58 protein-coding genes (1 of these 58 only partly in view) are annotated in these 56509 nt (G+C 56.4%); 16 read left to right on the forward strand and 42 right to left on the reverse strand.

Translation table 11 applies throughout. From position 1 onward, the window contains the following. Positions 1–291 precede the first annotated feature (291 nt). From ACA079_RS24975 to ACA079_RS24990, 4 genes are all read right to left on the reverse strand, one after another. A complete protein-coding gene (locus ACA079_RS24975; protein ID WP_497701309.1) occupies positions 292–1104 on the reverse strand; it encodes an alpha/beta hydrolase family protein in 813 nt (270 codons plus the stop codon). Between the two features lie 68 nt (positions 1105–1172). After that, positions 1173–3623 carry an autotransporter family protein gene (locus ACA079_RS24980; protein WP_497701310.1) on the reverse strand — a complete coding sequence of 817 codons (2451 nt, stop codon included), beginning with the start codon at positions 3621–3623 and terminating at the stop codon, positions 1173–1175. Positions 3624–4237: 614 nt separating this feature from the next. Beyond that, positions 4238–4681, reverse strand: a complete 444-nt coding sequence (locus tag ACA079_RS24985) for a TM2 domain-containing protein (RefSeq protein ID WP_497701311.1) — start codon at positions 4679–4681, stop codon at positions 4238–4240. Between the two features lie 788 nt (positions 4682–5469). Further along, positions 5470–5796, reverse strand: coding sequence for a histone-like nucleoid-structuring protein, MvaT/MvaU family (locus tag ACA079_RS24990; protein WP_497704373.1), 327 nt, complete (start codon positions 5794–5796; stop codon positions 5470–5472). A 909-nt stretch (positions 5797–6705) separates the two neighbouring features. On the opposite strand from ACA079_RS24990, the gene ACA079_RS24995 reads away from it, so the two are divergent. Both ACA079_RS24995 and ACA079_RS25000 read left to right on the forward strand, forming a co-directional pair. Beyond that, the gene (locus ACA079_RS24995; RefSeq protein WP_497704374.1) at positions 6706–6819 is read left to right on the forward strand and encodes a helix-turn-helix domain-containing protein; all 114 of its coding nucleotides are present in this window, start codon (positions 6706–6708) and stop codon (positions 6817–6819) included. Positions 6820–7341: 522 nt separating this feature from the next. Then, positions 7342–7869, forward strand: coding sequence for a DUF1523 family protein (locus ACA079_RS25000; RefSeq protein WP_497704375.1), 528 nt, complete (start codon positions 7342–7344; stop codon positions 7867–7869). Between the two features lie 80 nt (positions 7870–7949). On the opposite strand, the gene ACA079_RS25005 is transcribed toward ACA079_RS25000, so the two are convergent. The 21 genes from ACA079_RS25005 to tam all read right to left on the reverse strand — a co-directional run bounded on the left by ACA079_RS25005 (position 7950) and on the right by tam (position 28989). Then, entirely contained in the window at positions 7950–8426 is a 477-nt protein-coding gene (locus ACA079_RS25005; RefSeq protein ID WP_497701312.1) for a DUF2059 domain-containing protein, read from the reverse strand. A gap of 87 nt (positions 8427–8513) precedes the next feature. Next, positions 8514–9725, reverse strand: a complete 1212-nt coding sequence (locus ACA079_RS25010) for a hypothetical protein (protein ID WP_497701313.1) — start codon at positions 9723–9725, stop codon at positions 8514–8516. A 12-nt stretch (positions 9726–9737) separates the two neighbouring features. Next, complete coding sequence (locus ACA079_RS25015; RefSeq protein WP_497701314.1) at positions 9738–11729, reverse strand: hypothetical protein; 1992 nt, start codon at positions 11727–11729, stop codon at positions 9738–9740. Between the two features lie 8 nt (positions 11730–11737). Further along, positions 11738–12592, reverse strand: coding sequence for an SH3 domain-containing protein (locus ACA079_RS25020; protein WP_497704376.1), 855 nt, complete (start codon positions 12590–12592; stop codon positions 11738–11740). A 23-nt stretch (positions 12593–12615) separates the two neighbouring features. Then, complete coding sequence (locus ACA079_RS25025; protein WP_497701315.1) at positions 12616–13875, reverse strand: hypothetical protein; 1260 nt, start codon at positions 13873–13875, stop codon at positions 12616–12618. Positions 13876–14035: 160 nt separating this feature from the next. Beyond that, positions 14036–15229 (reverse strand): DUF4236 domain-containing protein, encoded by a 1194-nt coding sequence (locus ACA079_RS25030; protein ID WP_497701316.1) that lies wholly within the window; start codon positions 15227–15229, stop codon positions 14036–14038. Positions 15230–15294: 65 nt separating this feature from the next. Beyond that, entirely contained in the window at positions 15295–16248 is a 954-nt protein-coding gene (locus ACA079_RS25035; protein WP_497701317.1) for a lysozyme inhibitor LprI family protein, read from the reverse strand. 134 nt (positions 16249–16382) lie between these two features. Further along, positions 16383–16961: a TerD family protein gene (locus tag ACA079_RS25040; protein ID WP_497701318.1), complete on the reverse strand. Its 579-nt coding sequence runs from the start codon at positions 16959–16961 to the stop codon at positions 16383–16385. Positions 16962–16989: 28 nt separating this feature from the next. Next, positions 16990–17565: a TerD family protein gene (locus ACA079_RS25045; protein ID WP_415759484.1), complete on the reverse strand. Its 576-nt coding sequence runs from the start codon at positions 17563–17565 to the stop codon at positions 16990–16992. A gap of 32 nt (positions 17566–17597) precedes the next feature. Continuing rightward, positions 17598–18596, reverse strand: coding sequence for a TerC/Alx family metal homeostasis membrane protein (locus tag ACA079_RS25050; protein ID WP_497704377.1), 999 nt, complete (start codon positions 18594–18596; stop codon positions 17598–17600). Positions 18597–18640: 44 nt separating this feature from the next. Further along, entirely contained in the window at positions 18641–19090 is a 450-nt protein-coding gene (locus ACA079_RS25055; RefSeq protein WP_415759483.1) for a tellurite resistance TerB family protein, read from the reverse strand. Between the two features lie 46 nt (positions 19091–19136). Further along, positions 19137–20312, reverse strand: a complete 1176-nt coding sequence (locus ACA079_RS25060; protein WP_497701319.1) for a TerD family protein — start codon at positions 20310–20312, stop codon at positions 19137–19139. Then, complete coding sequence (locus ACA079_RS25065) at positions 20312–20896, reverse strand: TerD family protein (RefSeq protein ID WP_497701320.1); 585 nt, start codon at positions 20894–20896, stop codon at positions 20312–20314. Before ACA079_RS25065 ends, ACA079_RS25060 begins: the two co-directional genes overlap by 1 nt. 52 nt (positions 20897–20948) lie before the next feature. After that, the gene (locus ACA079_RS25070) at positions 20949–21656 is read right to left on the reverse strand and encodes an HAD family hydrolase (protein ID WP_497701321.1); all 708 of its coding nucleotides are present in this window, start codon (positions 21654–21656) and stop codon (positions 20949–20951) included. After that, on the reverse strand, positions 21653–22603 hold the full coding sequence (locus ACA079_RS25075; protein WP_497701322.1) for an HpcH/HpaI aldolase/citrate lyase family protein: 951 nt from the start codon (positions 22601–22603) through the stop codon (positions 21653–21655). The genes ACA079_RS25070 and ACA079_RS25075 overlap by 4 nt, the downstream gene beginning before the upstream one ends. After that, complete coding sequence (locus ACA079_RS25080) at positions 22603–23697, reverse strand: cysteine protease StiP family protein (protein WP_497701323.1); 1095 nt, start codon at positions 23695–23697, stop codon at positions 22603–22605. The genes ACA079_RS25075 and ACA079_RS25080 overlap by 1 nt, the downstream gene beginning before the upstream one ends. Continuing rightward, entirely contained in the window at positions 23690–24448 is a 759-nt protein-coding gene (locus ACA079_RS25085; protein WP_497701324.1) for an HAD family hydrolase, read from the reverse strand. The genes ACA079_RS25080 and ACA079_RS25085 overlap by 8 nt, the downstream gene beginning before the upstream one ends. After that, on the reverse strand, positions 24438–25565 hold the full coding sequence (locus ACA079_RS25090) for a phosphoribosyltransferase domain-containing protein (RefSeq protein ID WP_497701325.1): 1128 nt from the start codon (positions 25563–25565) through the stop codon (positions 24438–24440). The genes ACA079_RS25085 and ACA079_RS25090 overlap by 11 nt, the downstream gene beginning before the upstream one ends. A 72-nt stretch (positions 25566–25637) precedes the next feature. Further along, positions 25638–26771, reverse strand: a complete 1134-nt coding sequence (locus tag ACA079_RS25095) for a trypsin-like peptidase domain-containing protein (protein ID WP_497701326.1) — start codon at positions 26769–26771, stop codon at positions 25638–25640. An 85-nt stretch (positions 26772–26856) separates the two neighbouring features. Continuing rightward, positions 26857–27855: an ATP-grasp domain-containing protein gene (locus ACA079_RS25100; RefSeq protein WP_497701327.1), complete on the reverse strand. Its 999-nt coding sequence runs from the start codon at positions 27853–27855 to the stop codon at positions 26857–26859. Positions 27856–28218: 363 nt separating this feature from the next. Continuing rightward, positions 28219–28989 (reverse strand): trans-aconitate 2-methyltransferase, encoded by a 771-nt coding sequence (gene tam / locus ACA079_RS25105; RefSeq protein WP_497701328.1) that lies wholly within the window; start codon positions 28987–28989, stop codon positions 28219–28221. Positions 28990–29413: 424 nt separating this feature from the next. On the opposite strand from tam, the gene ACA079_RS25110 reads away from it, so the two are divergent. Together ACA079_RS25110 and ACA079_RS25115 are read left to right on the forward strand one after the other, a co-directional pair. Beyond that, positions 29414–29917, forward strand: coding sequence for an inclusion body family protein (locus ACA079_RS25110; RefSeq protein WP_347803664.1), 504 nt, complete (start codon positions 29414–29416; stop codon positions 29915–29917). Between the two features lie 124 nt (positions 29918–30041). Further along, positions 30042–30581 (forward strand): AidA/PixA family protein, encoded by a 540-nt coding sequence (locus ACA079_RS25115; protein WP_497701329.1) that lies wholly within the window; start codon positions 30042–30044, stop codon positions 30579–30581. A 113-nt stretch (positions 30582–30694) separates the two neighbouring features. On the opposite strand, the gene ACA079_RS25120 is transcribed toward ACA079_RS25115, so the two are convergent. Further along, entirely contained in the window at positions 30695–31036 is a 342-nt protein-coding gene (locus tag ACA079_RS25120; protein WP_497701330.1) for a hypothetical protein, read from the reverse strand. A 436-nt stretch (positions 31037–31472) separates the two neighbouring features. Here ACA079_RS25120 and ACA079_RS25125 point away from each other — a divergent pair, with 436 nt between their 5' ends. Genes ACA079_RS25125 through ACA079_RS25145 form a run of 5 tightly spaced genes read left to right on the forward strand, consistent with a single transcriptional unit; the run spans position 31473 to position 36505 of the window. Next, positions 31473–32939 (forward strand): c-type cytochrome, encoded by a 1467-nt coding sequence (locus ACA079_RS25125; protein ID WP_497701331.1) that lies wholly within the window; start codon positions 31473–31475, stop codon positions 32937–32939. Positions 32940–32989: 50 nt separating this feature from the next. Beyond that, positions 32990–34765, forward strand: a complete 1776-nt coding sequence (gene ctaD / locus ACA079_RS25130) for a cytochrome c oxidase subunit I (protein WP_497704378.1) — start codon at positions 32990–32992, stop codon at positions 34763–34765. After that, positions 34762–35454, forward strand: coding sequence for a cytochrome c oxidase subunit 3 (locus tag ACA079_RS25135; RefSeq protein WP_497701332.1), 693 nt, complete (start codon positions 34762–34764; stop codon positions 35452–35454). Before ctaD ends, ACA079_RS25135 begins: the two co-directional genes overlap by 4 nt. Before the next feature lie 6 nt (positions 35455–35460). After that, positions 35461–36174, forward strand: a complete 714-nt coding sequence (locus ACA079_RS25140; protein WP_497701333.1) for a heme-copper oxidase subunit III family protein — start codon at positions 35461–35463, stop codon at positions 36172–36174. Between the two features lie 13 nt (positions 36175–36187). Next, on the forward strand, positions 36188–36505 hold the full coding sequence (locus tag ACA079_RS25145; RefSeq protein ID WP_477754581.1) for a cytochrome C oxidase subunit IV family protein: 318 nt from the start codon (positions 36188–36190) through the stop codon (positions 36503–36505). A gap of 31 nt (positions 36506–36536) precedes the next feature. Here ACA079_RS25145 and ACA079_RS25150 read toward each other — a convergent pair whose 3' ends face one another. Beyond that, complete coding sequence (locus tag ACA079_RS25150) at positions 36537–37097, reverse strand: hypothetical protein (RefSeq protein WP_046046155.1); 561 nt, start codon at positions 37095–37097, stop codon at positions 36537–36539. Positions 37098–37500: 403 nt separating this feature from the next. After that, positions 37501–38586 (reverse strand): type I restriction endonuclease, encoded by a 1086-nt coding sequence (locus ACA079_RS25155; RefSeq protein ID WP_497701334.1) that lies wholly within the window; start codon positions 38584–38586, stop codon positions 37501–37503. A 301-nt stretch (positions 38587–38887) separates the two neighbouring features. Between ACA079_RS25155 and ACA079_RS25160 the strand changes: the two genes are divergently transcribed. After that, a complete protein-coding gene (locus ACA079_RS25160; RefSeq protein WP_497701335.1) occupies positions 38888–39286 on the forward strand; it encodes a low affinity iron permease family protein in 399 nt (132 codons plus the stop codon). Between the two features lie 56 nt (positions 39287–39342). On the opposite strand, the gene ACA079_RS25165 is transcribed toward ACA079_RS25160, so the two are convergent. The 7 genes from ACA079_RS25165 to ACA079_RS25195 form a co-directional block, all read right to left on the reverse strand. Next, on the reverse strand, positions 39343–39846 hold the full coding sequence (locus tag ACA079_RS25165) for a DUF4142 domain-containing protein (RefSeq protein ID WP_497701336.1): 504 nt from the start codon (positions 39844–39846) through the stop codon (positions 39343–39345). A 73-nt stretch (positions 39847–39919) separates the two neighbouring features. Continuing rightward, positions 39920–40078: a KGG domain-containing protein gene (locus ACA079_RS25170; protein ID WP_010462447.1), complete on the reverse strand. Its 159-nt coding sequence runs from the start codon at positions 40076–40078 to the stop codon at positions 39920–39922. Between the two features lie 117 nt (positions 40079–40195). Next, positions 40196–41545, reverse strand: a complete 1350-nt coding sequence (locus tag ACA079_RS25175) for a sensor domain-containing protein (RefSeq protein ID WP_497701337.1) — start codon at positions 41543–41545, stop codon at positions 40196–40198. A gap of 86 nt (positions 41546–41631) precedes the next feature. After that, a complete protein-coding gene (locus tag ACA079_RS25180) occupies positions 41632–42270 on the reverse strand; it encodes a LysE family translocator (RefSeq protein WP_033061380.1) in 639 nt (212 codons plus the stop codon). A gap of 62 nt (positions 42271–42332) precedes the next feature. Next, complete coding sequence (gene fos, locus ACA079_RS25185; RefSeq protein WP_497701338.1) at positions 42333–42749, reverse strand: fosfomycin resistance glutathione transferase; 417 nt, start codon at positions 42747–42749, stop codon at positions 42333–42335. A 6-nt stretch (positions 42750–42755) separates the two neighbouring features. After that, on the reverse strand, positions 42756–43481 hold the full coding sequence (locus ACA079_RS25190) for a PA3715 family protein (protein WP_497701339.1): 726 nt from the start codon (positions 43479–43481) through the stop codon (positions 42756–42758). Between the two features lie 29 nt (positions 43482–43510). After that, entirely contained in the window at positions 43511–44245 is a 735-nt protein-coding gene (locus ACA079_RS25195) for a PA3715 family protein (RefSeq protein WP_497701340.1), read from the reverse strand. A gap of 164 nt (positions 44246–44409) precedes the next feature. Here ACA079_RS25195 and relB point away from each other — a divergent pair, with 164 nt between their 5' ends. Then, positions 44410–44649, forward strand: a complete 240-nt coding sequence (gene relB / locus ACA079_RS25200) for a type II toxin-antitoxin system RelB family antitoxin (protein WP_497701341.1) — start codon at positions 44410–44412, stop codon at positions 44647–44649. Beyond that, positions 44639–44923: a type II toxin-antitoxin system RelE/ParE family toxin gene (locus tag ACA079_RS25205; protein ID WP_497701342.1), complete on the forward strand. Its 285-nt coding sequence runs from the start codon at positions 44639–44641 to the stop codon at positions 44921–44923. Before relB ends, ACA079_RS25205 begins: the two co-directional genes overlap by 11 nt. Positions 44924–44947: 24 nt before the next feature. Here the strand turns inward: ACA079_RS25205 and ACA079_RS25210 are convergent, their stop codons facing one another. After that, positions 44948–45859 carry a LysR family transcriptional regulator gene (locus tag ACA079_RS25210; RefSeq protein ID WP_497701343.1) on the reverse strand — a complete coding sequence of 304 codons (912 nt, stop codon included), beginning with the start codon at positions 45857–45859 and terminating at the stop codon, positions 44948–44950. Positions 45860–45936: 77 nt separating this feature from the next. Here ACA079_RS25210 and ACA079_RS25215 point away from each other — a divergent pair, with 77 nt between their 5' ends. Further along, positions 45937–46425 (forward strand): DMT family transporter, encoded by a 489-nt coding sequence (locus tag ACA079_RS25215; RefSeq protein WP_497701344.1) that lies wholly within the window; start codon positions 45937–45939, stop codon positions 46423–46425. Between the two features lie 79 nt (positions 46426–46504). Here the strand turns inward: ACA079_RS25215 and ACA079_RS25220 are convergent, their stop codons facing one another. The 4 genes from ACA079_RS25220 to ACA079_RS25235 all read right to left on the reverse strand — a co-directional run bounded on the left by ACA079_RS25220 (position 46505) and on the right by ACA079_RS25235 (position 51290). Continuing rightward, complete coding sequence (locus ACA079_RS25220) at positions 46505–47836, reverse strand: MFS transporter (protein ID WP_033061371.1); 1332 nt, start codon at positions 47834–47836, stop codon at positions 46505–46507. Positions 47837–48011: 175 nt separating this feature from the next. Continuing rightward, positions 48012–48938, reverse strand: a complete 927-nt coding sequence (locus ACA079_RS25225) for a hydroxymethylglutaryl-CoA lyase (RefSeq protein ID WP_497701345.1) — start codon at positions 48936–48938, stop codon at positions 48012–48014. After that, positions 48935–50128, reverse strand: a complete 1194-nt coding sequence (locus ACA079_RS25230; protein ID WP_497701346.1) for a CaiB/BaiF CoA transferase family protein — start codon at positions 50126–50128, stop codon at positions 48935–48937. Before ACA079_RS25230 ends, ACA079_RS25225 begins: the two co-directional genes overlap by 4 nt. Before the next feature lie 253 nt (positions 50129–50381). Then, positions 50382–51290: a LysR family transcriptional regulator gene (locus ACA079_RS25235; protein ID WP_497701347.1), complete on the reverse strand. Its 909-nt coding sequence runs from the start codon at positions 51288–51290 to the stop codon at positions 50382–50384. Between the two features lie 239 nt (positions 51291–51529). Between ACA079_RS25235 and ACA079_RS25240 the strand changes: the two genes are divergently transcribed. Next, a complete protein-coding gene (locus tag ACA079_RS25240) occupies positions 51530–52765 on the forward strand; it encodes an aminotransferase class I/II-fold pyridoxal phosphate-dependent enzyme (protein WP_497701348.1) in 1236 nt (411 codons plus the stop codon). Positions 52766–52786: 21 nt separating this feature from the next. After that, positions 52787–53953: an MFS transporter gene (locus ACA079_RS25245; RefSeq protein ID WP_497701349.1), complete on the forward strand. Its 1167-nt coding sequence runs from the start codon at positions 52787–52789 to the stop codon at positions 53951–53953. On the opposite strand, the gene yiaY is transcribed toward ACA079_RS25245, so the two are convergent. Continuing rightward, positions 53950–55098 (reverse strand): L-threonine dehydrogenase, encoded by a 1149-nt coding sequence (gene yiaY, locus ACA079_RS25250; protein WP_497701350.1) that lies wholly within the window; start codon positions 55096–55098, stop codon positions 53950–53952. The two genes, ACA079_RS25245 and yiaY, sit on opposite strands and share 4 nt — an antisense overlap. A 157-nt stretch (positions 55099–55255) precedes the next feature. Between yiaY and ACA079_RS25255 the strand changes: the two genes are divergently transcribed. Continuing rightward, complete coding sequence (locus tag ACA079_RS25255) at positions 55256–56275, forward strand: DUF4917 family protein (protein ID WP_497701351.1); 1020 nt, start codon at positions 55256–55258, stop codon at positions 56273–56275. 152 nt (positions 56276–56427) lie between these two features. Here the strand turns inward: ACA079_RS25255 and ACA079_RS25260 are convergent, their stop codons facing one another. Next, a protein-coding gene (locus ACA079_RS25260; RefSeq protein WP_497701352.1) for a helix-turn-helix domain-containing protein crosses the window boundary here: on the reverse strand, positions 56428–56509 show its 3' end. 461 nt of this gene lie beyond the right edge of the window; only the last 82 of its 543 coding nucleotides appear in the window; its start codon lies off the right edge, out of view — the gene reads right to left on this strand; its stop codon occupies positions 56428–56430.

Below are 56509 nucleotides of genomic sequence, written 5' to 3' on the forward strand. Positions count from 1 at the left end.
AGCACTGCTCCCTGCTCTCCCAAAGCACTATACCCTGCATCCAAAACCCGTACTTCGGCACTAAATGGAAAGCATGCCTCACGGTTGAGGATTGGGCGGGCGGTTCAGTATTGGAATTTTGAACACATTGAAGACTTTAAACGTTTTATCGAGTGGTACGCCTGATGTAGTCCCGCCTAGTAGGGGGTGGTAATACCCTCCTTCTCGTATTCTGGTTCAAACCAGCTTGGACGGCTCCCGGCAAATTGGGGAGCCGCTTTTTTTGCTAAGCACGTCTTGAAAGTCCTCGGTTTACAGTGTCCCACAGCGAATAGGATGGTTCAGGGCATCACCCGTTAGATTGGCAATCACCGACGCATGATCTCCGGGAAGCACGACAATTTCAGCGCAGCGTGCTGAGATTTTTTTAACGAAATCTTCAGTCAACGACTTTGGAATGATCGAGTCATCGGTGCCTACGAAGTGGCGCTGTGGGATCAGCGCGAGCTTTTGATGGTAGACCAGTGGATCAAGTGATCCCTTAAGCGCGGACAACTGATTGAACGACACCCAGGCTTTTGGATTGGTATTGCCAGAGACGGTCTGGATTTGCGATACATCATCGCGCTCGCCGGCAACCAGCATGGCAACAGCAGCCCCTCCGGAATAACCGATCAGCTCGATACGCTCTGCGCCGTAGCGCTTCTTCAACGCATCGACAGCAGACTCTGTATCGTCAATAACTGCCCGGCTAAACCGAGCATCCGTCCATACCGACTTCTCACAGCCGGCACTCATCACAAACTGGCAAGGTCTTGCCAGGTAGACACCTGGATGGCTGGCATTCATTGCCAGAGCCATGGTGCTGAACACTAGAGGGGTTGGATCAAGGCTCGGCTGAGAACTGGTCGCCCAGGCTCTACCGTCACCTTCAATAAAAATGGTCAGGGTCTTGTTCACCTGAAGGTTAAGCGGTGTCACGGTTTGCAGCGTAAAGCCAGACGTTTGAACCATAGAAGCTGAGGCACTATGGGCATTCGACCACTTGGACAGTTCTTCCTGATGGTTAGCGCAGCCACTCAGTGTCATCACCGCAAGGGCTAACGACATCAAATATTTGGTCACAAACTGCCTCCCTAAACAAAACTCAGCCCGCAAAGGAGCGGGCTGAGTCCTAACTAAATCCGATTGGATCAGAAGTCGTAACGCACTTTTGCAGTGAAGGTGTCAGCATCGAAGCCAGTCTTCATCAGACGGTCATAGCCAGCACCAATGGTCACCTCGCCCAGCTTGTAGTTTGCACCAACACCAACCTGGTAGCTGTCGCGAGCCGGAGACGCACCGTTGGATACGAAGGTGTTGCCGCCTAGGACGAAGGCCGAAGTGGTGCTCGACTTGTCGCCAATCACGTCGTGGTAGGCCATCAGTCTGACTTCAGGTTCCAGCGTACCGCGTGCCACGTCGAAAGCACCTGCTACACGAACACCGGCACCGATTTCACCCACTTCCAGGCGCTGGTCGCCGGAGGTCAGAGCCGCCGAAGAACCTTTTTCCGTGAAGCCGTCGATGGACAGGTTGCTGTAGCGTGCAGTGACGCGAGGTTCAACCAGGATACCGCTGTCGAACAGGAAGCCGTAACCAGCAGTCAGGCCAACGCCGATCATGTCGCTGTCGTAGTCACCCTTTGCAGTGGTGCCGGCGATGTAGCGCTTGGAGTCGTTATTGCCCTTGCCGTACGACAGGTCGCCGTCGACGAAGTAGTTGCCTTCAGACCAGCTGCCGTAAGCAGTCAGGTTGTGGTTTTCCACGTCGGTCTTGTTGCCGCCATCCGAGCTCACGTCAGTTTTAACGTAGCTGTACGCCAGACCCATAGTGGTGTTTTCGTTCAGCTTGCGATCAGCACCGATAGCAAACCCGTTGGAGTCAGCGTCGTAACCTTCAACGCCGGAACGTACGTCCTGGTTTGCGTTGTTGTTCAGGATCTGGAACCAGGCACCGGTGCCTTTGAGTACGTCACCCGAGGACTGACCTTTACGCAGTTCAGCATTGCGAGTGCTGATGGCCGAGCTGACCATAGCCTGGCTCGAGAATGCTGCCGAAGAAGCGCCGCCGTTGACTTCAGGGCTAAGCTTTTTGGCGAGGTCAGCGATGGCTGCCTTGTCATTGCCGGCTAAGATCAGTGCTTTGAGCACAGGGTCATTCGGATTGGTGTTGCCCAGTACGGACGCTACCGACATGAACGACTTGGTCGCTGCTTGAGTGTTGGCATTACCACCGCCATCACCGATCACTTCACCGACTTCGTCATCGCCAACAGTGGCCACTTTGACGTTCAGCTTGCCATCAGCAGCCACCACGTTGCTGACCGACAACAGCGCCGAGCTGCTCTTGATCTGTACATCGGAACCAACGTTCAGGGTGCCAGCTTTGATCAGGTCGTAGTTGACGCCGCCTTTGGCGAAGTCCGATCCTTTTGCGTTGATGACAACGCTGGAGCCGCTTGCCAGGTTCGCCGCACCGGTCACGTTCAGAACTGGAGTGCTGGCCAGGGTTTCTGCACTCAGTGGCAGACCCAGGGCGCCGCCTTGCAAGACGTTTAGGTCACCGTCGATGGTGGTGTGAGCGTCGTTCAGCGTCAGGGTAGCGCCGGAATTGATGCGTACTTCCTGGCTCTGGATGTTGGTACCGAAGAACTGGGCCGGGCCAACAACGTTGGTCAGTGCCAGACCGTCCAAGTTGCCGCGAATGGTCGAAGTACCCCGGCCTTCATTGTTGCCCCAGATCAAGTCAACACGCTGATCAGCACCTTTGATCGCGTACTGGCCGCCAGAGATTTCGCCCTTTTCTGCGAGGATCTGAAAGTGGGTTTTGTCGTAGCCAGCGTTTGGATCGTAGTTGGTCGGATCCACTTCCATCGCGAACTGATCGAAATCGATGCCGATGGCTCCGCCTTTGATCGTGCCGGTATTCACTAGGCCGCGCATGCTTTCGTAGAAGGTCACACCATCGACCAGCAGGCCGGTGGAGGTAGCGCCTGTGCCTTCGATTGTGCCAGCGTTGTCAATGCCGCGAAGGGTAGATTGATATGTTCCGGCTGGGTTGGAGTCCAGATCGATACCTACACCGCCACCGCTAATGAGGCCATCGTTGATCAGCTCACCAGTGAGCAATGCGCCAGATAGGTGCAGGCCAGTAGAGCCTTCACCAATCGCAGTGATTTTGCCAGCAGCCTGGTTGATGAACGAACTAGCGGTATAGTTTTGATCGACGTTGTTTTCAATGGTAAAGCCGGACGATTCAACCCCGTTTGCAGAGACGTTGCCTTCGTTGACGATGTCACGCTTAAAGTCTTCAGAAGAAGACGGATCTGAATTACCGATCTGGGAGTCACGAACCAGGAATGCTATTGAACCGTTGCCGGTTGCAGAAACAGTAGCCTTGTTGGTCAGGTTACCGTGGACTTCGACACTGTTGATGATCGCCGGATCCAAGTTACCGACTTGAGTACCTGTGAAGGTCAACTGTTCGGGGTAAAGCGAGTCCAGATTGAATGGGCTGTTATTCAAAACAACCGTTTCCGCCTTTGCGAAACCACTCGACGCCATGGTGACCGCAACGGCCAGCATCGTCTTTCTCAAGTTCATACCTTTCCCTTTCGTTGATTTGCCAATGATCTGACATGAGCATGCGTTTAAAGCCTTGGCGGCTTCGTCAATCCCACATGAGGGGAAAAATGCTGGAGGAGACACCTCCGTCGACGAAGTAGTTACCCAAGTACATGCTTACCTTGTCATTGTGTCTTGCGTTTTCTTTTATCGAGTCTTGCCATGATATTTAAATAAGTGTCTGGCTTAATCCTGATGACCGCATAACACTTGCTAAAAGAACATCTCAAGTTTAAAAAATTAGCCAAGAGATATGTAGACCCCGCAAGTACGGCGTTGTGGATGATTCCATGCATTACACATCAGAACCTCCATATGGCAGAGAATTACGGCGTTTCCTTGACTATTTCTCAGCTCGTTAGACTGTTCCTTGACATTTGAGCCATTTCAAAATGGTCAGAGCCGAAGATCTGGCTATATCCAGAGCGAGATAATTCTAAAGGGCCGACTTGTGTTTGACTCAGTGGATCTCTAATCTATGATTGCCGGAATACAAAAAGTCTGAAAAAGAACACCCGCCAGGGCGGGTGCTCGTTATGCGATCTAAGCTTATTCCATGAGTTAGAATTTTCATGCAAATGTTATTTCACGGATTAGAACCAGCCTTTTTTTCCGACGACATAAGTTTGCTCAAAATCCTCTTCGGATTTAGTCAGATAAATAATAAACTCAACAAATGCTATGATCCCGATAATGAAGGAAGGAATACCTAGCAAAATCCATCCAAACAGAAAGACTAGCAGCATGATCATTGCTTGCGAGGTGTAACCCAGATAAAACTTGTGGGCTCCAAATGCGCCGAGAAAAAATGCGAGCAACAGAGCGGGTATCTTTTTAGAGTTTCCGGTCAGCGACGCACTCTCAAGATAGATCGCCTCAGCCGCTCCGTCATTAGCGGAGAAATCCACGCGGCTACCCGCTTTAGGTAGAATTGTGCTTTTCCACTGTTCGACGGAAAATGTGTAACGGTTACCATCATCACCTGAGATGACACCACTACGGGTCGTTGAGTCAAACTCGAGAATCTTACCTTTCATTTACTACTCCCTATGAAATTTCACACCGTGTTCAGTGTTTTTTTGAAGCGATCTCAATAGAACTTGAGCATGCCACTAGCTTGAATCGGATATGGAATGCACTACGATATACACGGTCAAATGAAAACCACTAACGCATTTGCCAAAACGCAAGCGCCGCGATGTAGCGGCACGGCCCAGTAGTAGAAAAATGATAATGAGTCCGCTACTGCATGACCTTTAGTTAAAAAAATCATTGAAACATGCCAATGGTGGCATTTCAATAGCACCTAATTTTTTTTTTGAGCGAGGACAAATGTCGGCAGTGGTGAGTTGTTCTCCGCCATCTCCAAGAGCTCATGCCAGCACACAGGATCAGCGTCCTCATGTCGGCATGAGGCGGATTCCGAGCTCATTCAGACACCCATTCCACAAACAATCCGGACAGTGATTCCAAGCTTATCCGGACACTCACTCCACGAGCATCCGGACACCGATTCCACGGCAGAGATCGAGCAGCTCACGCGTTTCAAGTTTGCCAAGCGCACCAGCCCGGAACAAGTCAACTGCTCGATGACCTGATCGACACTGACATCGCGGCCATCGACTGAAGTGTGGAGACCAATCTCGGCCAGTCCTTCATTGCCTCCGGAACATCAAATTTGATCTTCACTGTCAGCAGGGAAGCAAACGCAACCCAGGCCCCGATGAAAAGCCTGCGTTCAAATTTATCCCTTAGAAACTCGAGCATTCCATATCCTCACGAAAAAGGGCCCTCGCAGGGCCCTTTATTTGTACTCAAACAGATCTTACTGAGTGCGCCACGACTCAACAACGTCAGCACCGAACTCTGATTTCCATTCTTTGAGCTGGCGATGGTTGCCGCCTTTGGTTTCGATCACTTCGCCGGAATTCGGGTGTTTATAGACTTTAACGTTGCGTGGCTTGCGCGAGCCTTTTGTTGCGACGGCAGCTGGTGCACGGCGACCGCCTTGTGGGTCAAGCAGAGCAATAACGTTTCGAAGGCTATAACCATACTCGGCCAGCAAGGGAATGCCCCTCGCCGGCTTTGTTGCCAGAAATACCGCAGTTAATAGCTGTTCTGCTAACCACTCGGCTTCACTGGTAGTGAAAATCCAACGAACCCAGCCAAAACTTAAGTAAATGTACTGCCCTTCTAGCTCTATTTGCAGATCGTAATAGGGCTCCTCACCGTCTTCAAATTCAACCATAGGTTCAGGATCTAATAGAGTTCCGACCATGAGAAACTCTCTTCCTCTTTTAAAAATCTGGAGAAGGTCAGATTGTTCTGTTGATCTAAACGGCTCATTGCGCTGTATTAGAGTGCTCCAAAACTCTAGATTTTTTTTATGTTTTGAAATTCCCGATTCACTTTCATCATGGCCATTCGAGTTGATGATTGCCGAGATCAAACCCAACCCCATGTTATAGGCCTGAATATATGTGAAGCTGGCATTAAAATCGTGGAGTCGTAACCGCACGATCCGTGACGCTGTGAGTTTGACAGTCGTACGAAAATCCTCATCCGTTCCTAGGAACATGAAAGTTTCAGATGACTTAAAGGTGATGCTGGATTTCAAACGTTTATTACCGCTCATAGCATTCTCGAGGAAGTTGGCTCATGAATGTCTAAACGGATCGATTTCGAAAAACCTTTAGCCTATTTCAGAATATTTTTGAGCTGGTCTGTTTGGAGGAATAAAACGAACCTGGCCAAGCATTGCTGCGACTATGTTTGGCTAGGTGAGCAAACCGGGTTGCAAACAGCAGCCAAGAATCTAATCAAAACCCAACGGTCTCCTACGCATCCGAGATTATGGGGCTCGCTAGGCTTTGCATAATGGAATCGAAAAAGGCTGATGACCCAGGGTTTGGCGTCGTGGCTTAGGGTTATAGATGCGCTCACGTTCGTTCGGGCGCGGGATAGCTGGGCGCATTCCAAGCAGAAGGAGAACTGGAGCTTTTATACGCATCACCTTGTTGGCAAAGAATTGCTCCTGCGTCTTTGTGGCCGGCCTAGGGACATGAAAAATGCGGAGGCTGTCAGGGAGTTGCAGGCTGCAGGATTGAGCCAAGCGGAGGTGGTGGAGAAGCTTGGCCTGGCGAAGTCGACGGTGCATCGATATTGGCAGTCGTAGGAATTGACGAGTACTACCCAGAATCGAGTTTATCACTGCCAATTTTTGAAGGACTACGTTCCCCCCCAGACAACCGCTGTGCAATCGGTTAGTTGTGTCATTCCAATACGCACCTAGGTGCGTATTGAAGGCGAGCAATTTCTTCATGTAGACAACGCTTGAAACCCAGCTAACTCATGGGGTACCGCTCGCCGTACTGCACCTACACACCTACACACCTACACACCTATCTGGGATGGCCCGAATAAAGGTTCGATTCCCTTCACCCGCTCCACTTTCTTGTTCCGGCATGTTCCCGCCTAAACCGGCGAGCAGCTGAAACCCAAACAAACCGGCCTATACGACCGGTTTTTTTGTGTCTGCATGTTTTCCATTGCCGCTCATATCGCGACCATATACCTGTTTGAACCAGAACGTCCCGCGCTTCCAACATCTTCAGACCCGTTCAACGTCGAGACTAAAATTCGCCATCAATCGACGGAATTGGGGCAGAATTCCGACGATCTAAAATGGAGCGTCGACATGAAGTGGTTCAAGGGGTTGATTCTGGGTGCGATCTTCCTGGTGGCCGGTGCTGGCGCATTGGGACTTTACTATGTGCTGCCTCAACACGAGGTGGTGCTGGTCACAGGTGTTGAAGTCAAACGGGTCGACCATGACGGGGTGATCAATGCAGAAAACCCAGCCGATGGCCCTACCAGGGACGTGTATTTCATCAACACCGAGGACCCTGACTCGAAGAAAGTAACGGTCTATCGCAACGAAGACACCGGTTGGAGTTTTCCCTGGTATTTCAAGTTTGACTCGGCCGACGTACAGGCGAAGGCTCAGGGTTACTCCCGTGATGCGCAGCAATTGGCACTCATCCGCTATTACGGTTGGCGCATTCAGATTTTGTCGGTATTCCCAAATATTACGAACATCGAGGCAACGACGAGCCGTGACCAGCCTTTCCCCTGGTTCAACACGATATTCTTCGGTGTGACCACATTAGTACTTCTGCTTTTGATCATTGTCGTAAGGCGCCGTCTGAAACGGCGTAGTGTGTGACACGGCCGTAAACACCGGCATTGTCCAGTCACGAAAAAGCCCGGCATTGGCCGGGCTTTTTGCTACCTGCAGCGGCATGCTCAGCCGCGGGCTTCTTTCTGCAAATCGTCCAGTTCGTCCACGATATCCTCATCGCGGTCCTCGAAGGCCTTCGCCATATCGCGCTGCAACTCGCTCTGAACTTCCATTGATTTTTTAGCGAGATCCATCCCGCCCTTGGAACCGAGGATCACCGCCATTGCCTTCTCGGGATGCTTGTTCGCTTCGATCATCAGCTCGAGTTCATCGGCGTCGAAATGGTCCGCGTACACCTCAACGAGTGTGTCGTTCAGCAGTTCTTTGGGGATATTGTCTTCGATGACAGTCTTGATCTGAGCCGAAGACAGTTCACGGTACTTGGATGAGTAGCCAGCCGTGGCCACCTGGATAACCATCTTGTATTGGGTATCCAGGTCCATGACTTTGACGAGTTCCTCAGCTTTGTCCTTGCTGGAGCCGCAGCCCACCAGGAGCGTCGCGCAAAGAGCCGTCATCGCCCATTTGGAAATAGTGATCATGAAATGTCCTGTTCTTTGGCTTGCCGGGATAAATGAGGTAGACCGAGGAGCACGGCGGGCCGAGCTCCAGGGTTCAGGTCGAGTCGGTCAGTTCGTCTCAAGCGTGTAGCTTTTGCTGACAAACAAGCCGGCAAACAGCGATTTGTCTTCCTTGAACGTGTAGCTCTCTTCGAACTTGTCATCAGTGACGAGCTTCTCTGCGATCGCACATTCCGAGTCGCTGTGCTCTTTGCCCTTGGCACCGAAGTCGTTCTGGAAATTTGAAAGGCCGGTTTCCGCACAGTAGCCAGCAAATTCCTGGCGTTTGGTGGCGGTCTTGTATTCGTCGAACCCGTCCTTCAGTGGCTCGAATCCTTTGTAGGTCAACGAGTAGCTGGCCACCTTGGATTTTCGGGCAAAGTTGCCCGCTGCATCGGCAAAAACCGCTTGGCCCATGGAGGTGCTGTAAGCCCCCATGATGAAGCCACTGAAGGCGCCCTTGAGCTGTTCCTGAACATCATCCAGCGGCGGGATTGAAGCGAACTGAGCCTCGCGCACGATCCGGCCAACCTCGCTGCCGTCGTTGCGATGAACAACCACGAACTTCATCGAACCTTCACCATCGTCAGACCGCTTGAGGGTGAAATCCAGGTCGACCTTCACCCCGATCTCGCCGGTTGCGCCACTGATAAACGCACCCGTGAATGGCAGGCGGGAGACTATGTTGCTGCCCCACGAGTAGTTCGAATTAACGACCCGACCATATTGATCGACGTCCGCCCGCGGCTGGATTTCATCGCTGACTTCCGACACCAGAACGACATCAGCGCCTTTGTGCGAGATATAGGGATTGCTCATGTCCAGGCCCAACAATTGGACGTGGATTTCACCGTCCTTGTTGTCACCGGAGCGACTGACCTTGAGGGCGTCGGCCTTGAGATAAACACCGCCGGCATCACCGCCTCCGGTGGTGGAAGCCAGCAAGTACCGCGACCAGGCTGCCAAACCGGTTTCGGTAGCCCCCGCGTCCTTCCCTCCCAGCAACCCCATCATGCCCTTCAGGAATTTTTCGGCGCCGTTGGTTTGTGCGGCCACCAAACGAACTTCGGGCGACTCCACAGTGAGATTGCCAGACCAGAAGGAATAGGACACATCCCCCTCGTTCAGAACGCCCTCAAGGTAAAACTGCTCCTTCAGTTCGTCGTAATAGCTCAACGTTTCCTTCTTCCCTGCGCTGGATAGCATCGAGCCCCCAACGAGGATCGCAATACCCGCGGCCGCAGCGGCGATGAGAATGTGCTTCTTGTTCATCGATTTCATAATGGCGAGGCCTTACTGAATTTGGGCGGATGCTTGCTGCCAGGCAGTCACGTACTGCTCGGAGACTTGTGGCGTCCAACTGAAGTCGATTCCGGCGTTCGGAAACTCCTTGGCCAGGACCGCGCCGAAGGACACCCTGTCTGCGCAGTGATCTTGCTTGCAGGCCTCGGGGACGCCGGCGGCATACACACGAAAGGTCGGGATTGAGCGGCCGTCTTCGAGCGCAAGGTACGGCGTCATGTTGGCCGCGGGGATGACATACCACTGGTTTTCCAGTTCGACATCGGCCTGGACTCGTCCTTTACGCGGGAAGTCGATCTCGTAGAAATCGCCACGCTTACCAGTGACGTGAATCATCATCGGCGAAACCGACTTGGATGATGACGGGTCGAGCATTGCCATCGGCGAGGAGAAAGTGACCTTGATGCCAGCCATCTGGGCCAGGGCTTCAGCTTCACGGCCTTCGAACTCTTTCATACCGGCTTTGAGCTGCTCATAACGGGCCAGTACGCGATTATGCAGTTCTGCCATCTGCTGTTGCTGACGGCGAGCCTCTCGTACCCGGACCTCTTCACGATGCAGGGCATAGTTGGTGCCTTCACGGGCGTCAAAGTAGAACGCGCCACGGTTTTCACCCATGCGGTTGCGGACAATCTTGTCCTTGTCATCGGAGGAGTAGCCGGACTCCGGATACAGGGTTTCCAGTGTTTTCGCAATGTAGAGGTTCGACAGATCAACCGTCGACGGCGAGGTTGCCTTCACCAGTTGATACAGCTCAAGCACCGCCCGCTTGTACTCCGCCGGATCAAGGGCAAAGCTTTCGTCTGCCGTGATTGCGACGTAGTACGGGTCACTCCCGAACGGCGACAGAACGTTATAGGTCGAGCGCTGGAATGCCAGATAGACCTTCATGCCGCGGGCCGGAATTTCGCCGAGCTGGAAGAGGGCCTGGTCGGCGTTGTTGCTCAGGTAGGACAGTGCCTTGCCTTTCACCGCCGAGCTGATGGCTTGATTGAACATCAGGCCGCTCGGATGGACATAAGTCCGGGACCACGTATCACCGCGATAGGTGTTCGGAATCGACCAGCGTAATTTATCGAACGCACCTTCAGCATAACCAGAGGCGCCACAAGGCATTGCTGGCGTCGAGGCGAAGGCAAGGCTCGGATCACTCTCATCGATCGCCGACTTGCTGATCAGCCATTTGCAGCCGCTACCGTCAGCGATTCCGACAAGGTTCTTGTTAGCCAGAACCAATGAACGGCCGAAGTCAGCGCTCGGTACCGCAGCAATAGCCGCCTGAGGTGCGGCTGGTACGGCTGGAGCGAGTGTTTGTGCTACCGGTGCGGCCGCTACAGCCGCGGAAACGACGGGGGCCGGTGCTACCGGGGCGACGGCGACAGATTCCGCGGGTGCTGTCGCTGGAACTACCGGGGCGACCGCCGTAGGTGCTGGTGCTGGTGCAACAGGTGTTGCCGGTGCCGGAGCCGGGACTACCGGGGCGTCGGCCACAGCTACGGGAGCTACTGGAACTTCTGCTGCTGGAGCTGGCGCTGGCGCAACAGCCGCAACTTGAGTTGCGGGTGCTGGTGCCACCGCGGCCGCAACAGGTGCAGGTGCAGGGGCTGGTGCCACCGCGGCCGCAACAGGTGCAGGTGCAGGCGGTGCAGTCAGCGTGGCAATGCCCAGGTTCGTCGCATTGCCTGCGCCAGTCGCGTAAACAGCCCCCTTGGCGTCGACAGCCTTCCAGGTGACTTTCGCGGTCGGACATTCCTGCCCGAGGATGAAGGGCAACTTACTCAAAAGACCATTCAATGGCTTCTGGTCACCCCAGGTTGGCCGCTGCATGGTGATGGCCACTTCTGGCTTGCACCAGGTGGTTGCTTCACCCTCGACAACGACGTGGATCTGTTCTGTTTTCGAATAGGCAAGCTCGTGTGCAAATGCTTGTGGCGCGAGGCCGCAAGCACTCACTACAGCGAGCGCGAGTGCGCGGTTTTTCATGGAGATCCTTAGATGAGTTCCCAGGTGCCGTTGGCTTGTTTGCAGAACGTGTTTTGTTCCTGCTCGGTATTACCGTCTGCCGCTTTCAGGCTCACGGTCACCGGCCGGCAGGACGTTTCTGCTGCAACTTGCTGGGATGGCAGAGTCGGGATCGCATCCAGGTCGAAGGCCTTGGTTTCTTTATCAGCGGCCACGTTCATTTCGTCGAGGTTGGCCGCCGGCTTCACATTCTTGGCGACCGCTTCGGATTTTGGAGTAACCAGTGAGCGGTTGATGTACCCAACAGTCACACCCTTGCGGCCGACCAGAATCCAGTCACCGGTTGACCCAACGGCCGTGAATTCGGTACCCGCTTGCAGACCACCCACTTTGTCGGCGTTTTTGTTTGGCGCCGCACGAACGTTGGAACTGCTCTTGGTCAGATACTGCTCGTTGATGAGCTTCATCGACGGAACCGCCTCGATCTTCGGAGCCCGCTTCACTTCAACCGTTTTGGTCTGGGTGTACTCTTTGCCTTGAACGATCTGTGCACTTGCACCCGAGTGCGCGGAAGTCCAGGACACCGGTTGGGCGGAATCATTTGCCGGCAGACTCAGGGCTTCCTGAGTGCGCAGGGCTAGTGCCTGCTTGTCCTTATCATCGAGCATTGCGCCAATTTTGTTGCCGATGAAACCGCCGATCGTACTGGCCAGCAGGACAGCAACGATCTTGCCATTGCCTTTACCAATGAAGGAGCCGACGACCGCACCAGCGACGACACCTACAGCAGTACCGGCCTGTTGCTTGTTGATGCCCAACTGAGCGCAGCCCGAGCTGGCTGCGATGGCGACTGCCAGCATTGAGACGATAAACTTTTTCCGCACGGTGACTCTCCCTTTGTGTGAATTCACTCTGCCTTGAGCAGAGGCTTTGTGAGGTTGTAAAGCATTGCTTCCGAGGACATGGCCCAGCTGAAAACCGACGCCAGCAAGAGGGGTTGCTTACCCAGACTTCTGAACGCGTCCCTGTAGCCTGAGCTGTCAACAATCCCGTTGCCGACTACCAGGGGGACTAAAACGATCGAAGCAATGGCGAGCGGTCGCACGAAGCGAATTCGGCCCGGCAGCCGCCTCAGGGCTTCAATGCCCGAAATGATCAGGACCACAAGACTGATGGCTCCGAAGAACAATCCGCTCATGAGTGAGAAAGGGATAAACCACATGTTCTTCAGCACATTCAGGCCTTCCGCACCGTGAATATCGGTATGCGCAACGTCGAACGCCATGTTGTCGGCAATACCTGGCAGGTAGCCCTGGAACTGCTCACGGGTGGCAAGCAAGTTCATACCTCGCACGTAAAGAGGACCAAGGGCGCTCTTTGCCATATGGCGGACTTCAGTCGTGTTGGCGAGCGCGTCCCGGCTTCTGACGCCCGGATTGATTGATCGGGCGTACTCGTCAATGCCGGGTTGGTAACCCAGGTCCGCCCCAGCACTTGGCCACGGGATGGGCTTCCATTCGTTTCCTGGAATTCCCGCCGCACGAAAGCCTTCGAGCTTTGCGTAGGTTCTGATGATGTCGTCGATGGAAGGCACAACGGTTTCTTGAAGACGCTCGTAGAGCGCATCGCCATTTCGGGCCGTATAGCCGCGAAAAACTGCCGCAGAGAAACCCTGGAAGTTCTTGTCGATGCGCTCGACGTACGAACCTTGAACACTCATCAGAACCCCAAGATTGGCAATGAAGGCTTTGCCTTCACCCTGGTCCTTGTAGGCCTTGTAGGGGATTTGCGGAATGGTCAGCGAGTCGTAGAGCAGTCCCTTTTTAGTGACGTAGGCGTAGAGACTGCTGACCCGCAGCGAACCCGGAAATTTCTCGGCTATCCAGTCCGGGGCGGCGCCCTGGAACCACCAGGTGACGGGCGTAACGAGCACGGTCGAAGCAGCAAGCCAGAACCAGAGCACCCTGCCCTTGCCTTGATAGCGGCGATAGCAGATCCGCCACACAAGCAGACACATACTGGTGGCGGCCAGAACCTGGCTATAGGTCTCAAGGACTTCGAGTTTTTTGAGTGGAATATCGGCCCCCGCCATGTTCAAAAGTTCGGCGTTGAACAGGAGGCTGCAGATCAAATAGAGCGCGTTCAAAACAACAAGTGCGACTAGCATCCAACTGTTCCTTGTCAGAAATTCAAACATCAGTCCCTGGATGATCCGGTGCACACAACGAGGCGTAGCATATTGCCATCACCGCGAGTGGCGCACCACTCAAAACGCGCGAAAAAACGCAAGTCAGAGCCTTTGAAACCGCTCGCCGCGCGCTTGCCACTCAGTCCAGAACGGAAATATCCAACGGGGTCACCTGCGCAAAACGCACAGAACGGTCGAGCTTCACCCGTGCCCCGCAAGCATGGAGTGTCGATGCCGGATCGATGGCATCAAGCCGATTGAAGTCCAGAGCGTCCCACTGCGACCGCGTGATCAGTGCCGAAATCACGTACTGATCCTCGATCACCCCGTTGGCCGTATTGCTGCGCTGGATATAGCCGGAAACCAATACCTTCTGGATGCCAGGCAAAAGCGAAAACACCTCACCCACTACCCGAAACAGAGAGCCATGGCACAGCGCGACGAAGTCCCTGCGTACCTGGGCATCCGTTCGGTTCTTGAATGACAGCTTGCCATTGCCTCGCGCTTGCGCAGTTCTGCGAGGCACATCCCCCTCATCAGGCAAATCAACGTCAAGCGCGATGCCCGTTAGATCCTGGGAGAATTGGTAGGCAACCTGGGTTTCTTTGGGCCAGGCAATGCCGCTCAGCACATAGTCCAGCGCCTTTTCCATCTGCGCACTGAAGCCCTTCGCAGCAAGGCGAAAGGCCTTTTCGATCTCTGAGCGTTCGAGCTCGTGGGCATGCCGAGTGTCCTGCCAGGCGGTCAGGTCCTGACAGTACTGCGCCTCGGCGGCTTCTGCCTCTCGCTCCATCTTTGCACTGCGCAGAAGCATCCTGTCCATCAGACCCGGGGTCTGGCGGGAGGGTCTTTGCGGCTCCTCGATTGCAAACGGGGCAGGAATCACAGGCAAAGAACCCGGGTGCGGCGTCGTCAGATGTACCCCGAGACAGTCATCAAGTTCACGGTTGATTTTGTCCGCGGCCTTTTCCAGTAATGCCTGAATCGAATCCGCCCTCTCGGACTTCAGGCGCTTGATGATTGCCGGTGACAGTTCGTTATCGTCCATGTCGGTCATCATCAGTGACCCATCGTCGCTGACGTTGACCTTCACCTGCCCGGAGTACTCACTCCCTGGCGGACGGGGCGGCGAGCTGCTCGCGCGACCTGGCCGGTCGATCCGTTCACGGTAAGACAGGCCGGTACCCGGCAAGCCGGCGTTCAGAAAGGTCCCGTTGCGACCCATCGTCATGCTCAGGCCGCGAGGCCCCACCGACGTGCTCACTCCCGAGCCGCTGATATTGAGGCGAACACCCGGCACGATCGTTATCCGCTTGCTGAATCGAAATCCCATGATCGTTCCTTGATTCTGTTTCCTGGACGGCCGGGTCCTGCACCCGGCCGGGTAACGCTTACGGATCAGGTTCGGCCGGCGATATAGTCGTCGATCGATGAGAACTGCCTGTTCCTGCACATCCAGCCGGACAAAAACACGAAGACCGTCGTCGCGACCACGGCCCAGCCGCGCTGTCGGCGAGCTTCTCGTTTGTTACGCGCACCACCGCACAAAAGAAGAGCCATCATCAAGAAGTAGAAAGTCAGCAGTGCAACTTTGGCGAATAGCGAAAGCAGGAAAAACAGAGAAATGCCATTGCTACGATACGTTTGAACGATCACCTGCAGCGACATCAGTGCGCCGACCAGGCACGCCGCAATGACGGAATAGTTTCGGGGGATCTCCAGCCAGGCGCTAAAGAGGAAGTAGATGCCGATCGCAAGGATTGGGGTCAGGCTTGTCCAAAGCGCATCGGTGTAGTCCTGGTAGATCGTCATCGAACCTCTGTGGTGCAACCAAATACAGACCAGCAGCAGGACGGCCATCACGAACAGAGCGATTTTCAGATTTAGAACCGCTTGATGGTCGTCTTTCGCGCTTTTAGTTGTCGGCACGGGCTTGGTCACTGAGGGCACTTGCGTTGCTGCAGCAGGTGCGCGCGCCGCTACCGATTGCTCGATGCGCTTGATGTCGAAATCGGCCGTCGATTGAGCTTGCTGTGACACCGGGCCGGCAAGGACCTTGACCCGGTCCGACATCGAAGTCGATAAGCAACTTCTTGTCGTGCAGTTGTCGCGCAGACGCAACCATTCACGTTGCTCCTGACGAACCTGGCTCTGATTCTGAGCGGCGTCCAGAGCGCGAATATATTCAGCGTTCAGCTGCTCATCCAGAACGCTGAGTGCGGAATCCGTGCAGATGGTTTTTTCTGCAAAGCTTCCCGCCTTTGCACAATCGAAACTCGTGGCCAGCGATTGCGTGGAACACAGCGCGAGCACCAAGGCAAAAAGGCCTGAGGCAATGTTGAGGCGAGACATCATCGATTTTCCCTTCTTCCTTGTTTTGCTCCAGTGACACTTTTGATTGCCCGCGCATCGCCAGACTCTGTGGAAACTCTGCAGGCAAGAAAAAGCCCCCGGCAAATGCAGGGGGCTTTCTCAACCCTTTCGGGTTAGGCGATGCTCACGCCGTGAGCTTCAGCCAAAGGCTTCAGACCGCCGGCGAAACCTTGACCGATGGCCTTGAACTTGAACTCTTCGCCAGCGCGATAGAGCTCACCGAAGATCATGGCCGTTTCGGTAGAAGCGTCTTCGCTCAGGTCGTAGCGAGCCAGCTCTTTACCGTCAGCCTTGTTCAGTACACGGATGTAAGCGTTAGCAACCTGGCCGAAGCTCTGCTTGCGTTCAACCGAATCGTGGATGGTCACAGCGAAAACGAGTTTCTTCACTGCGGCAGCCAGACCATTCAATTTGACGGTGGCTTGTTCATCATCGCCTTCGCCTTCGCCCGATTGGTTGTCACCCAAGTGCTCAACCGAACCGTCGGAAGACTTTTTGTTGTTGTAGAAGATGAAGCTATTGTCGTCGATAACTTTGCCGTTCTCGCCGACGATGAAGATCGAAGCGTCGAGGTCGAATTTAGCGCCATCGGTAACGCGCGCATCCCAGCCCAGGCCAACGATGACTTCGGTCAGGCCCGGGGCCTCTTTCGACAGCGAGACGTTACCGCCTTTAGACAGACTTACAGCCATTGCAAGATTCCTTTTTTCGGGGGGTTGTTTAGAAGTTCATGCCGTAGTTGTTCGCCAGGGCTTTCAGGCCGCCAGCGTAGCCTTCACCAATGGCGCGGAATTTCCATTCGCCATTGCTGCGGTACAGTTCTGCGAAAACCATTGCGGTTTGGGTCGAGGCATCCTCGGCCAGGTCGTAGCGAACGACTTCGGCACCGGACACTTCATTGACGACGCGAATGAACGAGCCGCCAACCTGGCCAAAGTTCTGCTTGCGGCCGTCTGCATCGTGGATGGTGACGATGAATACGATTTTGTCGACGTCGGCCGGAACGCGGCTCAAGTCAACCTTGACCACTTCGTCGTCACCATCGCCGGCACCGGTACGGTTGTCGCCAGCGTGTTCAACGGAGCCGTCCACGCTCTTCAGTTGGTTGTAGAAAACGAAATCGGCTTCGCTACGCACTTTGCCGTTCGCACCCAGCAACAGAGCGCTGGCGTCCAGGTCAAACTCAGCGCCGTCAGTGGCGCGTGGGTCCCAGCCCAGACCGACCAGGATCTTGGTCAGGTTCGGATCGGTTTTCGAGAGGGACAGGTTGCCGCCTTTTTGAAGAGTCAGTGCCATTGGGTATTTCTCCTTGGGGTGGGTGCTTTAACTCAGTTGCTTTCGGGTTGAGTTTCTTCTTTTCCCGGGTAGACCAGGCTCGCCACAACGCCAATAGCCAGGACGACCATAACGATCAGCAGGCTGGTGTTAGCGTCAATGGTGTAACCGTGGTGGAACATGTGGTCGGTCGCATTCAAGCCGAGCTTGACTGCGATGAAGAACAGCAGCGCGATGACCGATTTCTCCAGATGGACCAGATAGCGTTTCAGCGCTTCGAGGACGAAGTACATGGTCCGCAAGCCCAGAATGGCGAACAGCATTGCCGAATAGACAATCAGCGGTTCACGACTGACCGCGATGACCGCCGGAACGGAGTCAAATGCGAACAGCACATCAGATACTTCAGCAACCACCAGACAAAGGAACAGTGGAGTAGCAAAAAAAGTCCCTTTTGCAGCCAGTGTCATGCCTTTGTTTTCAGGCTTCTGGAGTTCTACCTGGAGGGTCTTGCGAGTCACGAAGAAGTTGTGCCCGTGCAGCTTTGGCCACACCGGAAACAGCTTCTGTGCGAAGCGATAAGCCATGTGCTTGGAGTAGTCTTCTTCCTCATCGCCATCACCGCCGGCACGCAGCATCATGACGGCAGTCCATGCAACGATTACCGCGAAAACAATCTCGACCCACGGACCGAACGCCAAGAGGCCGGTGCCGATAGCAACGAACACGCCGCGGAAAACGATAGCGCCGATGATGCCCCAGTACAGAACACGGTGACGCAGGCCATCCGGCACTTTGAACCAAGCGAAGATCGCCATGAAGACAAAGAGGTTGTCCACGCTCAGGACTTTCTCCAGCGCGTAGCCCGTCACGAAGAGGCTTGCGACTTCAGGACCGTGCTGTACGTACAGGAAACCTGCGAATGCCAACGATATGGCGATCCAGAAGATCGACCAAATCGAGGCTTTAACCAGCGAAATGGGTTTGTCGCCACGGTGAGTGACCATGTCGAGCAGAAGGGCGCCAACCGCAAGCCCTACAAAAACCGCCATGGTCAACGGAGGAAATCCGATGTTCGTTTCCAAAGTACAGCTCCTTAAAGGTCGAAATCAGCTGGATTCAGGCCCAGCTCGGCACAGATCAAGCGGCAGGCCGCCTTTTCTTTTTCGTCGAAATTGCCATCCGACGCGCCAATGGAGCATCCAACTCGAACCAATAGACGTGCAGCACCCGGGTCGCTTTTGATCTTGCCGATAACCTTCAACGCTTCCGCTTGACCGATCTGAAAGTCGAACTCGAACTTCTCGCAATGGGCGCTGAAGGACTTGATCACATCGGCCATGTTGAAGACTTTCAATTCAGGCGAGTTGCTGATGAAACCGCTCATCTTTTGCTTTTCAGCAGAGGAGATATCGCCATCGGCTGCAGAGATCACTGCGCAAGCAGCCGTCATTGCTTCCATGAACTTCTGGTTCTTGAATTTCCCGACCTCTGTGGTCAGTTTGTCGCGTGCCAAAGCCGCGTTTTCTTTAAGCCATGCCAGCATTTGAGTTCCCCTCAAAAGGCGGGATCAAAGGATCCCGCCAAAATTCCTATTTCGAGCCGGCGCGCCAGCTCATGCCCCAACCGTAGGCCTTGTCTACCGCCGAATGACCCCGGTGGAAGTCGACCCGTCGAGAGACCTTCACGGCGCCGTTCACATTTTCAAGCATGGCAATCGCACACATTCCGTCACGCCCGCCCTCCTCGTTGAGGCGTACTTCAATGTCCGGCTGGCCAGGGATGTAGATGGTCACTACACCATCGGTCTCTCTCCAGTTCGGCGCCCCTTCGTAGATGAAGGCGAAGATCAAAATGCGGCGGACCTCACTCCACTGGGTCCCGTTAATGTGCAGCCACTCGCCACCGGCAACAGAGCCCGTCCGGTCATCACCCATCAACTGGACGTACGGCTCCTGCTTCAGACTGCCGAAGCAATTGCCCAAGGCTTGAACCACACCCTTGTCACCGTTCTGAAGCTCGTAGAGGCAACCCACGTCGAGGTCGATGGATTTGCTACGGCTGAAGAAACCGCCAGAACCACCCTTGTTCCAGTTCAGGTTCACCTTGATCTCGCCGAAACCGGCCGAGGTCTTCTCGAGACTGATCGATGTGCGTGTCTTGTCGAGGGTGACCTTGCTCAAGCTGATCGACGACTTTGGTGCTGCCGGCGGAGCTGGAGCTGGAGTTGGTTGAGGTGCGGCTTGAACCGGGGCAGGCGTCGGGGCTGCGACTTCAACGCCAAAGTGCTTGGCCAAAGGCTCCAGGCCCCCGGCGAATCCTTGAGCCACGCAACGGAACTTCCACTCACCCTGGCGGCGATAAAACTCGCCGAGGATGAGCGCGGTTTCCTTCATGCCACCGGTAGGCAACTGAGCTTCAATCCCACCCGACACCGCGACCGACAGCTGCGAGACGCGCTCAAAGCTGGCCTTGTTCTCATGAATCGTGGCCGTCAGCGCCACTTTCTCGACAGCAGGCTCCAGACGGCTCAGATCCAGCGTGAACACGGCGCGGCCGGCAGACGACTCAGTCATCTGCACGGCGCCACCCAGCACACTGGTTTGGCCGTAGAAGCACATATCGCCGTCGCCGCGGACTTTGCCCGAAGCGCCTAGAACGAAGGCCGAGACATCAATGTCGGCCCCGGTAATCGGCGAATAGTTGATATCAACGCGTAGCTGGCCGCTGGCAACCGGCGCATTTCCACCAGGTACGAGAGTCGGCATTAGCGCAATGCCTGAACAGCCAGAGTCACCAGATCATCAGCGGTGCGACCATTGGTGGTTTTACCGATGGCCTTGAACTGCCAGTCACCGCTTTCACGCGTCAGGCTTGCCATCACGATGCCGGTGTGGCCGCCACGCTCGGACAGGTTGAAGCGCGCCAACTCCGATTTATTGCCGGCATTCACGATACGGCAGTAGGCATTTTCAACTTTCTCGAACGTCTGCCCGGTAAAGCTGTTTACCGTGAACACCAGATGCTTGACTGCCGCAGGAAGGCGCTGCAGGTCAACGTGAATGGTTTCATCGTCACCATTACCGTCACCGGTGCGGTTGTCGCCGGAGTGCTTGATCGACCCGTCCTGGGACTTGAGTTGACGGAACCAGACCAGATCAACAGGTTGCAGATCGCTGTCGAGGAGGATGCAAGAAGCGTCCAGATCGATTTCGCCGCCATTGCCCATCAACTTGCCGAGAAAGCCCGCTTTCACAGGATCCCAACCCAGGCCCAGGCTGATGCTGGACAAAGTGCTGCCCGCGGTTTTTTCCAGGGAGATGGATTGTTGTTTGCTCAGGGTAAGTGCCATCGTTACGCTCCTTGTTTATCGTCAGTGTTCGCGTGGCGATCAGGTTTGATCGCTACTTGCAGGTGGGTGAGCGCTCGTCGCTCACACCTGGGTTCCCGCCTTTTGTTCCCCGCAAGCGTCCACGACGCCATGCAGGATGAAAATGACGCCAATGTGCTTCCTGTGCCGCGGCCAGCAGTTCATGGTCGCCGCGGGTGTCGCCCCATGCCTTGAGGCGGTATTGATTCAACGGTCCATAGACCGCCTCAAGCCTGAGTACCTTGTTCTCGCACCGGCAATTGTTGCCGGTGATGCGCCCGGTCAACAGACCATCGACCACCTCAAGCTCTGTGCCGATCAGCTTGATCCCCAAGCGATCAGCAAACGGTTGGAGTACCAAGGCTGGGGATGCGGAGCAAAGCGTCACGACGGCCCCCGCCTCAATCTCGGCGGCGATCGAATTCACCCCTGAAGGGCGCATGAGCTGGAGCCAATATGCCGCGCAAAAATTCACGGCTTGCTGCCGCACCCAATCAGCCTCCACTCCCGTCAGAAACGTACTGACCAGTTGTGCTTTGAGCTCGTCTCGGCTCATCCGTCGAGCGAGGAAACGAATGCTTGGCAACGCGAGCATCAGCACGCGTCGACTGAACTCGCGCCTTCCAAATGCAAACTTCAGGAAGGGGACGAAGCTGTCATGCCAGGTCAGGGTGCCGTCGAAATCAAACACCGACAGCACCTTTTTGACGTCTGCCTCAGCCCCGAGCATGACCTGTGTCATCGAGCCGCCTCAGCCAAACGAATTGGTGTATCGCCACTGCCGGCATCTGCATGCCGCACGCCATGCCACTGCGCTCTCTCAAGGATCTTCACTGCCCACTTGTAATGGGTCGCCGGCTCACACATCACATCGTTGTGTTTGAACACGGCAGGGGCAACGTCGCTGACGATCAACTTCGCGCTGTTGAAGTCTTCGAGGCTAACGCGCAGCGAGTCCTGGATGATGTTGATCTGGCTTGGATGAATCGCTGTCTTGCCCACCAAACCGTGGGCAATGTCGAGATCCAATTCTTCTTTCAGCAAATGCGGCGTAGCAAGCTGCTCGAACACTGGCGCGGTGAGCGCAAACCCCTGCGCCCCCATCACCCCGGCCAACATCGGAATGACATAGCCCATCGGCGTGCTGTAGAGCGTTGTGGTCGGGTTGCGTCGAACGCCCAGGCACCCCATCAAATCATTCCCGCCAATGCGCAGAGCGATGATGCGGTGGTTCAAGTTCGCCTTAAGCGCCTGGCCCAACTCAACCATCGCGCCAGGGTTGAAAACGTCGATGGTTTCAAGCGTCGGCATGAGAAACAAAGCCGGGTTCGTGACCGCCTGTTCCCATGCATCAAGGTTGCGCAGTGTGAGCTTCGGGACAACAAACCCATCAACGTGCGCCATCAATGGCCATTCATTCAGCACGGCCGCCATCGTCGAATCCCGGGGGCGAACGAACAACAAGGGGCCGTCAACCGGGCGACCGCCACGCTCGTTGATTGCAGTCAGCAGGACACGCAAGTTGCCAAGCGCCGTATCGACATCAATGTCCGCCACGGCGTCTTCCAGGCAAACCACTAGGGAGCGCAGCTCCGGTAGCTTGGTACGAAAAACCACATCGAGCAGATCCGCTCGCGTAGCTGGCATGTAGAGCGTGGCCCCAAGGGCATAAGGAGAAAGAATCTTCATCAGCTCACGCTCCGAATGATGGTCACGGCTCTGTAGGGCCCTAAATCGGCACCGACCTCTTCCACCGAAACGCCAGCACTCTCAGTCAGGTGCATCAGCAACTGAACATCACTGTCGTTACGATCCCGGACCAGGACATGGTCGGGTACACGCCGCAAAACGGCGCGGGTTGCCTCGGCGATACCTGGCTTGACCCGGTTCAGATTGGTGATATCAAAACGTGCGGCCAAAGACTCAACCACATGCATGGCTGCGCCCTGGAGTTCCAGTCGTTGGCTGTCGGTCCATGGCGAAGCTTGAGGCACCGGCCCCATGGCCTTGCGCTGAGCCTCAATCTGCTCGATGAATTCACGGGTCACATCGTGTTCATGCAGGTGGTCGTAGACAACACAGCCATGCAGCCCGCCATTGGCAGGCCAGATAGAACGTGAAACCAGACCCGATACGGTGGCGCCCAGGATGCCGGACGGAATGACCCAGTCTTCTGCCGAAGCGGACAGCCAGGCTCGACCGCAAGGATCAGCCAGCACGACCAGTCGCGGCTCGACCGGGAAACGCGAGTCACCGTTCAGACACCGCTTGATCTCGCCAGAGATCGCACCCTTGCCGGTCCAACCGTCGACAAAAACGATGTTCTCGGCACCGTGTGCCTGGATGATGGCTTCCAGCGCAACGGTGTCGATTCCGCGATCGCGAACGATGCTGATCCCGTAGTGGCAGGCGTCTCGGCCCATCTCGATCAGGGCACGGCGCAGCAGTACACCGAGCGGAAGTCCTGCACGAACAAAAGACACCAGAACAATCGAAGAGCCGGTACACGCTTCATTCAACGCCAGCGCCAGGGACTGGACGTCCGTGGCCATACGGGCGCCATTTTGCGCAAGTGCCCGCGCGTAGAGCGCCTTGTGAACGTCCGTCGGAGCGCTTTCCAGACTGATCATCTCGGAATAGTGCTTCTGCTTCGTTTGAATCAGCCGCTCTTTCTCTTCGACATTGGTCACTTCCATCTGAACGGGCTGAAGCAGGAAATGAACGTCGTCAGGCGCATAGCTTCCGCTACCCACCGTTTTGAGGTCAGCAAAGGTATTAATCATTGATCGTGCAGCCCACAAGCTTCGCCAGTTGGCTGCGCGCCGGGGTGGCCCACAGGTGACACTTATCCATGAAGCCAAGGTCAGTGATGCTGTCGCCAAACCCCAGTACCGGACGCTCACCATTGACTTCGCGATCACGGCGCAACCATTCCTGAACGGCCGCCTGCTTCGACAAACCCGCCGGCAGGAAGGCGAGGTTGTTGCTGTTGGCGTGGATGTGCATACCGTCCAGCAACCCCCGGGCCTGGACTTCAGCCAGTACCGTGCTCAGGACTTCGTCATTGGATTCGTTGTGCTTGGTCACCACGTAATTGCGCAGACCTTCCTCTTCGACCACCCACCCGCGCAACGAAATGCCAAGCGCTTGGCCGATTGCGAGCGTTTCTTTGCTCAGTTCGGGAAGACGACGTTGGAAGTCGGCCAGTATGGTGCGCATGTGCGATTGCCATTCCTGATCGAGTTTTCCATCCGGGCCAAGAATTACGCCGCCGTGAGAGCAGATAGCACCGTGGGTAAAGGGCAGTTTCACTCGGCTGAAGGCTTCGACGCTGCGAGCAGTGACCGGTACAACATCGGTCGACGACAACAGCCATTCAACAAAGGACTTCTGAACCGGGTTCATGTAGCCGTTGGGTTGTCCATCGACGTCGAAGGTTGCAGGATGGCGCGGCATACCTTCCTGCATTTTGCGTGCGGTCTGGAACAGGGTGTCGTCGAGGTCGGCCAAAGCCAGTGGGCGATTACTGAGCATCGACAATCACCTGCGCGTTCAAGGCTTCAACAAGCTCGGCGGGGACGGCCTGCGCAGGCGTCTCCGAGCAGATCAACACGCGATCAAATTGACCAGGGCGCACGTTGTAGAGGAAGTTGGGGATGCCGAGGCCGTAGTTATCCGAGAACGACAATGCGTGTTCGATGGCATGGCCCAGCGCGATAGGCGAACGACTGGTCGAACTGAAATGCACGTCAGCACCTGCACGTTCCAGGCGCTCGGCGAGCAGGAATGGACGCCAGACGAACTCACTGGTTCCGACCACCAGAATGCGCTCACCCGCCTTGACTTGCAGATCGGGTGCCAGGGTGTCTTCAACCTTACGAACACCAAGACGGCCCCAGTCATTCTGCGGCGACAAAGGCCACTCGCCAGCGGCGACAGTGCCCACCGAAGGCATTTGCGGCAAAGGGGCGTCGGTGTCTTCAAGGAACGTGTACGCCCCCTGCAACAATGAAACTTGATGTGCCGATGCACCGATGGTGTTGCGGACTGCGCCAGCGGACCAATCCGTCAGCACACACGTCACAACACGCTCGACTTGGGTCAGACCCGCATCGACCAGCGCGCGGTGCAGATTGATGAACGTCTTGCCGGTGGAAGCCTCGTCGTCGACCAACACCAACGAACGGGCATTGAGCATCATTTCCCGAACGTCGAGATCGACAGGCATGTGGATCAAGTGAGCACTGGCGTGGCTGTGTTCTTCTTCGAATCGAGCGAACAGTTCAGTGCCGGTCGGGTGTCGTGTGCTGACCATGTAAACCGTATCAGGGCGGGTGGCACTGAAGGCGCGATGAACACCGGCACCCAGGCCCACCGCAGTCTCCGCCATGCCGATAACGAGTACCGGGCCTGGCAAGTCAGCAGGGATTTGCGAAGCCAGGCTTTCGAAGCTTGCGTCCATCGTGGACGGACGCACAGGGATATGCCGGCCCAGCACTTTGGACACGAACAGAAACGCACGCTTAGGGTTGCGGCGCTCGGCAAAGCCGAACAGTGAGTCCGGATCGATAAGTGAACTATCAACTTTGACATCGAGTCGCCCGCGCATCAGTTGCGCGCTGAGCGTTTGTGTAGCTGCGTTACTTTCCATGTACAACATTCCTAAATTGGCATGAGGTCGATGACCTAACGCCTCTTCCGTGGGATTCAAGTCAAAATCGGGTCAGGTGTTTCTGGCGTCGATACGCCACATAGAGGACTGGGCTTCTCGAGCCAACTGCGCCGTTGTGAAGGTCTTGCCGATAGGCGTTTTGCAAGCCTCGACACGACACGCATCAAGGAAAGACAGGAGGAGCGAAGACTTGACCGCAAAATTCATATTCTGCGCGTCTGGCATTGATGACGTAACCAGACCGACTACAGCCCCTGAACAATCAAATAGGGGACTGCCGCTGGAGCCTGGTTGAATGGGGGCAGTAAATTGCAACAGGCTTGCATCGTTGTGCAGACCAAATAAAGCAGACACACCGCCCTGAGTGACGTGAACACCACCACCCGCGAAGCCGGCGAGTGGAAAGCCCAAGGCGACAATCGTTTCGCCAAGGTCACAACCAAATCCTTCCTTGAACGACACAGGCTTTAGCGGTGGAGATTCCAGCACCCTGAGCAGGGCAATGTCGTTGCGACGATCGACCACTACGGACTCGGCGCGGTACCGTCCATCAAAGGAGGAAATGTGGATCTCGCTCATGTCTTCAATGACATGGGCACAGGTCAGGACGTGGGTCGGGGAAACGGCAAAGCCGGTACCTGTAGCACCGCTACGACCGGAGTCCGAGGGGTTTGAGCGCCCTTTGGGGTGAGCATCATTGATATCGAGCCCGATACGCCGGCCGAGTGCCGACAAGCCATAGGCAGAGCCTTCAGCCAGAGCGCGGAATTTCCATTGCTGGAGGCGGCAGTAGAACTCGCCGATGATGATCGCAGACTCGCCGTTTTCGCGAAGGTCGAGGCTGTATTCGATCTGGCCATCAACCTGCAAGCGCAGCGTCCGAAGGTCACTGACAGGGCCGGCGGCAGAGAAGGTGTAGACAATGAGAAGTACCCGATCACTCCCCTCCGGGAGATCAGCCAGGTTCAACGTACAGCCGATCTTTTCCTGAGCCCCACTCCACTCCATCCAGGCATGTGAAGTCTGGAACAGAGCCGGTTCTCCGGTCGGGCGGCGTTTATCATCTACCGGCAATATGGCAACCGCTGCGTACTCTCCGAAGGCCGAAGAGTTACCGCATTCCAGAGTCCATTCACTCCGTGCGCTCGATACCGCGGTGTTTGCGCCAGGCGCTAGCACCATCATTCCTTGATCTCTCCTTGACTGCTAACGGCTCACTGCTTCAGTGCAGTAACGCAAATGGTATCAAACTTCTGATGCTTCTTTAATATCAGGATGATGCTACAGCCGCAACGGTGATGCCCTTCACGCGAACATTCGACCGCCAGACGGTCGCCGGCTCCGGCAGGCCCAGCCGGCGCGTGGCAAATATGCCAGGCAGGTTCGTGCCGGTCGCCCGGGTGTAACCAATCCCACCGGAGTATCGTGCGTTGATTTCCAGCAAATGCGGCTTGCCGAGTGCGTCATCACGGGTCTGAACATTGATAATCCCGTCACACTGGAAGTGCTCTGCGGCCTTCAGGGCCAGTTCCACTGCCGCCCCGTCTCGTTCAAACGTTTGATGCAGACCTTCTTTGCGGCGACCGACGAATGCAACGGGTCGACCCGACTCACACACCATGTCGACCGAGCATTCGCTTCCGGCCATGTAAGGCATCATCAGCATCGGTGGCGGAGTAGCCCCTTCGCAGTAAGCCCGCATGTAGGTTTCGAAGCTCGCTTCGCGCGCATCAGGGTTAGCAAAGCAACGGAACGGATCCGCATCCACCTTGAATCGCCAGAAACCCTGGCCATAGATCCCGACAGCAGGTTTGACACAGACCTCTCCAAACGCCGAGAGGGTCTTGTAGGCGCTGAACATCTCCTCTGCGTTGGATGCAGTGATTGCAGGTACGCAGGCCAAGCCAATCCGCTCTGCCTCTGCGGTAAATTTGCTTTTGTCGTCGACCATGTCGAAGGTGTGGACGGACATGCCGCCGGTGACCAGTTCAAGACCTGCATGCTCGAACCACCCGCGTGCGGGCTCAAAAACATGGCCGGCATGACCGGCAAGGATGACCTTGATGTTGTGCGCTTGCGCGGTAGCGATAACCCACTCGATGCGCGCCTGGTTGTCCTGCGGTTCCGTGAAACCAACATCAGCAAGCGACGTTATTTCAGGGCGGTCCTGGCGATGTGAGGCGAAGACTTTCACTTCTGCCGGCAACGCTTCGCGCGCGCCCATGATGACGTCGCGCTGACTGGATTGCCCTTCGAGAAACCAGATCACAATCGTTTACCTCGCTTGTAGATGCGGCTGCGGCGATATCTTTTTTGATAGGTAGGCTGCCAGATTCCGCTGGACCGGAAAACAATGTATCCGGGTATAGATTCAAGGCAAAACATTGCGGACGGTTCCGGAGAACTCAAGCTGAGCCTCGTGAAATCGGGCCAGCTTAACCAGATGCTGCATTTTTTGAGACATTAACTTGTCGCGCCACGCTGCAGTTCACGCAATGTGGCGCAACGATTCAGCTCGTCTCTCATCATTCTGCGGGTGCCGGCAAAGGTCCGTCCACAAGCAAAACCATTTCAATATATGACGACAGCCATGCAGCCAGACGGGTCGCTCCATTGGCTCGACCTTTTTGCACTAGCGAGTCGCGACGATGAACACGCGCGGGAACGGCAGCAGTACTGAACCATCGCTCAGCGCTGGATACGCCCGTTCGATCGCTGCTTGATACTGCTTGAGGTATTGCGCCCGTTCCGCTTCATCCAGCGGATCAAGGAAAGGTCGCAAACCGCTGCCCTTGAACCACTCGACCACGCCCGCTGCGCCGCCCGCGAGCGGGTGATGGTAAGTCGTGCGCCATACATCGACACGAGAACAGTGAGCGCGCAGCATCGAGTAGTAACCGCTGGCATCCGCCATCTCTGTTCGCTGCCCTGCGGCGCCAGCAAGTTTACCGACCCAAGGCCCATCGGCTGCCACCTCACGCATCAATCGATGGGAGGGTTCATTGAGGTTATCGGGCATCTGAATGGCCAGGCTACCACCGGGTGCAAGCTTGCTCGCCAATGCAGGCAGCAATGTCGCGTGATCAGGAACCCACTGCAAAACCGCGTTGGCGAAAATCACATCGAACGGGCCGGTATCGTTCCAGGTATCGATGTCAGCGGTGTCGAACTGCACCTGCGGCAAGCGCTTGCGGGCGGCTTCGATCATATCGATCGAACTGTCCAGCCCCCGCACTGTGGCGTTGGCGAAGCGTTTCACCAACAACTCGGTCGAGTTACCCGGGCCACAGCCGATGTCGATTGCCGAGCGCACGTCCGTGTCCGGTATGGCGGCCAGCAAGTCACGGGCGGGACGGGTGCGTTCATCTTCAAAAGCGACGTATTGTTTGGCGGACCAACTCATTGCGTTCTCCTGTCGGTGCGTTTTCTTCAAAACGGGTAAAAAGCCCCGGCCGTTAAGATACAGCGCCCATGTCGATCTGCCCTCCCCTGAAGGTGTATATGGCAATTGCAGAGCGAATCCGTGCCAGGCAATTCAGTTTTCAATGGTCACTTTCTTATCGCCAAATCCTTGGAAGTCATAACCAAAGGCACCGTTCGTCGAACCAAAGTAAAGCAATTTTGACAGCCAAAAATTCACACCTATAGTCCAATCGCGGCCTGTTGGAAGGAACCCGACCCGTCATTGCAAGGCAAGGAGCAAGGCCAGCTCGTACCCCGTGATCGAGTGGGTTCCCCCGTAGTGTGTTCGCAACGGCCGCAAGGCAAGCAAGCGTTGTTGTGCCTGGAAAGTAGCCAGGCAATCACTCTGATCAAGGAGCTTTACTATGTCTCGAGTCACGGATGTACTTGTTTCAATCGACACTGAAACCATTCTGAAAAACTACCCGAACATCAGCAAAAACCCTGCCTCGCCGACGTTGATCGACGTCAATCATGTGTACATGGTGACCAATCAGAACAACGTGGTCAGCGGCCAGGCCGGTGGCGAACTTAACTTGAGAGCCCAGGTAGGCGACTTGATTCGCTGGCGTGAAACCAGTCTGTCGCAGAGCTTCGAGACGGCAGTGATTTTCTATAAGTTCGTTGGCAACGTCGGCAACGAGTTGATCTCCACACCCACGCCCCGCAAGGCTACAGCGTGCGTTGCCGTTCCCAACACCAGCAACCCGTCGGTGCCGAGTTGCCAGAAAGTCGATAACCATTACTGGTCTTCGGAAACACTTTCGTGCGGTAGCGTGACCTACCACTTCCATTTCCTGATCGTTGATCGCGACTGCAAGATCGTAGGCTGCTGCTCGTGGGATCCGTTCATTACCATCCGTAACTGACGATGACCAGGCCCCTTGGCGACGAGGGGCCTACCGAGTTCGTTGCTGCTTCGGCCGGGACGGGATGTCTTGCTTGAACCGATGCGGCTGCCGTCTTGAATCAACATCATGAAAGGAATCCATGATGACTTCCGAACCGATTGCCTCCCCCTCGGCGAGTATTGCGCCAGCCAATAATGTGCTGCTGATCGTCGATGCGGAATCGCTGCTTTTACGTTATCCACAACCCAGTCTTGAGCCGCAAAACCCGACCAGGATTGAGGAAGGCTTCATCTTTACCATCAGCGGCGCCAAACCAGCACAAAGTACAATAAATGACAGCCTAATGACTCTTACCGCCAATAACGGCAAGAACTTCCATATCCGTGGCAGGACCGTCAGCTTGCTCTCCGAACACAGCGTGGTGTTCTACGAGATGTCTGTAGGCGATGCCGGGGCACTTTCACCGCCTGAACTGGTGGTCCACACAAACCTGACAGTCCCCACCCCCGACCCCGAAAACCCGAGCCAACCGGGCAGCCACACGACCGATGATCATTATTGGCATTGCACGCAATTGGCGGCTGGGGTTGAGGCTTGCGAACTGAAGTTCATGCTGATCAATAAAAGCTGCGAGGCATTGGGGTACTTCAGTTGGGCGGTGGAAGTGAAGTTGGCGGAGTGAACAGAAATCAAAACAAACCGACCTCAAGGGCGAATGCCAGTCAGTGCGAGACGTATAAAAAAATCCGATGCCAGTACAGGCATCGGATTTTGATACCGAGAAACCCGTCGTAGCTAGGCGTCAATCAACTGATCAATCAAAACCGCGTTGCTATAGATCAAGCTTCCATCACTCGCTCGATGCCCGACCAAATGGAACTGACCGCGCTCGTTGTGTATATAGACGCGCATCTGGCAGTCGGACAAAGGGGCGTATCCCTCTGGCAACTTCAACTCCAGTGTATCCATGTCGACATCGACCATGGCTTCACGCTCGTGGGTCTTCTGCAGGCGTTCTTCAGCGTCCTCCAGACCCTTATGGAGGGGGCCATCGACGTAAAAATGGATTTCACCCATCGGGGTCGACTTTTGTTGTCCGTTGATTTTGCACCAGCCTTCGATCGTCAAGGCACTCATGACGAAATCTCCGTTGTGGACGGCTGGACTCTATAGCTCTTGGCCGTCATTTGTCTGACCGCTATGCATAGGCGAGGATCTTGCAGGCGCTTTTAGCCGATCTTTGCCTTCCGTAATCAGACCTGATTATAGCTGGCAACCGGGCCTCGCTTGCTCGACGTGTCGTTCAGGCGAGATGTGTTGCTGAATAGTTACAGTTATATAGCGAATAGATTTTAAGTGATCAAGTTGATGATGAGGTTGGAATATCCAGGCCATAACGTTTCCAGGAAAAGCGTTTGCTACGGCCATGAACTATACTTCCTGCGGACTTTGCTACGAAGATAAGTGGTATTTGTCTAGCCTGTTTTGGCGTCAGATTAGTTTGATTTGACGATGTTGTTCTGTGGCGATGCTAAGGCATACCGATGAGTAACAGGAATAGGATGAAAGCAAAATGGCAATGGCAATTATTCTTGTACTAATCGTTATTGCATCCGTGCTGTTCCATCTATTAGCGCCTTGGCATGCGGCGCCGCCAGCGTCCAACTGGGGGTCAATAGACACCACCCTGTTCATCACCCTGATCATTAGCGGAATATTTTTCATCGCCGTCACCCTATTCATGGCGGTGGCCTTGATACGTTTCCGCCACAAGGAAGGTGGCAGGGCGGCTTACCAACCAGAAAATAAAAAGTTGGAAACATGGTTAATTATCGTGACCTCGATAGGTATTGCCGCGATGTTGGCGCCAGGCCTGGTTGTTTATGATGATTTCATCCGGGTGCCAAAAAATGCTTATGAACTTGAAGTGGTCTCTCAGCAGTGGCAATGGGCCTATCGTTTTCCGGGCCAGGACGGAAAGTTGGGGAAGTCGGATATCAAGTTTGTTGACTCGGTCAATCCTCTCGGCCTTGACCCCAAGGATCCCGCTGGGCAGGACGATGTACTTATAAGAAGTAATGAAGTTCACCTTCCGCTCGATCAGCCGGTGAAAGTCTTATTGCGTTCCAAAGATGTACTGCACAATTTCTATATACCGCAGATTCGCAGCAAGATGGACATGGTGCCAGGGATGGTGTCGTACTTTTGGTTTACGCCGACTGTAATCGGGAAGTACGAAGTCCTGTGTGCTGAGTATTGTGGCGTAGGTCATTACAACATGCGCGGCCATATGATCGTGGAAGACCAGGCCGCCTTCGTTCAATGGCTGAACAGCCAACCGACCTTTGCGCAGACATTAACGACAGCTGCCAAACCCAGTCCGGACAGCGTGCTGGAAAAAGGTCGGCTGTTGGCCGAAAAATACGGCTGCGGTGCCTGCCATAGCCAGGATGGCAGTACCAGTCTCGGCCCGGGATGGAAGGGCCTGTACGGGCGCACTGAACAGTTTGCCGATGGCACCAGTGCGCTGGTCGATGAGGCCTACGTGAAAGAGTCGATCCTCGATCCGAAGGCCCGACTGGTACAGGGCTACCCGCCAGTCATGGTGGCCTATACTCTCAATGACGATGAACTGGGTGCTCTCGTCGCCCTGATCAAATCGCTCGGTGCCGGGCAGCAAAACGTTGAACCTGGCGAAGCGTCGAGCCCAGGTGACGATTTGGTGGCACAGGGGCAGGGGTTGGCTCAGTCGCTCGGCTGTCTGGCCTGCCACAGTATCGATGGCAGCAAGGGTATCGGCCCCAGCTGGCAGGACCTGTATGGCGAGACCGTAACCCTTTCCGACGGTTCGACGATAAAGGCCGACGAGGGCTACATAAAGGATTCGATTCTTAATCCCAGCGCCAAAATCGTCAAAGGCTACGCAGCCGTCATGCCGGCCTTTACCCCGAGTGATCAGGAGTTGAACGCACTGATCGCTTTTATCAAATCCAAAGCGAATGCCGACGCTGATGCGAGCAAGGCGGAGCCAGGGAAGTAGCCGTAAAGCAGCCAGGAATGCACCGAAACTTCGAACCGGAGGATGACGTGATGGCCTATGCGGAGCAAGCCGAAACAGAAGCACTACACGAGCCCAAAAGCTTCCTGACCAAATATATCTGGAGTCAGGACCACAAGGTCATAGCCATTCAATATTCGTTGACGGCTATATTCGTGGGCGTTATCGCCGTGGTGTTGTCCGGCTTGATGCGCATACAGATTGGCTTCCCCGGCACTTTGGAGTTCATGGACGCCAGTGCTTACTACCAGGCGATGACCATGCACGGCATGATCATGGTCATTTACTTGCTGACGGCCTTGTTTCTGGGTGGCTTCGGTAACTATCTGATCCCGCTGATGGTGGGCGCCCGCGACATGGTCTTCCCCTATGTCAACATGCTGAGTTACTGGTTCTACCTGCTGGCGGTAGTGGTGTTGCTCTCCAGTTTCTTTGTCCCTGGCGGCCCCACCGGTTCGGGCTGGACGCTCTATCCGCCACAGTCCATTTCTCAGGGGACACCGGGGGTCGAGTGGGGCATCGTCCTGATGCTCGTCTCACTGGCGATTTTTATTGTCGCAGCCACCATGGGCGGGTTGAACTACGTCACCACGGTGTTGCAAGCACGCACGCACGGCATGACATTGTTTCGCATGCCGCTCTCCGTTTGGGGAATCTTCATGGCCTCGATCATGGCCTTGCTGGCGTTCCCGGCCTTGTTCGTCAGTGCGGTCATGATGCTGTTTGACAAGCTGTTGGGCACCAGCTTCTTTATGCCGGCGATGATCTCGCTGGGGCAGCAGCTCGATCACCAGGGTGGCAGCCCGATCTTGTTCCAGCACCTGTTCTGGTTCTTCGGCCACCCAGAGGTTTACATCGTTGCTCTCCCTGCGTTTGGTTTGGTCTCCGACTTGATCAGCACGCATGCGCGTAAAAATATCTTCGGTTACCGAATGATGGTGTGGGCCATTATTGCGATTGGCGTACTCAGCTTTGTGGTCTGGGCGCACCATATGTATGTCAGCGGAATGAACCCGTACTTTGGCTTTTTCTTCGCCGTCACCACCTTGATCATCGCGGTGCCGACCGCACTGAAAGTCTACAACTGGGTGCTAACTCTGTGGCGCGGCGACATTCATCTGACCGTGCCGATGCTGTTTGCCCTGGCCTTTATCGTCACCTTCCTGGTCGGCGGTCTGACTGGCTTGTTTCTGGGCAATGTGATCGTGGATATTCCGCTCTCGGACACCTATTTCGTTGTGGCTCATTTTCATATGGTGATGGGTGTCGCACCGGTACTGGTGGTGTTCGGCGGCATTTATCATTGGTTTCCGAAAGTCACCGGGCGCATGTTGAACGACACCCTGGGCAAGCTGCATTTCTGGATTACCTTTCTGGGCACCTACGCCATCTTCTTCCCCATGCACTACCTGGGTTTCCAGGGCATGCCCCGTCGTTACTACGCCTATGAAAACTACGCGTTCATCCCGCAGTCGGCGCAAGAGTTGAATGCCTTCATTACGGTGGTCGCATTGACCGTTGGCGTTTCCCAGCTGCTGTTCCTGTTTAACCTGGCCTGGAGTGCGTTTAAAGGCAGGCCCGCAGGCAGCAATCCCTGGGGCGCGGCGAGTCTGGAATGGCAAACGCCGAACACCCCGCCGATACACGGTAACTGGGGAGCGAAGCTGCCGGTCGTGCATCGCTGGGCCTATGACTACAGTGTGCCGGGGATAGAACAGGATTTCGTTCCGCAAACAGTCTCCGCCGAGGAGCTGGAGCATATGCGGCAACTCAGTGCCGGAACCACGATAGCGGACGTTAAACCATGAGCAGGCTGCTATTGAGAAACGCCGACGGCGCTGACCCCGGCGGCAGCTGGAATCGCGATCCGCAGGGTATCGGGGCCGGCGAGGGACCCGATCGAAACCAAATCGCCAAAACAGGCCTGCGCTTATTCCTGGTTGTGGTGAGTTCGTTATTCTTTCTCTTCTTGCTCGCCTTTATCGCCCGTTCACAAATGACCGACTGGCTACCCCTGACAGAGCCCTTGGCGCCGTTAGCCAATCTCTCGCAGTTATGGCTGAATTCGGCTTTTCTGGTGCTCAGTTGCGTCGCACTGCAGTGGTCGCGTATGGCCGTCCGAAAGGCGCGACTGGGTGCAACTGTGATTGGTTTTGCATTGGCGGGCGTATTCGCCATTGCTTTTCTGGCGGGACAGCTCTGGGTCTGGCAGCAGTTTGTCGCCTGGGGTTACTTTCTCGCCAGCAATCCGGCCAACAGCTTCTTCTACCTGTTGACCGGCCTGCATGCACTCCACCTGCTGGGCGGGCTGATAGCCTGGGGCATAATCGTTGCTAAATTCCTGCAGCGCGTGCCGTTACCGCAACTCAGCGCCAGCGTAGAGCTGTGTGCCATCTATTGGCATTACTTACTGGGTCTTTGGTTCGTGCTATTCGCTTTGCTGGCCAGCACGCCCCAAACCTATGAAGCCATCGCCAGATTCTGCGGCCTGAGGTGAAAAGCCATGGCATCGCACCCAGCAACCCCAGGCGAGTCCAGTTCATCCAATCCCCCCGGCTCACCGCTTGTACCGGGATGGGAGGGCATCGCCAACGACTGGTCCTCGGATAAGGAGGCTTTCAAGCAGGTCCCCTGGGGCAAGGCGATGATGTGGATATTCCTGCTCAGCGATACTTTTATATTCACCTGTTTTTTAACCGGCTACATGTCGGTCCGCATGACCATCACCAGCGCCTGGCCGAACCCCAGTGAAGTGTTCGCATTGACGATCGGCGGTCATGCGATCCCGCTTATTCTGATCGCCATCATGACCTTTGTGCTGATCAGTAGCAGCGGCACCATGGCCATGGCAGTCAATTTCGCCTATCGCCGTGATCGTGCGAAAACCACTGCCCTGATGCTGGCGACCGCTGCCTTGGGTGTGACCTTCGTCGGGATGCAGGCATTCGAATGGAGCAAGCTCATCGCAGAAGGGGTGCGTCCCTGGGGGAACCCTATGGGGGCGGCGCAGTTTGGTGCCAGTTTTTTCATGATTACCGGGTTCCACGGACTGCATGTGTCAATCGGCGCCATCTACCTGAGCATTGTGGCGCTGAAAGTATTTCGGGGAGATTATGAGCGCTCCGGAAACTATCAGAACGTCGAGATAGCCGGGCTTTACTGGCACTTCGTGGATTTGGTGTGGGTGTTTATTTTTGCTTTCTTCTATTTATGGTAGAGGAGCACGGGTGATGGCACATGCTCAGGGTCAGCAACATCCAATCAGCTTGTACCTCAAAATCTGGGGGCTGTTATTCGTCCTCAGCACGCTGTCGTACCTTGTCGACTATTTCCACTTCCATGGTTACCTTCGGTGGACCCTGATTATCACGTTCATGTTGTTGAAGGCAGGTTTAATTGTCTCCATCTTCATGCATATGGCCTGGGAGCGGTTGGCCATGGTCTACGCCATATTGGTACCACCGTTATGTTTGCTGGTACTTGTCGGACTGATGGCCACCGAAGCGGACTATGTTTTCCTCAGTCGGGTTATTTCCTTCGGTCAATAAGCAACTTCCGGTGGCCTTGAGTCTCCAGGGGCTAACCCGATATCACTCGCTTGAACTGATGCCATTTGTGCTGCCAGGCGACTGTCCAGTGAGGGGCTGCCGCTCCCGTACCGGCGATCTCCAGCATCGGATGATGTTCGATAACTCCGTCCAATACCGACTCCTGATTCGGCTCGACATCTACGAAGAAAATATGTTTTCCCTCTGCTACCACCTGTTTAAAACTGCGGAAGTGAGTGTTTGGCACCTGGATGCCAAAAAAACCGCCTTCCCAGATGCAGAAGCCACATACAACAATGGCAAGAAAGATAAAAGGCATCCAGCCTGCGGCGGATTCGGTCCAGCCCAGCCAATAGGCGCCGCCAAGAACCAGCGCCGCGAGTGGCACACCGATCACTGCACCAATTTCGCCAGAGTGGACAACATCCTGTTCCATTAACGAATTAACTTCGTGAAGGTGATGTTGTTCAACATCGGCAACGTGCTCGCTGAGCACATGAATTTGTTCGGAATTGATGCCGCTGGCTTCCAGCTCATTTTCAACGGCTTCAAGATCGTCGAGATTGTTGCTGATGTAATAGTGTCGATTCATGCCACACCTCCCATCTCGTGCTTGCCGTAGACCTCCTTTGTCTTGCAGCTGCCAGTCGAGATTTGCAGTCGGTATCAGTACCCGTGGGGAACGTTGCACACTTCATGCAACCAGAAAGGAGTATAGCACCCGCTAGCACGCCGAGAAGTAGGCGTCAAGATCTAAAGGCAGTATCAGGGGCTGGGGCGCTCCGAAGGATCGAGCAAGGAATCCAGTCCCTCGATTGAGTTAGGAGTGGAGGCGATGTTGTGGGTCAGTTCCAGTGCCCGAGCGAGACGCAAAAATCCGATGCCAGTACAGGCATCGGATTTTGATTTCTTGCGGCCAAAGGTCAAGCGAGAGGGCTTAATTGACTGGCATTAGCCTCAAGGGCCGGTTTTTCTTCGCCTGTCAGCAAGCGTGGTTAGCCGTAATATCCAACAGTCTTTTTCAAATGATCCGAATAGTCGTAGATATCGTCTATCGAGTTAATTGCGTGCCGGGTTTCATTTTTCTCTTCGTCAAAAATCCCGATGTACTTCTGTGAACGATTGAAGTGCAGACGACAGATAGGCTTGCGGTTGTTGTCGTCGAGCAGAATGCCGAAGTAACTCTGGGTATCGCGCTGAACAATCCGCTTTGCATCGACAACAGACCGAACGACGGCACGGACGATGTGATATCCCTCCAGCTCTTCCAAGGTGGTCAGAACCTTGTCCTCTGACTCGTCTCGCACATCCGGCTGCTCGGTGCCAGCGGAAGAAACCGGCAAAGAGGCCAACGCGGGTTGAATGGCGCCGCTCATGGCCGACTTGAGCCTGTCGTTGATTTGGTCGTTGAGAAACTGCACCACGGCTTTTCTCGTTAGCTCATGGAACTGCTCACGGACCTTCTGAGTAATCACCCCGTCGTATACACGTGAAGCGAACACTTTCACGAAATCGTCATCAGGCTTGCTGACCTGCGAAGCAATGACCTTTTTGATTTGACTGACGTACTTCAGCTCACCTGCGGCGCTAATGATCGAATCCACATCGAAGGCTGACTTGGTGAGCTTGACCAATTCGGGGACGGAATACTCGTCGATATCCAGAAGGTCGAGCTCGAGAAATGGCTTCTCATCCATCTTGTTGGGCGCGTCCAGGTCGGTGAAAAACTTGTATACCTGACCGTTGGTAAGGATAGAGATTCGGGCGCTGGTGACGTGGAAGTAGCGAAACAACTGAGAGGCGTGATTGATGTGCAACGGCTCGCCTATTTTTTTGCACTCGATGAGGATTTGAACCTCTCCCCCCTTCATGATTGCGTAATCAATTTTTTCTCCCTTTTTCGTTCCAATATCGCAAACGAATTCGGGAGTTACTTCCGTCGGATCGAAGACATCGTAGCCCAGCACCGTACTGATAAATGGCATGACAAACGCGTTCTTGGTCGCTTCTTCCGTCTTAATGGCAGCGCCTTGCAAACGAACTTTGGCGGCTAAGCTTGCTAACTTTTCGAAGAATTCCATGAGTGGCCTCTTATCTGGTTCGATCCGTGTGTTTGCATGCTGGCAAATTGATTGCCTTTGATACTAGACACAAACCGGCACAAAGAAAGAATCCAACCAAGAATTGGGAACAACAGAGATTTCTTCCATCCAGATCCGGGTCAATTTGTCCTATAAGATCGCCAGCTCGCAGCCTTCGTCAGCTCCTCCGACCTACCGAGGTACAAGCTACCGGCTTTTCATTGAACCCAGAATTTAATCAGAATTTTCATCATGCCCGTGCTGTCTGAAAATCAGGTGCATCCCGATAAGGAACACGGCTATGAAATTCGCAAAAGTCGCTCAGAAACTTGCCCTGTGGGCCGGCAGCCCCAAGACGTTCATGGGGGCGATCATTCTGATTTTTCTGTGGGGGTTGAGTGGGCCGATTTTTAACTTCAACGACACCTGGCAGCTGATCATCAATACGTCGACCACCATCATCACCTTCCTGATGGTGTTCCTGATCCAGAACACCCAGAACCGCGACACGGATATTTTGCATTTGAAGGTCGATGAGTTGCTGCGAGTGACGAAGGAGGCGCAGAACGCGATGCTGGGGCTTGAGGCGCTGGACCTGAAGCAGCTGGAAGCGCTGAGAAAGCAGTATCGGAAACTTGGCGAGGGCGAAACGATTTCCCTGGACGGCACCGTCGTCCAGGAAAAAGGTAAGCAGGATTGAATGAATGCTGATCGGGACATCGCGGGTGGCCCGAGGTCACCCGCGTACTTCCTGGGTTAGCGACTGGCTTGCAGCGCCTTGGCCATTTGCAGATGGCCCTGCAATTTGGGCAGGGTTTCTTCGGCGAAGGCTTTGATTTCAGGCACGTCGGTGGTCTGCGCTGCCTGTTGAAGCTGTTCGATGGCTTCCTGGGTGGTTTTCACCTGACTGGCCGCGTAGGCCTGGTCGAAGCTCGCGCCGTCCTGCACTTGCGGCATCAAGGCTTTGGCTTTATCGACTACCTCTTCGCGCGGGGCCACCGGCAAATCCAGTTGCTTGGCGATTTTCGCCAGATGCTGGTTGGCGGTGGTGCGGTCGTTGATGACGACGATGGTGTAGTCCTTGACCTCTTTGGATTCGGTTTTCTGGTGCGCCAGGCGGCTGGCTTCGATATCGGCCATGCCTTTGGCCGACGCATCGTTAATGAATTCGGCGGGGGACTGGGCAAAGGCACTGCTGGCGCACAGGCCCAGCAACGTGGCGAAACTGGCATTGCGTAATCGGGTGGCCATCCGGCTCATGGTCGCGCCCTCCTCGTAAAAAATTCAAACGGGAGCTTACGCTCCCGCCTCTCAATCAAAACTACCTTCACCGCTACTTCGATTTCTGACCACCTTTGCGGCCCATATCGGGTTTCGCAGGGTCTTTATCGACGGTCGTGGTGGTAGTTTTCCCACCTTTGCGACCGGCTTCAGACGCCTTCGTTCGATCGTTGGCGAAGTTTCCCGAGTTCGAGTTTCTTGAATTAGGCATGATTCTCTACCTCTTGGTGATGATCGCGGCGAGCAGGAGCCCGCATAGGATCAGAATTTCGATCACCGCAAAGGTTTAGAAAAATTGAAATCGCCGCGACGAACGGTGGCAGATTTTTCAGGCCCCGAAGCGCTGATGATGTTGGCGCTTGGCGGCGTACATGGCCTCATCGGCATGCCGGAACAACTGCTTTTCTTCTGTGCCGTGGTCGGGGTATCGCGCAACGCCGATGCTCGTCTGGATAATCAGGCTGTGACCGTCCAGGCGCAGGGGTTGAGCCAAAACCTGTCGGATTTTTGCCGCCACGCTGTCGGCGTCTTCCGAGGCGTGGATGCTGTGCAACAACACTACAAACTCATCACCGCCGATGCGCGCCACCGTGTCGGTTTCTCGCACGCAGCCTTTGAGCCGATTGGCGACTGCTTGCAGCAGCATGTCGCCGACCGCATGACCGTAGGTGTCGTTGACTTGCTTGAAGCGGTCGAGGTCGACATACAGCAATGCCATATGCCCGGAATCCGCCCGAGCCAGCGTCAGTGAGTCTTTAAGCCGTTCACGGAGCAACTCTCGATTGGGCAGTTGAGTCAGTGGGTCGTACTGGGCCATGCGCTGCAGTCTGGCATGCAATTGCTTGCGCTCAATCGCTGTGGCGACCTGGGCGCAAACGTATTGCAGCAGCTCCTTGTCCTGTTCGGTGTAGCGCTCACCACCGGGCACGCTTTTAACGATCAGCGCACCGATGGTGCCGTTTTGTGAACTCAACGGCACACCCAGCCAGCAAGGTGAATGCTGGCCCGCGACCAGCGCCTCAAACCCTTCCGGCAAATTGTCCTGACCCGGGGTCAGCAGAATCGGCTGAGCGCTGCGAATCACCTCGGCGCAGAGACGTCCGGTGATCGTTCCGGGCTGCTCGGGTTGCAGCTCCAGGTCGTCCACGTGATAAGGGAAATTCAGCTGTGCACAGTGTTCGTCATACAGCGCCACGGAGAAGTTCAGCGCCGGCAGCCATTCACCGATGATCAAATGGACGCGCTTGAACAGCGCCAGTAAGTCCTCCGCCGCGTGGGCCGCTTCGGAGATCGCATACAACGCCGCTTGCCGGGATTCGGCCTGCTTGCGCTCAGTGATGTCGCGAGCCACGGCGATGCGCAGCTGGTCGACCTCCGACCAGCGCGCCGACCAGAGGATGTGCGCCACTCGGCCATCTTTGCGCAGGTAGCGGTTTTCGAAATTGAGCTTGGGGTCGCCGCCCATGATCTCCCGCGCGGCGTCGAGGGTACGCTGACGATCGGCGGGATGCACCAGGTCGATCATCGGCTGGCCGATCAGCTCTTCGGGGGTATAACCGAAAATACGTTCGCAGGCCGCGCTGACAAATACGAAGCGACCTTGTTTGTCGACCGCACAGACGGCGTCCAGCAAGAGATCGATGAAGCTCGCCAACGGCGCGGAATTTCTGGTTGCCATAGTGCGGTGAGCGTGTCCGGACAATGCAGCAATAAAGAACTCTCCCTGACCCCATCAGTGCAACTGACGCCTCCCTGCGATCAGTCTCAAGCCTTGTTCGTCACCAGCCCCGGCAATGCATGCGCCAGGGCATTGATGGCGAAACCGATAAACATCACCCCGCACAACCGGGTGATCAACAGCTCATGGCGCTGGTACAAGCTGCGCACCTGCCGCGCACCGACAATGCCAATGAGGATAGCGTAGGCCATGAGGCCGCCAACGAAGCTCAGGACAATCAGCCACGGCAGCATCGACCAGTGCAGCAATTCGGCACGGCTGGACAGCAGCGCCGTAAAAGTCGCTACCGCCACCGGGTAAGCCTTCGGATTGGTCAGGCCAAACAGAATGCCGTGCCAGAACGGCTGCCGCGCAGGGCCTTGTGGTGCCTCGACACTGCTGCGTCGAGCGCGAACCGCACGCAGACCGAGCCAAAACAGGTACAGCCCGCTGAGCACACCCAGCACATCGAACGCGGTGCTGCCGATTTCCCGCGCACCGACAATCGCGATCAGTGCGGTGCTGCACCAGACCACATCCCCCAACAAATGCCCGCAGAGAAAACCCGCCCCGGCCCTCCGACCACGCGCCGCACCGATGCCGAACACCGCCAACACACCCGGCCCCGGCGTGATGCCGTAGATAAAGCCAGAGGCGAGAACAGCCATTAGCAGCGATGGGGTCATGGGGAGTCCTGTTGAGCCGGCGTGAATGCACGCAAGTCTATCTCAGGTCTCCGGGGATCGACTTACTGATCGTCGAAGAACTTCATTCCCGCATACGGACGTTCACGACAGGCTGCCAGCCGTGACGCCAGGTCACCGACATGGGCTTCAAGCTTGTGGCCGTCCGGGTCGAGGAAATAGAAGGAAACGCCTTCACTGCGGTTGTCGCGCCATTCCTGCACGTTGGCGGATCGCAGGCGTTCGACGAAGAGCGGGAAATCCGATGAGCTAATGCCGAAGGCGTAGTGGGTGTAGTCGGCGGCGGGTTTGGATTTGCGCAGCGGATCGAGGGAAAGGCACAGCCAGAGCCCCGGCAGTGAGAGGTAGGCGCCGGTGTCCCAGGTGGATTCAAGCTGAAGTTGCAGCAGATCGTGATAGAACGCCACGCTACGGTTCAAGTCGGTGACGGCGAGGGTCAGGTGGTTGAGGCCAGTTAGCATGGGCGATTAACCTTTGAGTGCTTCTGGCACGACGTACTGCTTACCGTCGTAGTTCAGGGTAACCCGGGTTGTTTTAAACTTGCTGGACGTATCTTTGCACTCTTCTCCAACCAGAAATCTTTTGGTCACCGTCACGGTGGAACTGACAACAATATCTGCAAATCCGTTATAAGTTGTGTTGCCGATATCGACGGTTCTTTGTGTTCGCTCGCCCTCTCCCGCGCAGTTACCATCCCATTCGCCCCTGCCCGTAGAAATGACCAGTCCCTCCAATACCGGGCGCAATGCATCGCCCTCCTTGAGATATAAGGCAAGCTCCGTTTTGTGGTAAAGGTTGACGCTTGAGCTGTGTTCAAAACTCGAACGAATGCCAAAAGCACGACTGCCCGGCGTCAACTTGTAGCGTGCCGTATCAATGGACAACCCTTCATACGCCACAGCGTCCGAATAGTAGGCGTCTTTTTTATGGTAACTGGCCAGGCGTTTCGAACTCGATGAATGGATGAGCGACAGTTCCAGATCGACGTTTCCGCCATCGTTGTTGGCGTCGCCGGAATCCGGTTTGAACGTCGACGTGGCGACAATGCTCTGGTCGTCATACGCCGGCCAGACTTTGCAAATGGTGAACGTTCGCTCACCGAAGGGCGCTTCTTCGCAACCCGCTTGCGCCTGGCCGGCAGCCGTGACGAGGCTGAGTAAGGCCAGTGAATTCAGCAGTTTCTTTGCGGTCATCAAGTTCTTCCCTGATCGGTGCGCAGTATTTAAACGCCCTTGAATCCTTGTGGCAGGACATAGGCTTTACCGTTGTATCGGAGTGTCGTCAGAACGGGTTTGGCGGTGATGGATCTGGATTCACAAGCCTCCCCCTTGACTTTCCCGATGATGCTCGTGGCCACCGACTTGACGATCAGATCCGCAAATCCATGTGAGCTGGTTTTGCCGACCTCGAGGGTTCGGATGATGTTATAGCGCTCACCGGCACAGTTGGTGTCCCATTCGCCGCTCTCCGCTTCCGTGATGAGCCTGTCCAGGACTGGACGCAACGTATTGCCTTCTTTTACATAGAGCGACAGCCAGGTTTCAGCCATGGGATTGGCGCGAGAAGAACCGCCAAATCTGATCCGTACACCAAAGGCTCGCAGTTCTGGCGTGAGCTTGTAGCGAGCGGTATCAAGTTGAATATCTTCAACTCCAAATGCGTCAGACACGAAGGCAGACGCCTGATGGAAGGACGCCAGAGGTTTCATTTCACTGCCCGACACGACCGCCAGACTGAGGTCATAGATTCCGTCACGACCCGAACTGTCGAACGACAGGTTCGCTTCATGCTGCGAAGTGGCAGTAAGAGTAAGGCCGGGATAAGCGGGCCAGTCCTTACAAACGGAAAACCCGAAGTCGTCACTCAACGGCGGCGGCGCGCATTCAGCGAACACCTGGCTGGTCATTAATAGGCTGCACGCAACCAAACTACCCATCAATCCAGACTTCAATGTCATTCCCTGCTCCGTGTTTGTTCAAAAAACCAGTCAATCTCAGCCGCGCACTATCCCCGGCTCAGCAGGTCTGTTCAATCGCTTGTTACAACAGACGAACGGAGTGGCCTGCCCCCCGGCATGACGCTGTAGTATGTTGTATTACAAACCACTACATCGAGACCGTCATGTCCGTCATGTCTTTGCGCTTGCCAGACGAAATAGCCGATACGCTCGCCAACCTTGCCAAGGCCACAGGTCGCAGCAAGTCATTTCTCGCGGTGGATGCCCTGCGTGAGTATCTCGCGCGGGAAGCCTGGCAAATCGAAGAAATTCAGAAGGCGCTGAAAGAAGCCGATGCCGGGGACTTCGCAACGCCGGAAGAAGTGAATGCAATCGCCGACAAGTGGACCGCCAATGCGCGTTGAGTGGCTGCGTACTGCATTAAAGAATCTCGATGACGAAGCCGCGTATATAGCGATGGAGAACCCAAGGGCGGCAGCAGATTTCGTTCAAGCCATTCTTGCAAGCGTTGATCACCTTGCTCGATTTCCCGCGACAGGCCGAGAAGGTCGCTTGCCCGGGACTCGTGAATGGGTTTTGCCCGACCGGCCTTATCTGATTCCCTATCGAGTTCGCCAAGGTCGCCTCCAAGTGCTTAGGGTCTTCCATACTCGGCGACTTCCTCCCACCAACTGGTAGGCATCACGCGCGCCACCCTGAAGATCAATCCTGCCTAATCCCCTCATCGATCCGCCCATTCAACCAGTTCAACGCCTGATCCCCGCCCCGCCGCTTGTGCCAAACCAACACAAACGTAAACGACGGAATATGAAACGGCGGCGGAACCACGATCAACGACTGCTCATCGATATTGAGCAACCCTCGGGAAGCGACGGTGAGGATCAGGTCTGTGCCGCTGATGAGTTCCGGGGCGACGCTCCAGTGCGGCAGGCTGATCGCCACGCGACGGCGTTCTCGCAGGGCTGTGAGAGCCCGTTCGATTTCCGGGGTGCCGCTGCCACGCATTTCCAGCAGGACATGGGGGCGGGCGAGGTAGGTTGGCAGGTCGAGCACGCCATCAGCGGGCAGGCTGTTGCGGTCGACCAGACAGGCGTAGTGCTCTTCGAACAGCGGAGTGCTGCGCAACTCGTTCGGCAACTCTGGAAAGACGCCTGCCGCCACGTCGATGTCGCCGTTGAGCACCCCCTCGAGCATGCCTTCGCGACTGGCATGGCTGATTTGCAGATCGATGCCCGGCGCTTCCCGGCGCAAGGTCCGTATCAACCCCGGCAGGACGATTGCGGCACCGTAGTCGGACATCGCCAGTCGAAACGTGCGCTTGGCGGTGGCCGGATCGAAGGTATTCGGTGCCAGCAGTGATTGCACCTGAGCCAGGGCTTCGGCCAACGGAGCCATCAACTCCAGGGCTCGCGGGGTTGGCACGAGGCTGGCGCCCGCCCGTACCAGCAAAGGATCGCCGAGCAGATCACGCAACCGCGCCAACGCATGACTGACGGCCGGCTGACTCAAGTGCAAGCGCTCGGCGGCACGGGTCACGTGTTGCTCGCTGAGCAAGGCGTCGAGGATCACCAGCAAATTGAGGTCGACACGGCGTAGATCATTCATCTGATGCATGTTCTGGATAGCTATTTGGAATTTAAATCTGCGCGACGAATACTCTAGAGTCCAGCAAAACCTGTTGGAGATTCATCATGAGTACGTTGCATTGGGCCGGGCTGTTGCTGCTGGCCGTGATAGCCGGGGCGGTGGTGCCTTTTCAAAGCGCGATCAACGCCAACCTCGGGCGCGGTTTGGGCCATCCGTTGTGGGCGACCCTCGCGTCGTTGTTGGTGAGTATTGTGGTGTTGTTGCCGGTTATGTTGGCGCTGCGTTTGCCGTTGCCGTCGCTGGCGTTCATCAGCAAGGCGCCGCTGTGGATGTGGACCGGTGGCGCGTTTGGGGTGTGCTTTATTTCGCTGGCGCTGATGTTGCTGCCCAAACTCGGGGCATCGGGGTTTATTGCTTTGGCGCTGGCGGGACAGGTTGTGGCGTCGCTAGTACTGGATCACTTCGGGTGGTTTGGGTTGGTGGAGCGGCAGATGACAGTGCCGCGGGTGTTTGGGGCGGTGTTGTTAATGGCTGGAGTGGTGTTGATTCAGTTCGGTACTTCGCCGGCAAAGGCGATCATTGCGACGCCTTGAAGATCAAAAAATCGCAGGCTGCGCCAGCTCCTACAGGGATGCGTGGTCCATGTAGGGGCTGGGGTAGCCTGCGAAACTTTTAAAACTTGTCGAGCGTGCGCAGCTTCTGCGGCAACCCCCACAGCAGCAGCGCGACGGCGATCAGCGCAGCAACGCCGATGACATACAGCGCCGGCGTGGTGCTGCCCGTCAGGTCTTTGATCCGCCCCACCATCACCGGGCTGACGATGCCGCCGAACTGGCCGAGGGTGTTGATCACCGCGATCCCGCCAGCAGCCCCTGCACCAGCACCGGCCAGCAGTTTCGGCGGCAGGGTCCAGAAGCTCGGGATGGAGGCGATGATCCCGGCACCGAGCAAGCCCAGCGCGACAATCAGGAAGGTCGTGTGGTTAGCGAAGATTCCCGCACAGAAGAACCCCACCGCGCCCACCGCAACCAGACCTGCGACAAACTTGCGCCGTTCACCGGTCGAGTCGGACAACCGCCCGATCACCACCATGCTGATGGCGCCGCAGATGTAAGGGATGGCGGTCAGCAAACCGATCATCACCGGGCTCTCGGTGCCGGCGCTGCGAATCAGTTGCGGGGCCCAGAAGTTCAAGCCGTAGGACGCCACCTGAATCAGGAAGTAGATCAGCCCGAGGGTCAGGAAGCCCGGAATCCGCAGTGCGGCGAGCAACGAGCCGCCGCTCTTGTGCGGTTCATGGTGAGCGATACGGCTGGCCAGCAGCGTTTTCTCCGATGGCGTCAGCCAATGGGCGTCTTCGATGCGGTCCTTGAGCAACGTCAGCACCAGCAAGCCGAGGCCGATGCAAGGCACGCCGCCCAGCAGAAACAGCCAGTGCCAGCCGCGCATATCCATAAAACCGTCGAGGTGTTGAAGCACCAACCCGGAGAACGGTGCGCCGACCAGACCGGCAAACGCCGACGACAGAAACAACATTGAAGTGATGCGTCCGCGATAGTGCTGCGGGAACCACAGCGTCAGGTAATACAGGACTCCCGGCGCGAAACCGGCCTCCATCGCACCGATGACAAAGCGAAGCGCGTAGAACTGCCATTCGCTGTTGACGAAGACCATGGCTGCGGTGGCGAGGCCCCAGGACATCATGATCCGGGCGATCCAGCGCCGGGCGCCGACCTTGTACAGCATCATGTTGCTCGGCACTTCGAAGATCACGTAACCAACCACGAACAACCCGGCGCCGAGGCCGTAAGCGGTGTCGCTCAGGCTCAGGTCGGTCTGCAGCTGGAACTTGGCGAAGCTGATGTTGATGCGGTCGAAAAACGCGAACAGGTAGCAGACCATGATCAACGGCATCAGGCGCCAGGCGACTTTGCTGACCAGGGCTTTTTCTTCGTCGTGGCTAACGGACGGGCTCGCGCCCGCCTCCAGAACATTAAGGCTCATGATGGTTCTCCAGGCGGACTGCCCGTGGGTGTCCGATTGTTTTTGTTGTCTGGTTGAGAGGCTGCTTTCTGTAGGAGCCGAGCTTGCTCGCGATGACTGAGTCACATCCAACATTGATGTCGACTGACCCACCGCTATCGCGAGCAAGCTCGGCTCCTACAGGGGTTCGTTGGGTTCAGGAAGGGCTTGGGTGCAGATCGCAATTGCGTCCGGCCTTGGCCAGCTGACCGGGCACTTCGTGGCCCAGCAGCGCGGGTAATCCTCGCGACAATTGCAGCAACAGCGGCAGATCGATGCCGGTGTGAATGCCGATTTCATCGCACAGGTTGACCAAATCTTCGGTGCAAATATTGCCCGAGGCGCCCGGTGCGAACGGGCATCCGCCGAGCCCTCCCAGTGCCGCGTCGAAGCGTCGGGCACCGGCCTCGTAGGCGGCCAGCACGTTGCATAAACCGAGGCCGCGAGTGTTATGGAAATGCAGGGTCAAATCAGCCGGCGAAACTCGCTGCAAGACCCGCCGCACCAGACGATCAACCTGCCGCGGATTGGCCATGCCGGTGGTGTCGGCCAGGGTAATGCCCTGGATCCCGAGTTCCTGATAAGCCTCGACGATTTGCAGCACGCGATCCTCATCGATCTTGCCTTCAAACGGGCAGCCGAAGGTGGTGGCGATGCTGCCGTTGAGTCGCACCGTCGTCCCGCGAACGTATTGCACGATCTCGCCGAACGCCGCCAATGAGGCTTCGCAACGCATGCGCATGTTGGCCAGGTTGTGGGTCTGGCTGGCGGACATCACCAGATTCAACTCGTCGGCTCTCGTCGCCAGCGCCCGTTGCGCGCCTTTCAGGTTGGGGATCAACGCGACGTAAATCACCCCCGGTTGCCGGGTGATGCCCTTGAACACCAGTTCACCATCGCGCAGCGCCGGAATCGCCTTGGGGGAAACGAACGAGCCTGCTTCGATGCGGCTGAAACCGGCCAGTGACAGCTGATCGATCAAGGCAATCTTGTCGACGGTTTCGACCCAGGTCGGCTCGATCTGCAAGCCGTCGCGGGGGGAGACTTCCTGAACAATCAGGGTCTCGGAAAAATCAGTGATCATTGCACCACCCCTTCCGCTTTCAGCCGTTCGATGTCCGAACCGGTAAGGCCCAGCCCCTCGAGGATGCCGTCGGTGTGCTGGCCCAACGTAGGTCCGGACCAGTTCACGCCACCGGGCGTCTCGGACATTTTCGGCACAATGCCGGGCATCTTCACCGTGGCACCGCCGGGCAGGTCGGCGTTGAGCAGCATGTCCCGCGCCTGGTAGTGCGGATCGGCGACGATGTCGGCGACTGAATAGATGCGCCCGGCCGGGACTTCGGCAGCTTCCAGTGCCGACAACACATCGTCGATCGGCAGGCTGCTGGTCCAGTGAGTGATCGCTGCGTCGAGCACGTTGCTCTTGGCGGCACGCCCGTCGTTATGGGCAAACTCCGGCGCATCGGCCAGATCACGGCGACCGATGACGTCCATCAAGCGCTTGTAGATCGGGTCGCTGTTGCCGGCGATCACCACGTAGGCGCCATCGGCCGTCAGATAAGTGTTGGACGGCGCGATGCCCGGCAAGGCCCCGCCACTGCGCTCACGAACATGGCCGAGCATGTCGTATTCCGGCACCAGGCTTTCCATGACGTTGAACACACTTTCAGCCAGGGACACATCGACCACTTGCCCACCGCCCTGCCCGGTCTTGACCCGCAGCAGCGACATCAAGGCACCGATCACCGCATGCAGTGAAGCCAGGGAATCGCCGAGGCTGACGCCCACCCGAGCCGGGGGTGAACCGGGGGTGCCGGTGGTGTAGCGGATCCCGCCCATGGCCTCGCCGATCGCACCGAACCCAGGACGATCGCGGTACGGGCCGGTCTGGCCATATCCGGATATACGCACCAGGGTCAGGTTAGGGTTGAGGGCGTGCAACACGTCCCAGCCCAGACCGAGTTTCTCCAGGGCGCCGGGGCGCAGGTTTTCGATCAGCACGTCGGCGCTGGTCGCCAGTTGCTTGACCAGTTCAATGCCTTCGGGGGATTTCAGATTCAGTGCGAGGGACTTCTTGTTTCGCGATTGCAGGTACCACCACAGCGACGTGCCTTCGTGCAGCTTGCGCCATTTGCGCAGCGGGTCGCCCTGACCCATGGCTTCGATCTTGATCACTTCGGCGCCGAACTCGGCAAGCATGCGCGCGGCGAACGGCGCGGCGATCAGCGTGCCGATCTCGATCACTTTGATTGCACTTAAGGGGGCAGTCATCGCGGGGTACCTCATGTTGTTCTTGGAATATGAGCCAAGGCTAGAGGACCACGGGGGCTGGAATCCAACCTTCAGTTGGCAACGAACGTTCGCGAAACGCGAACGCCCGGCAGAAGGATTGTCGCGACCTAAAGTCCGCTATCGCGAGCAAGCTCGCTCCCACAAGGGATTGGCGCTGGATTCAAACTCACTACAGGACCACTGTGGGAGCGAGCTTGCTCGCGATGAGGCCAGTCCATCCAATCGAGAATAATCAGACCTGGCCTCGCAACTGCTCGAACAACATCCGGCTCACCGGCGACAGCGCCGCTTCATCGCGCACCACCAGAACCAATGCGCGATCCGACCAGTCATCCGTCAGCGGCACCGCGTGCAAGCCCAACGCCCGGCCAAACAGCTCATAGGCCTTTTGCGGCAGAATCCCGATGCCCATGTTGGCCTGGACCATCCGGCACATGGCGTCGAAACCCGGTACATGAATCCGTAGCCGCAGCACTTTGCCGGCCTCTCGCGCGGCTGCGTGGGTACGCATATTGATCGAACTGGCGGAGTGCAGACCGACGTAATCGCTGCCCAGCGTATCGGCGAAAGCCAGGCTGGAACGACTCGCCAACGGATGATCGGGCAGCATCAACACCACCAGTTTGTCCTGTCGATAAAGCACGCTGTGCAGGCCTTTGACGTCGCTGTCACTGGAGCAGATCCCAAGGTCGGCCACGCCATCCAGCACACCCTGAATCACCCCGCTGCTGGGGCGTTCTTCGAGGTCGGTCTTGACCTCAGGATGACGCTCGGAAAAGTCCCGCAGGTCTTCGGGCAGAAACTGAATGATTGCCGACAGGTTGGCGAGCATCCGCACATAGCCGCGGATACCGTGGCTGTGTTCGCCCAGTTCGAGCCCCATTTTCTCGACATTGAACAGCATCTGCCGAGCATGGTGCAACAAGGTTTCACCGGCCGGCGTCAGGGTCATGCCCTTGGCCTGGCGCACGAACAGACTGATGCCCAGCGCTTCTTCCAACTCCATCAGCCGCTTGCTGGCCGCCGACACGGCGATGGCTTCCCGCGCGGAGGCACGGGTCAGCGTGCCCTCCTCATGAACGGCGACAAACAACTGGAGAGTGATCAGGTCGAGGCGGCGGATCAGGCTTTTTTGCAGCATGGAGGTCTCGATGACTTCTGTTCGACTGAATCGGCAGGATAGCCCGGTTTCCACGCGACTCGGCAAAGCAAATTGCCCACAACATCACGAGGCATCGCCCTACACATAAATCTCTTGTAACACTCAGCCATACCGGAAACAGCCGATTCAAAGCCTTCGCCGCGCTCTGTAAAGTCTGGAAACACACACGAAATGCAACAAACCCATGGATCGTTTCACTCAAGGAAAGTCATCTTCACATGGACCAGACAGCACACGCGGCAAACCGCTACACCAACTACCGCAAAGTCATCGCGTTGGCCGATCACGATTGGGAGAGCGCTGAAGCCGGGAAAATTTCAGGGCTTAACGTCGAAATCAAAAGTGCCAACCGAATGCTCGATCAGCACGGGCGCGCCTTTCATCATTTCTGTACGACGTCTTACCTGGGCCTGGATCATCACCCCGATATTCTTGACGGCGCCATGAACACACTGTGGGAAACCGGCACCCTTCGCGTCGCCAACTCAAAGAACCGTTGCAAGCTGGCAATTTTGGAACAGTACGAAACCGAGCTGTCCGAGTTGTTCGGCGCCAGCTGCCTGAGCACCTTGTCTTGCAGTGCGGCGAGTGCCGGAATCCTGCCGTTGCTGGCCAGCGGCGTGTTCACGGAAAACCGCCCTCCCGTGATGGTCTTCGACCGGTTGGCGCATTACTCGATGAATCACCTCAAAGCCGCCTGCGCCGATGAAACCACGGTCGTGACCTGTCCGCATAACGACATGGATTTTCTCGAAAAGCAGTGCCAGCAGCACCGCTCCGTCGCGTATGTCGCCGACGGTGCCTACAGCATGGGCGGGGTCGCAGACCTGGACAGTCTTTTGTATCTGAAGGACCGCTATGGGTTGTTTCTCTACCTGGACGATTCCCACGCGCTGTCCGCCGTCGGCACATCGGGCGCAGGCCTCGTACGCCCCAGGTTGCACGCACTGGAGGATGACTGCCTGATCGTCGCCTCGTTGGCCAAGTCGTTTGGCGCCAGCGGTGGTCTGGTAATGCTGGGCAATGAACGGCAGAAGAAGCTCATTGCACGTTACGGCGGCCCCAGCAATTGGTCGCAAAGCCTGAACAGTGCAGCCATTGGCGCGGGCAGAGCATCCATCCTGCTTCATCGCACACCGGAATTTGCCGCGTTGCAGAAAAAACTTCAGGTTAATATCCGGTTGTTCGACAGCCTCATACGCACCGACCAACACAACAGCAACATGGCGATTCGACTGGTCAACTGCGGCGAAGCAGCGCTGGCCAATAGCATCGCCATGGAACTGGCCAATCACGGTTTCTTCACCTCGGCCGTATTTTTCCCGGTGGTCGCACAAGGCAAGGCGGCCATCAGAATCACCCTGCGCGCCGACATGGAGCCGACGCTGATCCGCCACTTTTGTGAACTCATTACCGAGCTTTTACGCACTCAAGGCCGGGAAATCGGCTGTTGAACTGAAATCAGGGAAGACTCAATGAAGAGCAGCACCACCCTCCTCGTCACCTGCTGCACGGTTTTCCTCGCCCAATTAGGCATGAGCATTTACCTGCCGGCGCTACCGGACATGGCCCGGGATCTGTCCGCCGACGCCTCGCAGGTTTCCTGGGGGTTGGCGGTGTATCTGATCGGCATGGCGTTGCCGATGTTGTTCTGGGGCAGCCTGGGCCAGCGCATCGGTCGCAAACCGGTGCTGCTCGCCGCGCTGGGCATCTACGGGCTGGGCAACCTGGCCTTGCCCCTGAGCCAGACGCTTGAATCGTTCCTGGCGTTTCGACTGGTTCAGGGTATTGGCGCCAGCGGCATTTCGGTCATGGCCCGGGTGCTGATCCGCGACAGTTTCCGCGGCGACCTGCTGGCCAAGGCGTTGTCCTGGATTTCGATTTCCTTTGTAGTGGCGCTGGGGATCGGCCAATACCTGGGGTCGATCATCCAGGTGGCGCTGGGCTGGTCAGCGATTTTCTACCTGTTGGGTGCAGTGAGTCTGATGATGGGGCTGGTCGTGGCTCGGGTTACGTTCCCGGTGCTGGCCGAAGAGAATGCCCCGTCATCCGCCTGGCCGAGTTACTGGCGCATTTTGCGTCATCGAGCCTTTCTGTTGCCGGCCGTCACCGGCGGCCTTGGGTACGGGGTGATTGTCGCGTTCAACACCGCAGCGCCGCTGATTCTGCAAGGACCGTTCAACTGGTCGGCCGTGGAATACGGGTTGTTGGGCTGGCCGATCAGTGCGGCGTATTTTCTGGGGGCTTTGGCGGTCAATGGCTTTGTACTTCGCACCGGTCAACGCGGGTTGATGACGGCGGGTGTGGGGCTGGTGCTGGCAGGCAGCGCGGTGATGTTGCTGGGGAGTTTGGCGGGCACTTCAGTGGCGCTGCTGTTCTGGTTGCCCTATTGCGTTGCGGTGTTCGGCCAGTCTTTGACTTATCCGATCAGCCTGTCCCTGGCCAACGACGGTTCGCCGGTCGGCGGTGCGTATGCGATGGCGTTGAGCGGTTTCATTCATCAACTGATGGCTGCCGTTATCGGCGGGATCGCCAGTTTGATCGCGAGCCCGCAAGCATGGCCATTGTCGCTGTTGTGTACCTTGCTGGCGTTGGGCGCGATGCTCTGCGTGATGCTCGCGCCCGGTCGTAAAACCTCCTAAAACGCGCTGCGGAAAATCTCCTCGATCTGGCGCTGATCCGCCACGCGAGGATTGGTCAGGCCGCACGCGTCTTTCAAGGCATTGCTGGCGAGGGTCGGGATGTCGTTGAGCTTGGCGCCGAGCTCACGCAAACCGGCGGGAATTTCCACGTCTTTGGACAGGCTGCGGATCGCCACGATGGCCACCTGGGCGCCCGCTTCCGGGGTGAAACCGTGAACATCGGCACCCATCGCAAGAGCGACATCGGTGAGGCGATCGGCGCAAACCAGCGCGTTAAAGCTTTGTACGTGGGGCAGCAGGATCGCGTTGCACACACCATGAGGCAAGTCGTAGAACCCGCCCAACTGGTGAGCCATCGCGTGGACATAACCCAGGGATGCGTTATTGAACGCCATGCCGGCGAGGAACTGCGCGTACGCCATGTTTTCCCGCGCGGCCATGTCACTGCCGTCGCGGACGGCCAGGCGCAGGTTGTTGCTGATCAACGTGATCGCCTTCAGTGCGCAGGCATCGGTGATCGGATTGGCCGCCGTGGAAACGTAGGCTTCGATGGCGTGGGTCAACGCGTCCATGCCAGTGGCAGCCGTCAGGCCCTTGGGCATGGCGACCATCAGTGCCGGGTCGTTGACCGACAGCAGCGGCGTGACGTTGCGATCGACAATGGCCATTTTCACGTGACGGGATTCGTCGGTGATGATGCAGAAACGGGTCATCTCGCTGGCAGTGCCGGCGGTGGTGTTGATGGCGACCAGCGGCAGTTGCGGTTGGGTGGATTGATCGACGCCTTCGTAATCGCGAATCTGCCCGCCGTTGGTTGCGCATAACGCGATGCCTTTGGCGCAGTCATGGGGCGAACCGCCGCCCAGGGACACCACGAAGTCACAGCGGGTTTCTTTCAGCAGCCCCAGACCGCTCTCAACGTTGGCGATGCTCGGGTTAGGCTTGGCGCCGTCGAAAATCACCGAATCGATATCCTGCATCGCCAGTTTCTCGGCAATCATCTTCGCTACACCCGCCTTGGCCAGCCCGGCGTCGGTGACGATCAGCGCCTTGCGAAAACCGTACTTGCGAATGGCGTCCATGGCTTCGTCGAGGCAACCGATGCCCATGATGTTCACGGAGGGGATGAAAAACGTGCTGCTCATGAGCGAGTCTCCTGGCTGAGGCCGAACCGGCAGCGCCGATCCAGCGGGTACCCACAGGATCGACCTATCGGTCACGCAGTAACTTGATCTGGCTCAAGTCTTGGTCGTGATAAAGTCGCCGCCCATCAAGACCTTTTGCTTTGAGACTTTGAACGCAATGACCGATTTCCAGGATGTTGATGCCCAACTTGAAGACTGGAACGCCTTGCGCGCCACCGCCTCGTTCAGCGGCCTGCTGGTGGGCAACGGCGCCAGTCGCGCCGTGTGGGACGACTTCGGCTACGACTCGCTGTTCGAAAACGCCCGCACCGTCGAAGAAAAACCCCTGAGCCAGTCCGAGCTGAGCGTGTTCGACGCGATGCAGACGCGCAGCTTCGAGCAGGTGCTCAGCGCGCTGAAAACCACCAGCCGGGTCAACAAGGCCCTGGCCGTGAGTTCCGCCGCGCCGCGCAATCGTTACTACGCGATCAAGGAAGCGCTGATCAACACCGTGCACGCGGTGCACATCCCGTGGCGGCTGGTGGTGCCTTCGACGCTGGCGGCGATCAATCAGGAACTGGGCCGCTACCGGACCGTGTTCACCACCAACTACGACCTGCTCAGCTACTGGGCGACCCAGCACCAGCCTGATGCGATCAGCGACCTGTTTCAGGGTGCAGAATCAAGCTTTGATCTGAGCGCCACGGCGACCGATAAAACCCGCCTGCTTTACCTGCATGGCGGGTTGCATCTGGTGCGGAATCAGGACGGCACCGCGCGCAAACTGATGTCGACCGAGGGCACGTTGCTCGGCAGTTTCGCGATCAACAACACGATCAAGACCCTCGACGACGTGCCGCTGTTCGTCAATGAAGGTCCGGCGCAGGACAAGCTCAAAACCATTCGCAGCTCGGACTATCTGTCGTTCTGCTACGACCAGTTACTTGGCCATGGCGACGGGTTGTGCCTGTTCGGCCATGCTCTGGGTGAGCAGGACAGCCACATCATCCACGCCTTGCGCCAGGCGAAACCGCAGGTGGTGGCGATCTCGATTTATCCGCGCAGCAAGGCGTTCATTCAGCACCAGAAACGGCACTACGCGAAGGTGTTTGAAGGCACCGGGAGTGAGTTGCGGTTTTTTGATTCGAAGACGCATGCGTTGGGCAGCCCGAAGCTGACAGTTCCAGTCGAGGTTTGATCTGCTCTTTGTAGCAGCTGGCGCAGCCTGCGTTCGGCTGCGCAGCAGTCGCTAATCCTGACACCTCGAATAGCCTGACACACCGCACAGCATAAATTTACGACTGCTGCGCAGCCGAACGCAGGCTGCGCCAGCTGCTACAGGGATTGAAGTCATTCTTCGACGCTATGCACCACCACCAACAACTGCGCCTGAACCTCGCCCACTGACCGTATCCGGTGCGGTTTCTGCGCA

Source organism: Pseudomonas sp. LBUM1645 (genome assembly GCF_059716185.1).

Coding starts and splice junctions, on each gene's coding strand:
- ACA079_RS25240 (WP_497701348.1), top strand. CDS start 51,530: ATGGACCAGACAGCACACGCGGCAAACCGCTACACCAACTACCGCAAA.
- ACA079_RS25145 (WP_477754581.1), top strand. CDS start 36,188: ATGGCACATGCTCAGGGTCAGCAACATCCAATCAGCTTGTACCTCAAA.
- ACA079_RS25140 (WP_497701333.1), top strand. CDS start 35,461: ATGGCATCGCACCCAGCAACCCCAGGCGAGTCCAGTTCATCCAATCCC.
- ACA079_RS25070 (WP_497701321.1), bottom strand. CDS start 21,656: ATGACACAGGTCATGCTCGGGGCTGAGGCAGACGTCAAAAAGGTGCTG.
- tam (WP_497701328.1), bottom strand. CDS start 28,989: ATGAGTTGGTCCGCCAAACAATACGTCGCTTTTGAAGATGAACGCACC.
- ACA079_RS25255 (WP_497701351.1), top strand. CDS start 55,256: ATGACCGATTTCCAGGATGTTGATGCCCAACTTGAAGACTGGAACGCC.
- ACA079_RS25065 (WP_497701320.1), bottom strand. CDS start 20,896: ATGGCACTTACCCTGAGCAAACAACAATCCATCTCCCTGGAAAAAACC.
- ACA079_RS25050 (WP_497704377.1), bottom strand. CDS start 18,596: ATGGCGGTTTTTGTAGGGCTTGCGGTTGGCGCCCTTCTGCTCGACATG.
- ACA079_RS25135 (WP_497701332.1), top strand. CDS start 34,762: ATGAGCAGGCTGCTATTGAGAAACGCCGACGGCGCTGACCCCGGCGGC.
- ACA079_RS25040 (WP_497701318.1), bottom strand. CDS start 16,961: ATGGCTGTAAGTCTGTCTAAAGGCGGTAACGTCTCGCTGTCGAAAGAG.
- ACA079_RS25230 (WP_497701346.1), bottom strand. CDS start 50,128: ATGACTGCCCCCTTAAGTGCAATCAAAGTGATCGAGATCGGCACGCTG.
- ACA079_RS25150 (WP_046046155.1), bottom strand. CDS start 37,097: ATGAATCGACACTATTACATCAGCAACAATCTCGACGATCTTGAAGCC.
- ctaD (WP_497704378.1), top strand. CDS start 32,990: ATGGCCTATGCGGAGCAAGCCGAAACAGAAGCACTACACGAGCCCAAA.
- ACA079_RS25115 (WP_497701329.1), top strand. CDS start 30,042: ATGACTTCCGAACCGATTGCCTCCCCCTCGGCGAGTATTGCGCCAGCC.
- ACA079_RS25045 (WP_415759484.1), bottom strand. CDS start 17,565: ATGGCACTGACTCTTCAAAAAGGCGGCAACCTGTCCCTCTCGAAAACC.
- yiaY (WP_497701350.1), bottom strand. CDS start 55,098: ATGAGCAGCACGTTTTTCATCCCCTCCGTGAACATCATGGGCATCGGT.
- relB (WP_497701341.1), top strand. CDS start 44,410: ATGTCCGTCATGTCTTTGCGCTTGCCAGACGAAATAGCCGATACGCTC.
- ACA079_RS25010 (WP_497701313.1), bottom strand. CDS start 9,725: ATGAAATCGATGAACAAGAAGCACATTCTCATCGCCGCTGCGGCCGCG.
- ACA079_RS25035 (WP_497701317.1), bottom strand. CDS start 16,248: ATGTCTCGCCTCAACATTGCCTCAGGCCTTTTTGCCTTGGTGCTCGCG.
- ACA079_RS25235 (WP_497701347.1), bottom strand. CDS start 51,290: ATGCTGCAAAAAAGCCTGATCCGCCGCCTCGACCTGATCACTCTCCAG.
- fos (WP_497701338.1), bottom strand. CDS start 42,749: ATGCTAACTGGCCTCAACCACCTGACCCTCGCCGTCACCGACTTGAAC.
- ACA079_RS25080 (WP_497701323.1), bottom strand. CDS start 23,697: ATGATTAATACCTTTGCTGACCTCAAAACGGTGGGTAGCGGAAGCTAT.
- ACA079_RS25205 (WP_497701342.1), top strand. CDS start 44,639: ATGCGCGTTGAGTGGCTGCGTACTGCATTAAAGAATCTCGATGACGAA.
- ACA079_RS25000 (WP_497704375.1), top strand. CDS start 7,342: ATGAAGTGGTTCAAGGGGTTGATTCTGGGTGCGATCTTCCTGGTGGCC.
- ACA079_RS25125 (WP_497701331.1), top strand. CDS start 31,473: ATGGCAATGGCAATTATTCTTGTACTAATCGTTATTGCATCCGTGCTG.
- ACA079_RS25095 (WP_497701326.1), bottom strand. CDS start 26,771: ATGATGGTGCTAGCGCCTGGCGCAAACACCGCGGTATCGAGCGCACGG.
- ACA079_RS25025 (WP_497701315.1), bottom strand. CDS start 13,875: ATGCTAGTCGCACTTGTTGTTTTGAACGCGCTCTATTTGATCTGCAGC.
- ACA079_RS25015 (WP_497701314.1), bottom strand. CDS start 11,729: ATGAAAAACCGCGCACTCGCGCTCGCTGTAGTGAGTGCTTGCGGCCTC.
- ACA079_RS25210 (WP_497701343.1), bottom strand. CDS start 45,859: ATGCATCAGATGAATGATCTACGCCGTGTCGACCTCAATTTGCTGGTG.
- ACA079_RS25175 (WP_497701337.1), bottom strand. CDS start 41,545: ATGGCAACCAGAAATTCCGCGCCGTTGGCGAGCTTCATCGATCTCTTG.
- ACA079_RS25030 (WP_497701316.1), bottom strand. CDS start 15,229: ATGGGATTTCGATTCAGCAAGCGGATAACGATCGTGCCGGGTGTTCGC.
- ACA079_RS25215 (WP_497701344.1), top strand. CDS start 45,937: ATGAGTACGTTGCATTGGGCCGGGCTGTTGCTGCTGGCCGTGATAGCC.
- ACA079_RS25155 (WP_497701334.1), bottom strand. CDS start 38,586: ATGGAATTCTTCGAAAAGTTAGCAAGCTTAGCCGCCAAAGTTCGTTTG.
- ACA079_RS25170 (WP_010462447.1), bottom strand. CDS start 40,078: ATGCCTAATTCAAGAAACTCGAACTCGGGAAACTTCGCCAACGATCGA.
- ACA079_RS25055 (WP_415759483.1), bottom strand. CDS start 19,090: ATGCTGGCATGGCTTAAAGAAAACGCGGCTTTGGCACGCGACAAACTG.
- ACA079_RS25005 (WP_497701312.1), bottom strand. CDS start 8,426: ATGATCACTATTTCCAAATGGGCGATGACGGCTCTTTGCGCGACGCTC.
- ACA079_RS24980 (WP_497701310.1), bottom strand. CDS start 3,623: ATGAACTTGAGAAAGACGATGCTGGCCGTTGCGGTCACCATGGCGTCG.
- ACA079_RS25085 (WP_497701324.1), bottom strand. CDS start 24,448: ATGCTCAGTAATCGCCCACTGGCTTTGGCCGACCTCGACGACACCCTG.
- ACA079_RS24995 (WP_497704374.1), top strand. CDS start 6,706: ATGAAAAATGCGGAGGCTGTCAGGGAGTTGCAGGCTGCAGGATTGAGC.
- ACA079_RS25075 (WP_497701322.1), bottom strand. CDS start 22,603: ATGAAGATTCTTTCTCCTTATGCCCTTGGGGCCACGCTCTACATGCCA.
- ACA079_RS24985 (WP_497701311.1), bottom strand. CDS start 4,681: ATGAAAGGTAAGATTCTCGAGTTTGACTCAACGACCCGTAGTGGTGTC.
- ACA079_RS25120 (WP_497701330.1), bottom strand. CDS start 31,036: ATGAGTGCCTTGACGATCGAAGGCTGGTGCAAAATCAACGGACAACAA.
- ACA079_RS25190 (WP_497701339.1), bottom strand. CDS start 43,481: ATGACCGCAAAGAAACTGCTGAATTCACTGGCCTTACTCAGCCTCGTC.
- ACA079_RS25225 (WP_497701345.1), bottom strand. CDS start 48,938: ATGATCACTGATTTTTCCGAGACCCTGATTGTTCAGGAAGTCTCCCCC.
- ACA079_RS25195 (WP_497701340.1), bottom strand. CDS start 44,245: ATGACATTGAAGTCTGGATTGATGGGTAGTTTGGTTGCGTGCAGCCTA.
- ACA079_RS25160 (WP_497701335.1), top strand. CDS start 38,888: ATGAAATTCGCAAAAGTCGCTCAGAAACTTGCCCTGTGGGCCGGCAGC.
- ACA079_RS25110 (WP_347803664.1), top strand. CDS start 29,414: ATGTCTCGAGTCACGGATGTACTTGTTTCAATCGACACTGAAACCATT.
- ACA079_RS25180 (WP_033061380.1), bottom strand. CDS start 42,270: ATGACCCCATCGCTGCTAATGGCTGTTCTCGCCTCTGGCTTTATCTAC.
- ACA079_RS25245 (WP_497701349.1), top strand. CDS start 52,787: ATGAAGAGCAGCACCACCCTCCTCGTCACCTGCTGCACGGTTTTCCTC.
- ACA079_RS25090 (WP_497701325.1), bottom strand. CDS start 25,565: ATGGAAAGTAACGCAGCTACACAAACGCTCAGCGCGCAACTGATGCGC.
- ACA079_RS25165 (WP_497701336.1), bottom strand. CDS start 39,846: ATGAGCCGGATGGCCACCCGATTACGCAATGCCAGTTTCGCCACGTTG.
- ACA079_RS25060 (WP_497701319.1), bottom strand. CDS start 20,312: ATGCCGACTCTCGTACCTGGTGGAAATGCGCCGGTTGCCAGCGGCCAG.
- ACA079_RS25220 (WP_033061371.1), bottom strand. CDS start 47,836: ATGAGCCTTAATGTTCTGGAGGCGGGCGCGAGCCCGTCCGTTAGCCAC.